Origin of the sequence: Streptomyces stelliscabiei, assembly GCF_014873495.1 — a bacterium.
Classification (GTDB): Bacteria; Actinomycetota; Actinomycetes; order Streptomycetales; family Streptomycetaceae; genus Streptomyces; species Streptomyces bottropensis.
The window spans coordinates 6,698,085-6,753,806 of record NZ_JADBGF010000001.1; the positions used below are offsets into that span (position 1 = coordinate 6,698,085).

The 55,722-nt window shown below is 69.7% G+C and carries 67 protein-coding genes and 1 pseudogene (2 of these 68 running past the window's edge); 25 read left to right on the top strand and 43 right to left on the bottom strand.

Translation table 11 applies throughout. From position 1 onward, the window contains the following. The 35 genes from H4687_RS46700 to H4687_RS29995 form a co-directional block, all read right to left on the bottom strand. A protein-coding gene (locus H4687_RS46700) for a hypothetical protein (protein WP_225966872.1) crosses the window boundary here: on the bottom strand, positions 1 to 30 show its 5' portion. It extends 342 nt beyond the left edge of the window; only the first 30 of its 372 coding nucleotides appear in the window; its start codon is at positions 28 to 30; the stop codon falls past the left edge of the window. Positions 31 to 319: 289 nt separating this feature from the next. Further along, positions 320 to 2,116 carry a type IV secretory system conjugative DNA transfer family protein gene (locus tag H4687_RS29830; RefSeq protein ID WP_046920261.1) on the bottom strand — a complete coding sequence of 599 codons (1,797 nt, stop codon included), beginning with the start codon at positions 2,114 to 2,116 and terminating at the stop codon, positions 320 to 322. Positions 2,117 to 2,145: 29 nt separating this feature from the next. Further along, entirely contained in the window at positions 2,146 to 2,916 is a 771-nt protein-coding gene (locus H4687_RS29835) for a DUF317 domain-containing protein (protein ID WP_050399589.1), read from the bottom strand. A 5-nt stretch (positions 2,917 to 2,921) separates the two neighbouring features. Further along, a complete protein-coding gene (locus tag H4687_RS29840) occupies positions 2,922 to 3,515 on the bottom strand; it encodes a hypothetical protein (protein WP_050399590.1) in 594 nt (197 codons plus the stop codon). Positions 3,516 to 3,532: 17 nt separating this feature from the next. Further along, complete coding sequence (locus H4687_RS29845) at positions 3,533 to 4,399, bottom strand: DUF317 domain-containing protein (protein WP_046919607.1); 867 nt, start codon at positions 4,397 to 4,399, stop codon at positions 3,533 to 3,535. Beyond that, the gene (locus H4687_RS29850; RefSeq protein ID WP_050399592.1) at positions 4,390 to 4,761 is read right to left on the bottom strand and encodes a hypothetical protein; all 372 of its coding nucleotides are present in this window, start codon (positions 4,759 to 4,761) and stop codon (positions 4,390 to 4,392) included. Before H4687_RS29850 ends, H4687_RS29845 begins: the two co-directional genes overlap by 10 nt. 52 nt (positions 4,762 to 4,813) lie before the next feature. Then, positions 4,814 to 5,629 (bottom strand): DUF317 domain-containing protein, encoded by an 816-nt coding sequence (locus H4687_RS29855; protein ID WP_046919608.1) that lies wholly within the window; start codon positions 5,627 to 5,629, stop codon positions 4,814 to 4,816. After that, a complete protein-coding gene (locus tag H4687_RS29860) occupies positions 5,626 to 6,015 on the bottom strand; it encodes a hypothetical protein (protein WP_046919609.1) in 390 nt (129 codons plus the stop codon). Before H4687_RS29860 ends, H4687_RS29855 begins: the two co-directional genes overlap by 4 nt. Before the next feature lie 265 nt (positions 6,016 to 6,280). Then, the gene (locus H4687_RS48145; protein WP_046919610.1) at positions 6,281 to 7,060 is read right to left on the bottom strand and encodes a DUF317 domain-containing protein; all 780 of its coding nucleotides are present in this window, start codon (positions 7,058 to 7,060) and stop codon (positions 6,281 to 6,283) included. A gap of 472 nt (positions 7,061 to 7,532) precedes the next feature. Next, a complete protein-coding gene (locus tag H4687_RS29870; protein ID WP_046919611.1) occupies positions 7,533 to 8,192 on the bottom strand; it encodes a hypothetical protein in 660 nt (219 codons plus the stop codon). Then, entirely contained in the window at positions 8,189 to 8,941 is a 753-nt protein-coding gene (locus tag H4687_RS29875) for a hypothetical protein (protein ID WP_046919612.1), read from the bottom strand. Before H4687_RS29875 ends, H4687_RS29870 begins: the two co-directional genes overlap by 4 nt. Positions 8,942 to 8,971: 30 nt before the next feature. After that, positions 8,972 to 9,868, bottom strand: a complete 897-nt coding sequence (locus H4687_RS29880; RefSeq protein WP_050399593.1) for a hypothetical protein — start codon at positions 9,866 to 9,868, stop codon at positions 8,972 to 8,974. Then, positions 9,865 to 10,647, bottom strand: coding sequence for a tetratricopeptide repeat protein (locus tag H4687_RS29885; protein WP_046916650.1), 783 nt, complete (start codon positions 10,645 to 10,647; stop codon positions 9,865 to 9,867). Before H4687_RS29885 ends, H4687_RS29880 begins: the two co-directional genes overlap by 4 nt. Then, positions 10,644 to 11,063 (bottom strand): hypothetical protein, encoded by a 420-nt coding sequence (locus H4687_RS29890; protein WP_046916653.1) that lies wholly within the window; start codon positions 11,061 to 11,063, stop codon positions 10,644 to 10,646. Before H4687_RS29890 ends, H4687_RS29885 begins: the two co-directional genes overlap by 4 nt. A gap of 105 nt (positions 11,064 to 11,168) precedes the next feature. Further along, entirely contained in the window at positions 11,169 to 11,666 is a 498-nt protein-coding gene (locus tag H4687_RS29895) for a hypothetical protein (protein WP_107082361.1), read from the bottom strand. A 1,174-nt stretch (positions 11,667 to 12,840) separates the two neighbouring features. After that, on the bottom strand, positions 12,841 to 13,194 hold the full coding sequence (locus tag H4687_RS29900; protein ID WP_046916649.1) for a hypothetical protein: 354 nt from the start codon (positions 13,192 to 13,194) through the stop codon (positions 12,841 to 12,843). Further along, entirely contained in the window at positions 13,191 to 13,439 is a 249-nt protein-coding gene (locus H4687_RS29905) for a hypothetical protein (RefSeq protein ID WP_159026196.1), read from the bottom strand. Before H4687_RS29905 ends, H4687_RS29900 begins: the two co-directional genes overlap by 4 nt. Before the next feature lie 210 nt (positions 13,440 to 13,649). Beyond that, entirely contained in the window at positions 13,650 to 14,825 is a 1,176-nt protein-coding gene (locus H4687_RS29910; protein ID WP_046916648.1) for a hypothetical protein, read from the bottom strand. 19 nt (positions 14,826 to 14,844) lie between these two features. Continuing rightward, positions 14,845 to 15,372, bottom strand: a complete 528-nt coding sequence (locus H4687_RS29915) for a hypothetical protein (RefSeq protein ID WP_046916647.1) — start codon at positions 15,370 to 15,372, stop codon at positions 14,845 to 14,847. Then, on the bottom strand, positions 15,372 to 16,121 hold the full coding sequence (locus H4687_RS29920) for a glycosyltransferase (RefSeq protein ID WP_046916646.1): 750 nt from the start codon (positions 16,119 to 16,121) through the stop codon (positions 15,372 to 15,374). The genes H4687_RS29915 and H4687_RS29920 overlap by 1 nt, the downstream gene beginning before the upstream one ends. A 52-nt stretch (positions 16,122 to 16,173) precedes the next feature. After that, positions 16,174 to 16,719, bottom strand: a complete 546-nt coding sequence (locus tag H4687_RS29925) for a hypothetical protein (RefSeq protein WP_050399594.1) — start codon at positions 16,717 to 16,719, stop codon at positions 16,174 to 16,176. Between the two features lie 97 nt (positions 16,720 to 16,816). Then, positions 16,817 to 17,224, bottom strand: coding sequence for a hypothetical protein (locus H4687_RS29930; protein ID WP_046918695.1), 408 nt, complete (start codon positions 17,222 to 17,224; stop codon positions 16,817 to 16,819). Continuing rightward, positions 17,221 to 17,916, bottom strand: a complete 696-nt coding sequence (locus H4687_RS29935; RefSeq protein WP_046918696.1) for a hypothetical protein — start codon at positions 17,914 to 17,916, stop codon at positions 17,221 to 17,223. Before H4687_RS29935 ends, H4687_RS29930 begins: the two co-directional genes overlap by 4 nt. A gap of 43 nt (positions 17,917 to 17,959) precedes the next feature. Continuing rightward, a complete protein-coding gene (locus H4687_RS29940) occupies positions 17,960 to 18,490 on the bottom strand; it encodes a hypothetical protein (RefSeq protein ID WP_225966873.1) in 531 nt (176 codons plus the stop codon). 23 nt (positions 18,491 to 18,513) lie between these two features. After that, the gene (locus H4687_RS29945; protein ID WP_192781735.1) at positions 18,514 to 18,999 is read right to left on the bottom strand and encodes a hypothetical protein; all 486 of its coding nucleotides are present in this window, start codon (positions 18,997 to 18,999) and stop codon (positions 18,514 to 18,516) included. A gap of 1,097 nt (positions 19,000 to 20,096) precedes the next feature. Next, a complete protein-coding gene (locus H4687_RS29950; protein WP_046918697.1) occupies positions 20,097 to 21,614 on the bottom strand; it encodes an ATP-binding protein in 1,518 nt (505 codons plus the stop codon). Between the two features lie 49 nt (positions 21,615 to 21,663). Next, a complete protein-coding gene (locus tag H4687_RS29955) occupies positions 21,664 to 22,206 on the bottom strand; it encodes a hypothetical protein (protein WP_046918698.1) in 543 nt (180 codons plus the stop codon). A 24-nt stretch (positions 22,207 to 22,230) separates the two neighbouring features. After that, positions 22,231 to 22,686 carry a DUF6238 family protein gene (locus H4687_RS29960; protein ID WP_046918699.1) on the bottom strand — a complete coding sequence of 152 codons (456 nt, stop codon included), beginning with the start codon at positions 22,684 to 22,686 and terminating at the stop codon, positions 22,231 to 22,233. Between the two features lie 57 nt (positions 22,687 to 22,743). After that, a complete protein-coding gene (locus H4687_RS29965) occupies positions 22,744 to 23,052 on the bottom strand; it encodes a hypothetical protein (RefSeq protein ID WP_046918700.1) in 309 nt (102 codons plus the stop codon). A 7-nt stretch (positions 23,053 to 23,059) separates the two neighbouring features. Then, complete coding sequence (locus H4687_RS29970) at positions 23,060 to 24,532, bottom strand: SCO6880 family protein (protein WP_046918701.1); 1,473 nt, start codon at positions 24,530 to 24,532, stop codon at positions 23,060 to 23,062. An 85-nt stretch (positions 24,533 to 24,617) separates the two neighbouring features. After that, positions 24,618 to 25,976 (bottom strand): SCO6881 family protein, encoded by a 1,359-nt coding sequence (locus tag H4687_RS29975; RefSeq protein WP_050399596.1) that lies wholly within the window; start codon positions 25,974 to 25,976, stop codon positions 24,618 to 24,620. A 40-nt stretch (positions 25,977 to 26,016) separates the two neighbouring features. Beyond that, the gene (locus H4687_RS29980; protein ID WP_046918729.1) at positions 26,017 to 26,700 is read right to left on the bottom strand and encodes a hypothetical protein; all 684 of its coding nucleotides are present in this window, start codon (positions 26,698 to 26,700) and stop codon (positions 26,017 to 26,019) included. Further along, entirely contained in the window at positions 26,700 to 27,008 is a 309-nt protein-coding gene (locus H4687_RS29985; RefSeq protein ID WP_046918730.1) for a DUF6112 family protein, read from the bottom strand. Before H4687_RS29985 ends, H4687_RS29980 begins: the two co-directional genes overlap by 1 nt. 255 nt (positions 27,009 to 27,263) lie before the next feature. Further along, positions 27,264 to 27,584 (bottom strand): hypothetical protein, encoded by a 321-nt coding sequence (locus tag H4687_RS29990; protein ID WP_046918743.1) that lies wholly within the window; start codon positions 27,582 to 27,584, stop codon positions 27,264 to 27,266. Between the two features lie 243 nt (positions 27,585 to 27,827). Continuing rightward, positions 27,828 to 28,928, bottom strand: coding sequence for a C40 family peptidase (locus tag H4687_RS29995; protein ID WP_192781736.1), 1,101 nt, complete (start codon positions 28,926 to 28,928; stop codon positions 27,828 to 27,830). A gap of 535 nt (positions 28,929 to 29,463) precedes the next feature. Between H4687_RS29995 and H4687_RS30000 the strand changes: the two genes are divergently transcribed. The 21 genes and pseudogenes from H4687_RS30000 (at position 29,464) to H4687_RS46720 (ending at position 43,777) form a co-directional block, all read left to right on the top strand. Further along, a complete protein-coding gene (locus H4687_RS30000; RefSeq protein WP_046918732.1) occupies positions 29,464 to 30,219 on the top strand; it encodes a DNA-methyltransferase in 756 nt (251 codons plus the stop codon). A 169-nt stretch (positions 30,220 to 30,388) separates the two neighbouring features. After that, complete coding sequence (locus tag H4687_RS30005; protein WP_402270346.1) at positions 30,389 to 31,036, top strand: DUF4913 domain-containing protein; 648 nt, start codon at positions 30,389 to 30,391, stop codon at positions 31,034 to 31,036. Then, entirely contained in the window at positions 31,033 to 31,521 is a 489-nt protein-coding gene (locus tag H4687_RS30010) for a type II toxin-antitoxin system RelE family toxin (protein WP_046918734.1), read from the top strand. Before H4687_RS30005 ends, H4687_RS30010 begins: the two co-directional genes overlap by 4 nt. Next, positions 31,518 to 32,111, top strand: coding sequence for a hypothetical protein (locus H4687_RS30015; RefSeq protein WP_046918735.1), 594 nt, complete (start codon positions 31,518 to 31,520; stop codon positions 32,109 to 32,111). The genes H4687_RS30010 and H4687_RS30015 overlap by 4 nt, the downstream gene beginning before the upstream one ends. 158 nt (positions 32,112 to 32,269) lie before the next feature. Next, entirely contained in the window at positions 32,270 to 32,596 is a 327-nt protein-coding gene (locus H4687_RS30020) for a GNAT family N-acetyltransferase (protein WP_233443786.1), read from the top strand. A 30-nt stretch (positions 32,597 to 32,626) separates the two neighbouring features. Further along, positions 32,627 to 33,325, top strand: coding sequence for a hypothetical protein (locus H4687_RS30025; protein ID WP_046918736.1), 699 nt, complete (start codon positions 32,627 to 32,629; stop codon positions 33,323 to 33,325). Positions 33,326 to 33,384: 59 nt separating this feature from the next. After that, a complete protein-coding gene (locus H4687_RS30030; RefSeq protein ID WP_046918737.1) occupies positions 33,385 to 34,104 on the top strand; it encodes a hypothetical protein in 720 nt (239 codons plus the stop codon). 194 nt (positions 34,105 to 34,298) lie between these two features. Continuing rightward, positions 34,299 to 34,643, top strand: a complete 345-nt coding sequence (locus H4687_RS30035) for an SH3 domain-containing protein (RefSeq protein WP_046918738.1) — start codon at positions 34,299 to 34,301, stop codon at positions 34,641 to 34,643. Between the two features lie 110 nt (positions 34,644 to 34,753). Continuing rightward, positions 34,754 to 35,227: a hypothetical protein gene (locus H4687_RS30040; protein WP_078907624.1), complete on the top strand. Its 474-nt coding sequence runs from the start codon at positions 34,754 to 34,756 to the stop codon at positions 35,225 to 35,227. Next, positions 35,224 to 35,667 (top strand): hypothetical protein, encoded by a 444-nt coding sequence (locus tag H4687_RS30045; RefSeq protein ID WP_046918739.1) that lies wholly within the window; start codon positions 35,224 to 35,226, stop codon positions 35,665 to 35,667. The genes H4687_RS30040 and H4687_RS30045 overlap by 4 nt, the downstream gene beginning before the upstream one ends. Before the next feature lie 9 nt (positions 35,668 to 35,676). Beyond that, positions 35,677 to 36,102: a hypothetical protein gene (locus tag H4687_RS30050; RefSeq protein ID WP_050399597.1), complete on the top strand. Its 426-nt coding sequence runs from the start codon at positions 35,677 to 35,679 to the stop codon at positions 36,100 to 36,102. A gap of 33 nt (positions 36,103 to 36,135) precedes the next feature. Then, entirely contained in the window at positions 36,136 to 37,014 is an 879-nt protein-coding gene (locus H4687_RS30055; protein ID WP_046918740.1) for a winged helix-turn-helix transcriptional regulator, read from the top strand. Then, on the top strand, positions 37,011 to 37,562 hold the full coding sequence (locus H4687_RS30060; RefSeq protein WP_046918741.1) for a hypothetical protein: 552 nt from the start codon (positions 37,011 to 37,013) through the stop codon (positions 37,560 to 37,562). Before H4687_RS30055 ends, H4687_RS30060 begins: the two co-directional genes overlap by 4 nt. Continuing rightward, positions 37,559 to 38,800, top strand: a complete 1,242-nt coding sequence (locus tag H4687_RS30065) for an MFS transporter (protein WP_046918742.1) — start codon at positions 37,559 to 37,561, stop codon at positions 38,798 to 38,800. Before H4687_RS30060 ends, H4687_RS30065 begins: the two co-directional genes overlap by 4 nt. A gap of 47 nt (positions 38,801 to 38,847) precedes the next feature. Then, positions 38,848 to 39,177: pseudogene (locus tag H4687_RS46710) on the top strand (hypothetical protein). A 102-nt stretch (positions 39,178 to 39,279) separates the two neighbouring features. After that, the gene (locus H4687_RS30070; RefSeq protein WP_050399707.1) at positions 39,280 to 40,500 is read left to right on the top strand and encodes an ATP-grasp domain-containing protein; all 1,221 of its coding nucleotides are present in this window, start codon (positions 39,280 to 39,282) and stop codon (positions 40,498 to 40,500) included. Next, on the top strand, positions 40,497 to 41,657 hold the full coding sequence (locus H4687_RS30075; protein WP_050399598.1) for an MFS transporter: 1,161 nt from the start codon (positions 40,497 to 40,499) through the stop codon (positions 41,655 to 41,657). The genes H4687_RS30070 and H4687_RS30075 overlap by 4 nt, the downstream gene beginning before the upstream one ends. Continuing rightward, positions 41,654 to 42,334, top strand: a complete 681-nt coding sequence (locus tag H4687_RS30080) for an HAD family hydrolase (RefSeq protein WP_046917778.1) — start codon at positions 41,654 to 41,656, stop codon at positions 42,332 to 42,334. Before H4687_RS30075 ends, H4687_RS30080 begins: the two co-directional genes overlap by 4 nt. Before the next feature lie 40 nt (positions 42,335 to 42,374). After that, positions 42,375 to 43,241: a DUF317 domain-containing protein gene (locus H4687_RS30085; protein WP_046917777.1), complete on the top strand. Its 867-nt coding sequence runs from the start codon at positions 42,375 to 42,377 to the stop codon at positions 43,239 to 43,241. 41 nt (positions 43,242 to 43,282) lie between these two features. Next, positions 43,283 to 43,480 carry a hypothetical protein gene (locus H4687_RS46715; protein ID WP_225966874.1) on the top strand — a complete coding sequence of 66 codons (198 nt, stop codon included), beginning with the start codon at positions 43,283 to 43,285 and terminating at the stop codon, positions 43,478 to 43,480. Next, a complete protein-coding gene (locus H4687_RS46720) occupies positions 43,481 to 43,777 on the top strand; it encodes a hypothetical protein (protein ID WP_225966875.1) in 297 nt (98 codons plus the stop codon). It abuts the gene before it with no gap. Between the two features lie 214 nt (positions 43,778 to 43,991). On the opposite strand, the gene H4687_RS30095 is transcribed toward H4687_RS46720, so the two are convergent. Then, positions 43,992 to 44,234 (bottom strand): hypothetical protein, encoded by a 243-nt coding sequence (locus H4687_RS30095; RefSeq protein ID WP_046917776.1) that lies wholly within the window; start codon positions 44,232 to 44,234, stop codon positions 43,992 to 43,994. 232 nt (positions 44,235 to 44,466) lie between these two features. On the opposite strand from H4687_RS30095, the gene H4687_RS48150 reads away from it, so the two are divergent. After that, positions 44,467 to 45,084 carry an MSCRAMM family protein gene (locus H4687_RS48150; RefSeq protein ID WP_318787714.1) on the top strand — a complete coding sequence of 206 codons (618 nt, stop codon included), beginning with the start codon at positions 44,467 to 44,469 and terminating at the stop codon, positions 45,082 to 45,084. Further along, the gene (locus H4687_RS48155) at positions 45,081 to 45,425 is read left to right on the top strand and encodes an LAETG motif-containing sortase-dependent surface protein (protein ID WP_318787715.1); all 345 of its coding nucleotides are present in this window, start codon (positions 45,081 to 45,083) and stop codon (positions 45,423 to 45,425) included. Before H4687_RS48150 ends, H4687_RS48155 begins: the two co-directional genes overlap by 4 nt. Positions 45,426 to 45,830: 405 nt before the next feature. On the opposite strand, the gene H4687_RS30105 is transcribed toward H4687_RS48155, so the two are convergent. Then, entirely contained in the window at positions 45,831 to 46,967 is a 1,137-nt protein-coding gene (locus H4687_RS30105; RefSeq protein WP_159026229.1) for a hypothetical protein, read from the bottom strand. A 234-nt stretch (positions 46,968 to 47,201) separates the two neighbouring features. Between H4687_RS30105 and H4687_RS30110 the strand changes: the two genes are divergently transcribed. Then, positions 47,202 to 47,363 carry a hypothetical protein gene (locus tag H4687_RS30110; protein WP_159026228.1) on the top strand — a complete coding sequence of 54 codons (162 nt, stop codon included), beginning with the start codon at positions 47,202 to 47,204 and terminating at the stop codon, positions 47,361 to 47,363. 465 nt (positions 47,364 to 47,828) lie between these two features. Here H4687_RS30110 and H4687_RS48160 read toward each other — a convergent pair whose 3' ends face one another. Further along, positions 47,829 to 47,960 carry a hypothetical protein gene (locus H4687_RS48160; protein ID WP_318787716.1) on the bottom strand — a complete coding sequence of 44 codons (132 nt, stop codon included), beginning with the start codon at positions 47,958 to 47,960 and terminating at the stop codon, positions 47,829 to 47,831. A gap of 28 nt (positions 47,961 to 47,988) precedes the next feature. Then, positions 47,989 to 48,477, bottom strand: coding sequence for a DUF6233 domain-containing protein (locus H4687_RS30120; RefSeq protein ID WP_046917774.1), 489 nt, complete (start codon positions 48,475 to 48,477; stop codon positions 47,989 to 47,991). Positions 48,478 to 49,350: 873 nt separating this feature from the next. Between H4687_RS30120 and H4687_RS30125 the strand changes: the two genes are divergently transcribed. Then, positions 49,351 to 50,244: a helix-turn-helix domain-containing protein gene (locus H4687_RS30125; protein WP_159026227.1), complete on the top strand. Its 894-nt coding sequence runs from the start codon at positions 49,351 to 49,353 to the stop codon at positions 50,242 to 50,244. Between the two features lie 530 nt (positions 50,245 to 50,774). Here the strand turns inward: H4687_RS30125 and H4687_RS30130 are convergent. From H4687_RS30130 to fxsT, 4 genes are all read right to left on the bottom strand, one after another. Then, on the bottom strand, positions 50,775 to 51,071 hold the full coding sequence (locus H4687_RS30130; protein ID WP_046917773.1) for a hypothetical protein: 297 nt from the start codon (positions 51,069 to 51,071) through the stop codon (positions 50,775 to 50,777). Positions 51,072 to 52,019: 948 nt separating this feature from the next. Further along, complete coding sequence (locus tag H4687_RS30135) at positions 52,020 to 52,829, bottom strand: transposase family protein (RefSeq protein WP_046917771.1); 810 nt, start codon at positions 52,827 to 52,829, stop codon at positions 52,020 to 52,022. Between the two features lie 534 nt (positions 52,830 to 53,363). Next, positions 53,364 to 53,822 (bottom strand): hypothetical protein, encoded by a 459-nt coding sequence (locus tag H4687_RS30140; protein WP_046917770.1) that lies wholly within the window; start codon positions 53,820 to 53,822, stop codon positions 53,364 to 53,366. A gap of 839 nt (positions 53,823 to 54,661) precedes the next feature. Next, positions 54,662 to 55,722, bottom strand: partial view of an FxSxx-COOH system tetratricopeptide repeat protein gene (gene fxsT / locus H4687_RS30145; RefSeq protein ID WP_159392240.1) — the end only. Its footprint extends 1,213 nt past the window's final position; the window shows 1,061 of its 2,274 coding nt (coding positions 1,214-2,274); its start codon lies beyond the right edge, outside the window — the gene reads right to left on this strand; it ends in the stop codon at positions 54,662 to 54,664.

Sequence of the window (55,722 nt, forward strand, 5' to 3'; positions counted from 1 at the left end):
CGTGGTCCAGGCGAGGTCGACGAGGTCCATGGTGTGGGACAGGAGCCCGTAGAAGGCGACGCCGGCGCGCTCATGTGCGTCCTCGGCGGTCCCGGGCGGCAGGAGGTAGAGGGTGCGGCCCTGGTGCTGGCGGGCTGTGAAGCCTGCTGCGGTCAGGTGTCGGGCGGCGTTGCGGATGGGGCGGTTGAGGACGGCGAACGTCCATCCGTCATCGGTCGAGCCGATGAAGACGTCGTGGTGGTCGGTGATGGCTATCGGTCATCCCGGTGGCTGGGTACAGGTGGGGCAGCCCGGCGGGGTGCTCGGGCGTGGTGGGTGGTCAGGCGGCGGGGCCGTAGTCGCTTTGCTGCGGGGCGTGCTTGGCGACGGCGCGGGCGGTGATGGCCTCCGATGCGCGGGCAGAGGCGGCAGTCAGCGCGTCGGCGTCGGGCTCCGCGTACCAGGGGCGCAGGTCGAGCATGGCGGCGCGCATGCCGGTGGCGAAGCACAGGGCGGTGCCCTTGGGCAGGGCGCGGATCGCGTCCGCGGGCAGGATCCGTTCCTGCCGCATCGACACGGAGGTCGACTTCCCCGAGTCGGAGATGGAGGTCGAGGTGGTCTCCACGTCGTGGTCGCCGATGAGGCGGGAGAGCTTGTCGGCGAAGTCGGGATCGTCGATGCCGGAGCCGATCACCTTGACGGTGCTCGCGGACCACATGGCGTCCATGCCCGCGTCTCCCCAGACTTTCTGGCCCTGGCGGTAGGACTGCAGGATCGTGATGGGGATGATGCCGCGCGAGCCCAAGTGGCTGTACAGGTCGGGCAGATCGGAGATCTTGCAGACGTTGGCAGCCTCGTCGAGGATCGCGAGCATCGGCGGGTCGAGCCGTCCGCCGGCGCGCTCGGCCTGCGCGGTCGCAGCGCGCATGACGGAGTCCGCGCACGCCGCGATCAGGGCACTAGCGCCGCCGCCACCGTCCTTCGACAGCAGGTACAGAGTGTCCGTGGACGAGACGAACTCCGACGGCCGGAACTCGGACACGTCCTTCTGCGGGGTGACCCACGCCGCGATATCGCTGTTGAGGAGGGCTGCGGCGTACTGCCGGGCGGTTTCGTAGATGCCGTCCCGGGTTTCGGGCGGTCCTTCGACGGTGCCCTTGAGTTGGGCGGCCACCGCGGTGAACTGGTGGTCGCGCAGGATATCGAGAGGAGTGCGGTCGGCGGGAAAGGCCAGCCACTGCATGACGTCGGTGATGGGCCGTTCATCGAGAGCCGCGGCGAGGAACAACTGCGACAGGATGTTGCTGCCGGCCTTGGACCAGAAGTCGCCCTGCTGGCTGGCGTCCACGGAAGCCGCGAGGAAGTGGCCAGCCAGACGGCCTGCGCCGTCGAGGGTCCTGGCGTCAGCGAGCGGATTCCACCACATCTCCCGTTCGGCGTGGGCGATCTGCTGCGGGTCCATCGACCACGTCCGGCCGGTCCTCTGCCGTGCGTCGAGGGTGGCGGTGTAGGCGTCGCCGGCGGCCTTGTTGGAGGTCAGCAGGACGGGGCCGGGCGCGGCGAGGATCGAGGGGATCGCGAGCGAGGTGGTCTTGCCGGAGCGGGGCGCCATGATGGCGACGGCGACGTCCTCGTACCCCATGCGGACCTCGTGGCGGCTGCCCTGGAGGTTGCCGAGGAGGATGCCGGTGTCGGCGGCATCGATGTGCTTGTCGTCCTTCAGGCTGGGGCGCAGGGAGCGGGCCTTGGCGGTGATCGCCCGGGCCATCAGCGGCTCGATGTCCTTCGCCTTGGCCATGCCGGCGATCTTCTTCTTCCGGCCCCTGCCGGAGTTCTTGTGTCGTGACCAGACGACTGCGGCGGTGAGGACGAGGGCGATCATCACGGTGACGGGGATGATGCGGGCACCGATGAGCAGGGTCGTTTCTCCGGCGGTGGGCCAGAGCTGGCCGGGGTGCAGGAGGGCGTTGATGGGCTGGTACGGCGCCCAGGGACCGGAGTGGGTGGCCCAGGCGGCGAGGTTGCCGCACAGCCAGGCGAGGTTGGACAGGGGGACGGCGATTGCGAGGGCGCCGAGGAGCACCTTGAAGGCGATGTCGTAGCCGTCGCTGCTGGCGGAGGGGGAGGCGTGGGGCAAGGGCGGGATTCCGGGGTTAGGGGTGTGGCCTAGTCAGCGCGTACGGCGCGGTGGCGGCTGCGGCCGACGCGGTGGCAGCGAGGGCGCGCCACGCCGGCGGCGGGCGGCGAGGTCTTGGACGCGCTGCTCCAGCGGATCCAGCCCGCCCAGCTGGCCCGTCGGAGCGGGGGCCGTCTGGAGGTGGGACGGGCCTGGAAGGGGAGGGCGAGCGGGTCGCGGCGCAGCGGTGCGGGGTCGGTGAGGGCGCTGGTGAAGGCGGCGACCAGGTGGAGCGGGGTGTCGGCGCCGAGGTGGGCGCGCCAGATCACTGTGTCGGGGTCGCCGGGCAGGGAGGTGGTGACGAACCAGCTGCCTTGCCCCTGGACGGCGCGCTCGACACGGACGGGGCTGTCGGGGGACGAGGCCGAGACGTCGGAGTGTTCCAGCCAGCCGGCCGCGTACAGGATCTCGAAGGGATCACTCGCCGCCGCTTCGGGGGCGGGCTTGGTGAGGGCGTCGGTGAACGCGGCGAGGATCTCGACCGGGAGGCGCGCCCCGAACCGGGCGTACCAGGCGGGGTGTTCGTCGGTGGGGGCGTGGAGGATCGTCCACCACGGCTCGTCCGGGTCCGGGTACAGGCTCAGCTCGGCCTGCTGGTCGGGCCGGACCAGATGGATGGTCGGGGAGAGCGGAGTGTGGTCGTAGCGCCATCCGCCGGCCTGGTGGAGGGCCACGGTGACCCAGCGCGGGTCCCCGCCCCCGGCCAGGCAGGGCGGGGTGACGAGGAGTTCGTCGGCCGCATCGTGAGGCAGGAAACGCATGCGGCTCACCTCCGTGCCACGGGCGTCGCGGCAGCGGAGGCCGTTGGGGCGGGTCGAGGTGCGACGGCTTCCAGACGAGGCGGGGTGCGTTGGGTCGTCGCGTGGATGGTGAGGATCACGGGGGCGTGCAGGGCCAGCTCGTTGAGTGAATGCCATGCCTCTGCGTTGCGGGCGTCGATGAGGTCGTCGTACGCCTGTGTCCCCGGCCGGGCGGAGAGTGGCAGGTCGTCGAGGCGGGCGCGATAGTCCTCTTCGAAGGCGTCGAGCTGGTCGAGGGCGTGTTCGGCGTTCGCTAGGTGCCAAGGCCAGTGGGACTGGACGGCCCGGGCGGGGAGCTGCTGGAGCTGGACTTCGGCGGTGGAGATCAGCTCGCGGGCGAAGGGGCGGATCTGTGCGGCGGCGATCCAGGTGTCGGCGTCGCGGCGGGCGGCGCGCCGCCCGTAGGTCTCGTCGTCGTACGGCCAGCTGTCGGGGTCGGTGTGCTGGTCGGAGTAGGTGTCCCACGCGGCCAGGATCTGTTCGCCGGTGTGGAGGAACGCGGCGAGTTGGTCGAGGCGCTGCTGATGGATGGCGCTCGGAGGTGAGGGTGGGGAGGCCACAGGGGGTCTTTCATCAGTCATCGGGTGCGGGCCGCCGAGGAGTTGGAGGCGCCGACGTGAGCCGAGGAGGGGGTGGTGTCCAGCCGCTGACGGCGTCGCGCGGCGCGGACCTGGGCCTGGATGTGCTTGAGGCGCTGCTGGTGAGCGTCGGCGACATCCGTGCCGGTCCGGCTGGTTCGCTCGTGCTGGACGTCGTGGTGCCAGTTGTGCCGGCCCCAGCCGCGCAGCAGCGGTTCGGCGCTGGTCAAGGCGGCGATGAAGCCGGCGATGGTCTGCGCGGGGGCGTGTCCGTCGAGCCAGCCGCTCCAGACCGGGCGACCGTCGAAAGCGGACTCGGCGGCGTCGGCGGGGTACTCCCGGGTGCGGATCCGCCAGGAGAACGAGGAGGAGATCTCGTCGTCGTAGGGGCGGCTGTATTCAACGACCGCCCGTCGGTCGAGCGAGCGGGCCTCGAAGCCGGTTCCGTTCTCGCTCTGGCTGACGCTCCAGCCCGCTGTGTGGAATAGGTCCCACGGATCGGGCGGGTCCGCAGGGGCAGGGGTGAGGAGGGTGTCGGTGAGTCCGGCCAGGATCTCGGCCGGGACCTGTTGGGTGAACGAGGCATACCAACTACGGGAGTTGGGCGGGTCGACCGTCAGGCGCCACCAGCTGCTGGACGGGTTGAACTGGGGTGCGGCTTGCAGCCGGGCCTGCAGGTCGGGGCTGGTGACCTCAGTCTCGGGGGAAGCCGGGTCGGAGGTGATGGTCCAGCCGGCGGCGAGCAGGGCGTGGGTGACGTGGCGGGCGTCGCCGGGACCTGCGAGGTGCCGGGGGCTGGTGGAATGAAGGATCGTCGACTCGTGGTCGCGTCTGAAGCTGGCCAACTGCCGCTCGGTCACTGGCATACGCCGCTCCCACTTCCTTGACCGTGTCCCGTACGGGGCTCCAGCGCGCGCAGTGCGTTGTGCAGGGGTTGGCGCAGCTGGTCCACGGCGTCGGCGGCGTCGAAATACTCGCCTACCAGGCTGGCGACCGTCCGGTCCCAGGGGACAGCGGCGTGCTGGGCCAGGAGCCGGGAGACTTCGCGGAGGGGCAGAGCCAGCCGTGTGATGAGGCCGTGGTCGGCGTCGAGGAGCGGGCCTAGCAGCACGCCGGCTTCGGCCGGGTGGGGGCTGGTGTGCAGATGGGCGGTGAGCTGGCACAGGCTGTGAACAGCCCTGTGTATATCTTCGGCCGTCAGGGTGTCGTCGCAGGTCGGGGCAGTCATGAACCTCCTCGCAAAGGGGTCTCACTTGTGGGTGGGGTGAGGCTGCTGGTGGTCAGCGGCGTTGGCCCGCGGCCGTGGCGTGAGGGCCTGCTGCGCGGCGCTGGTTTCGCGGGTGGGTGGTGGCGAAGCGGGCCCAGGTCGCGGCGCGGGCGGCGGCGACACGGGCCTGCTGCCAGGCGGTGAGCTGGGAGGGCAGGACCGACACGGACGTCGTGCGGACCCGGCTGGTGGGAGGGACGTGGCCGCGTGGACGCATCACCGGCTGCGGGTCGGCCAGCGCTGTGGCGAATGCCTCGATGAGGTGCAGTGGCGTGGTCGGGGTGAACACGGCGTCCCAGACCTGGCCGTGCTCGGTACGGGCACCGGCCCACCACACCGCCTGACCGCGCTCGTCCTGGCAGTACCGAAGCCAGCTGTTGTTGTCGGGGTGGACCGCCTCGTACGACTGGTCCTCGCCGCGCTCGCTCGTCCAGCCCTGCTGCTCCAGCAGTGCCCAGGCGTTGGGCGCGTGCGCGGCGCGGGGCTGGGTGAGGGCGTCGGTGACGCCGGCCACGACCTCCACCGGAGTCCGCCGCCCGAGCGTCGCGTGCCACGCCGGCGCTGTACCGGTGGCGTGGCCGGAGATGGTCCAGCCGCCGGGCTGGGTGTGCGGGTCGTATCCGATGCGGACGGTGCGGTCGGGGCTGTCGAAGACGACGGAGCCGCCGGAGCGGGAGGCGTCCTTCCAGCCGGAGGCGCGCAGGAACTCGGTGACGTGCCCGAGGTTGCCGCCGCCGGCGAGATGGCGGGGTTCGATGAGGTAGTGCTGCTCGGCCTGCTCGCCCCCGGAGCGCCGGCCACCCCAGCTGGCCCACTGGTTTCGTCTCATCGGCGCCTCCGGACGACCATGGCGGAGGGGACCGGCTTCGGCGTGGTCGAGGGGGCCGGGGCCACGGTGGAGGCGAGGGCGTCGAGCACGTCGGTGTGCTCGTCCAAGTCCCCACCGACGCTGTGGAGTTCATTGGCGGCACGGCCGACGGCGAGCCAGACCTCGGGCGGGAGGATGCCCAGTTCGGAGGTGTGCTTGGCGAACCGGGAGCCGGTTTCCATCAGGTGGGTGACGTGGCCGAGGATGCCGACGTCGCGGTCGAGGACGGTGGCGAGGATGTGGGCGGCCTCACGCGGCGGTGCCTGGGCGAGGTACTGGCTGAGCTGGCCGATCTGGGCGGCGATGGCGCGGGCGAAGGGGACGGGGTCGAGGGACGGGTCGGTCACGGGCCTCCTGGCGACAGGGCGGGGGTCAGGTGTGGTGGCTGAGGCGGCGGGATTCATCCAGCGTGGCTTCCGGCCGGCCTCCGGCCAGCGGGCTGACGTGGCCGGGGTGGCGCACGATGCAGGCGCGCAGGTAGCGGCGGAAGAGGAAGACGGCCAGACGAGGCCGGCGCTCGGCGGTGATCGGCGGCGGTGTGGGGCGAGGGAATGTGCGGGGTACGGAAAGCTCCTGAACGGGGTGGTGCGGTGCACGTCGAGGGCGTGCGGCTCACCGCGCGCGGGTGGCTGGCGTGCGTCCGATGCGGTTCGGCGGCGGTGTGGCGGGGCTCGATCCGGTGACGCGGCGGTTGCGAACGTCGGCGATCCGGGCCTTGAGTAGCGCCTGCTCGTCCACATGAGTGTGTGGTGTCGGGGTGAGACGGGTGTAGGGCCCGCAGCCGTACAGCGGTGTTCCGATGGCCATTCGCGGCAGCGGATCGTCGCGGGCGAGGCTGCGGGTGAACGCGGTGACGATGCCGGGCGGGGTGCGGGTGCTGAAGGCGGCTGTCCACCAGCGGTACCCGTTGACGGTGCAGGCGGCGCGCCACGGTCTCGGCGCGCCGGGGTGAGCGGGGTCTTCTGCGGTGAAGTGGACCAGGCCGTCCGGTGACACGGCCGAGGCCCCGGGACCGGTGGCCTGCTCGGTCCAGCCTGCCGCGTGCAACGGGTCGAGGACCGTCGGGTGGCCAGTGGACGGCGGCTGGAGCATGGCGTCGACCATGGCGGTGAGGTACTCGACGGGGATGTGCGCGCCAAGAAGGGCTGCCCAGTCCTGCCCGTGCGGGCTGGTTTCGTGCAGGGTCCAGGTCCAGTCCGCGCGGCGGTTGAGGACGACATGGAGGCGTCCGTCGGGGCTGGCCAGGGCGGTGTGCTGGTCGATCGTGGACACGTTGCGCCAGCCGTGGCCGTACAGCAGCAGCTCGGTCAGGTGTTCCCAGTCGCCGCCGCCGGCGAGGTAGCCGGGCGCGGCCAGGACATACGGGACGGCATGCGGCGGACACTGGGGCACCGGGGCGTGGACTCCTTAAAGACGGCCAAGGGCAGGGTGATTCAGCCACGCGTACGGCGGGGCCGGGCAGTCGCCGCGAGGGTAGCGGGTGCCGCTCGCTGGGTGCGGAGTTCCTCCGCGGCGCTGCGGTAGGCGGCTTGGTCGAAGAGATAGTCGGGGATGTGGACGACGTATCCGGCCGTGAGCAGTGGGGGACGGCGCGGGTGGCCAACCTTTTCTTCTCGTCATCGCTGAGGTGGCCCGGAGCCTCGTGCCAGACGTAGGTCGGGCCCGCGGTGCCTGCGGGCGAGACGGTCTTGCGTTCGAAGCCGATCCGGTCGAGCAGGGCGAGGAGCTGTTCCGGGGCGCCGGTGGGGGTGCCGGCGTGGACCGGTGTCGGTCAAGGGCTTGCGGTAGATCTCGACGTCGGTGCATTCGTCGTCGGCACGGTTACCCATCGGGTGGATGCTCCTATGTCGGAAGGGAGGGGCGGTCAGCGGCCCCGGCCGGGCGTGGCGGGGACGGGCTTGGCCGTGGCGCTGAGGGATGGAGCGGATGCCGGAATGCGAGCGGCCTGGTTGCGGATGTCTTCGAGCCGCTGGGTGTGGCGGGCCAGGCCGTTGACTGCGTCGATCAGCTGCTCGGCGGGGGCCGCAGGGTGTCCGGCGTCGGGAAGGCGGTCGTCCCAACTCGCCCAGAGGGACACCAGGACGTCGCGCAGGCGAGGCAGCACGCCGTCGCCAGGGGCGACGATCTCAGTGAGGATGGCGGCCAGTTCGTGGCCGTCGCTGGGGTTGCGGGCGCGTTCGGCGAGTAGGTCTAGGTATCGGTGGGCGGCCTGCCGGTCCTCGGCCCGTGTGCTCAGGGTGTTGAGGTCGCGGTCGAGGTGGACGCTGTATCCGGCCTGCAACAGGGCCAGGGCCGCAGCGGTGGCACCGCGACGCCGTTCCTCGGCGGGCAGAGAGTGGGGCTGGCGGTGGTATGGGTCGCGCGGGCCAGGGGCGTCGATGAAACCGCCGCCTCTCTGGAGGATGCTGGCCGCACGGTCGTCGCCGCCGATCGCGACGACGAGCTGGGTTCGCGGATCCCGCGTGATGGTCACGTAGGTATGGACGAAGAACACCGGCTCGTCGCCGGGCGCCTGGTTCGTCACCGACTTCGGTGCGCGGCCGGAGCCGGTGCGGCGGGCGGCTGGACCAGCGCGGTGTCTGGCGCGGGCCGGCCGGATGAGCGGGACAGCAGGACGCCGACGCCAAGTTCGGACAGGCGGTCACCGGCCGCGCGGACGGACGCGGCCACGCGGAACGAGTCACCGTCGGACAGCACGAACACGTTCCGGTCCGCGTCGAAGGCGAAGCCGGCGCCGGTCAGGATCTGGGCGATGTCGGCCCGCTCGGGCTTGGCGACCACGAGGTCCTCGCCCGACCAGGTCATCACGACACGCTGAGCGTCGGCCTGGGCTGTGGCGAGGCGGGAGGCGTTGTCCCGTACCTGTGCCAGGGCCGCGTCGTAGTGGGACAGCAGACGCAGCCGGACGTGCTTGGCGGCGCGGAAGGGGTTGGCATCGACGGCGATGCCGTCCGGCTCGCGGACACCGCGGAACGCCTCGACGGGCAGGTCGTTGGGGGCCATGGCGGCGATGAGGAAGACGTCGTCGTGGCCCTTGCGGTCCATGACGAACAGCCGGGTGCCGTCGTCGGTGCGGGTCAGGACCGCGCAGTGGTCGACGGTGTGCTCGGCCACGGCAGCGGCCACCTGGTCCATGTCCCACACCTCGGCGGTGACATCGTCGTGGCCGGTGTTGGCGCCGAGGGGCGGATGGTAGTGGTGGCTCCACTGGCCGGGCAGTTCGCCGGCGAGGACGGCGGCGAAGGAGGCGAGGGAGTCGTCAGGGGCGGGCAAAAGTCTCCTCGGAAGAGCGGGGGTGGTGGGTCACATGCGGCGGGCAGCGGCTGGCGGGCGGTGAACGGTCGGCGCGGGTGAGGGAACCGGACGGCGCGGTGCGGCGGCCAGCTGTGCTGCGGTGCTGTCGAGGTCTTGCTGGATGCCGTGCAGTCGGCCGGCGATCCACTCCAGGCGATGCCGGGCCGGGTCGAGTTGAGCCGAACCGTCCGGCCGGGCGAGACGGTGCGCGGTGTGCTCGACGACGCTGCGCACCGCCGCCAGCGGTCCGTCACTCTCGTCGCTCAGCTGCTTCAGCAGCGCCGAGAACTGGACGGCGGCCGTGGGGGCGGCGGGCGGCGGGGAAGGTGTGCGCGCTGCTGCGGCGGACCGTGTGGGGGCGGGGGGCTTCGGGGGGATGAGGCGGAGATCGGATTCGATGCGGCGCGTTTCGGCCGCCAGCTTCCGGATGAGGTCGTGCGGCTGTTTCTGCCAGGTGCCGTCCTCGCGGATGAGGCTGGCGAGCAAGTCGAGGCGCCCGGGCTGGGCCTGGACGGCGATCCAGCGACAGCCTCGTTCGTCGCCGGGGACGGCGATGTCCGCGGTGCGGGCGAGCCGGTGGGCGATCTCCGCCCACTCGGCTCCGGTGAGTACCCGGTCGTCGGGGTGCAGACGCACCCCCGCGTGCCAGATGGCATCCCGGCTGGCGTGCGGATCCGTGGTGGCGGGCCACATCCGGTACGTGTCGTGAAGGTGCCCGGCCCACTCGTCGGACTTCCAGACACGGGCTCCGTCGAGACCGTCCGGGGCGAGGTAGTCAGCGAGGCCCGGCCAGTGGGCGACCACGGTGTGCTCGGTCAGCCCTTCATGGATGCAGACGGGACGGCCCAGGGCCTCACCGAGTTCCTCGCCGGCGTCGTCGCTGCGGGGCGCCACGCGCACGATCACCTGCTGCCTCCCGCAGGCGCGCGTCCGGCGAGTTCGTGGAGGTCCTGGCTCGCGGTGATCAGGGACCGCTCGCGGACCAGATCGGCGTGCACGGACACCTCGCCGGGCGGCAGCAGATCCAGCGCGCGGTCGATCGCCCTCAACGCCTCCTCATGTCGGCCAAGTTTCCGCAGGGCGCCGGACTCGCGGAAGAGCACGATCGGGTCGGTGCGCGAGGCGAACGGCGGCCGGGCGGCGATCTCCAGCATCCGCTGCGCGCGCCCGGGCAGCTGGTGGCCGAGCCACAGGCCGTGGAGCAGCACCTGCAGCGTCTTGGGATGATCACCGGCCTCGACCAGGACGTCGCCAATCAGGGCCAGGCCTTCGGGCCGGGACTGGCCCAGCAGCGCGAAGGCGTACAGCGCGCGGCTGTAGCAGTCCATGCTTTCGCGGACCGCGGGCTCTAGCTGATCGACGAGCGACTGAAGGGTGGGGCAGCGGAAGTCGAAGCGCAGCCCACTGAGGTACAGATGCCGAAAGGCGCGGTCCGTGATCGGGTCGGGCCCGGGCGCGCGGATCTGTTCGGGGCGCAGCAAGCCGAGCACGCTGCGTCCGGCGGCCCTGGCCGCCCACGCGGCATCCGTGCAGACCTGGGCGGACTCTTGCCAGGTGGCGTCGAGTTCCCGCAGGTCGGCGGCGAGCTGGGCGGGCCACAGGACGTCGGCGGACTCCATGGTCGCGCGGCTGCCGACACGCAGCAGGGCGAGGGCGCGTCCGGGGCGGCGGACGGGGAGCGTCATCGGCCGCCCCGGGCATCGTTGATGTGCATGAGCTGGTTGAGGCGGGTGAAGGTGTACCAGCCGCAGTCGGTGATCTGCCGCTGGCCGCCGAACTGCGGGAGCAGGAAGTCGCCCAGGGCACGCTGGTAGATCATGCAGTCCGGGCAGGTGCGGCCAAGGTGGACGAGGTAGCGGGGGTGGGCGGTGACGAAGGAGCGCTGACCGCCGTGCGGGTCGTACAGGCGCCAGCCGTCCTCGTCGGTGGGTGTGTGCCAGGACGGCGTGACCACCTTGAATTCGTCGCCCCACAACCGGTCGCCGGAGACGCCCTTGAGGACGACGACCCGGTCGCCGGGCCGAAAATGCTGGTGGGTGATGTCGCGTTGGGGCGTCAGGGTGTCACCTGGAACGTACGGAGGACGGGTGACGTCGGGCACGGAGAGTCCTTCCACGAGCAGTGCGGGGTGGCGGTGGGAGGCTCAATGCTCCGGAGGATCCCCGGGTTCGCTAACCGGGGATCGTCCGGTATACGCGCGGGACGGCTACCGGTACGGGTTCTCGGTGCCGCGGTCGTTCTCGGTGGCGGCATCCAGGAGTTCGGGCAGATCGGCGCCCTCGGCAGCCCGCTGGTCGATCCACCATCCGGCCCGTGTGACGGCGCGGATCTTCTCTTCCAGCACCGTCCAGTCCGCCTCGTCCCAGGTGCCCTCGGTGACCAGAGCGGTGTAGGCGCGGGTGGCGAGCTGGTGGCGGGAGCGCTCGCCCCAGCCGAGGGCGCGTTCGGCACCCTCCAGCGGCGGCATCTCGAACTGCTCGGCCCAGTCGGCGGCGGCCTGCTGTTCTTCGGCGCGCCGGGCGGCGAGCCATTCCTCCTTGCCGACGGTGTCGGCGTCGCGTGCCGCCTGCCAGCAGGCGATGCAGTCCTTCGAGGCGAGCCAGCGGGCGAAACCGGCGCGCTGATCGGCCTGGCGGCCGGAGAGGTCGTGCATGATCTCGTGACCGCACCTGTGCTGAACAGGCCACGTCGTACGGACGGTCATAGAACTCCAGATAGTTGTGGGGAATCGGGTCAGAGCACGTGGTGCAGTCGGCCGTGACGAACGGCGCTGGGCGCAGCAGAGGTGTGACGAGGCCGCGCGGGTCCGAGGTGCTCAGGCCGAGGGCAGGCAATGTGACCTGCGCCACATGTCGAGGGGGTGCCGAAACCGGATCAGGGTCATCCGGATCGGTGAATGACTCTTAAGGCTTGCAGGAAACAGGGGATGACCTGCGGGTCCGGTCTAAAGCTGGTATTGATATCGCCGTTGGGGGGAGGCGGGGGCCATTCACTAATTTACTCAATCGCCCACGGAGTGGTCAGAGGTCGCGCGTTTCAGCGGCGAGTCGAGCACCCTTCGGGGTGGTAAGTTGATCCCGCAAAGCCCTTTTCCAGCGAGAGTCGGAAGGGGGTGATAGACGTGACCCTGGACAATGAAGGGCCGGTCAAGCGGCCGAGGAGTTGGCGTCGCCTGCGGGCGCGCTGGCTTCGACGCTTGAGGACTGGTGTCCTGATGGTGCAACTCGGGCTGATCACTGTGCGCATCGCGCAACTGGTCAAGTCCTGGCTGCCCTAGCCAGGGTGTCCACGTAGGGGCCCGCCGCACGCGAAGGGCCCCTACGTGGCATCCACGTCAAACCCTGGCGGGGTCTGTACTGGTTGGAGGCCGGGCAGGCCCCGCCGTCATTGTGGATGACGCTTAAGACTCTACCACCGAAGTGTTTTTACCGAAGTGGAAATGCGTCCCCGACATTTTTCGCCGCATCACCAAAATGGTCGATGTGAAATCTAAATCATCGCCCTGAACTTTGATTTGTCGGGTGTCAAATGATGGGGAGGCAGGCTGGCCTTTTTGCCCTGGCCGCCCAAATGTGTGACGGCGTAATGTTTGTCGCCGGTGCTTTCTCGGGTGAGGCTGCGTCACTTCCCACGGCCGTGAGCGAGAGGTACTGCGGATGTCCGCAGGTCCGGCCGATGGCCGGGTGACCGGGGCGGCTCGCGGCGCCCGGCGCGGCTGTGGAGTGGTGGGCACCCATTCGAGTGACGGGCATTCAATTCCGTCCAGGCGCGAGGCTCCCGTCCCTGACCTGCTCAAAAGCGACCGCATCCGGAGCAGGGGTGGGACACACGCTCCACCGTGTTTTCGGCGCGCCAGGGCGTTCCGCGACCATGAGCGTTCAGGACCGTCGTGGGGCAGTGGATGGAGGAGGCTGGGCCGTCATCGCCGTCATCGCCGTCATCGCGCGACGTGGCTCCGGCGGCGCGGCAGGAGTATCCGGCGGCGAACTGCGCAGGTCGGGGTCGAGGCCGACGGTGTACCGGGCGGCGGTGAGCATAGCGGCGGCCCAGGACGCGCGGTCGTTTTCCCATGCGCGTCCGAGGTCGAAGGGGAGTCGGACCCACTGCCCGCGCAGCGTCGGGTAGGTCTCGAAACCAGCGTGGGCCAGGATGCTCGCGGCGAACGCGTCGTAGCGTCCTTCGACTTCGACCTCGCCGCCTTCGCCGCGGGTGATGCGGATCGGCTCGGTCATGCTCGCCTGCCTCGTCCGTGCGCAGCGCCCGGCTGGGCGGTTCTGGCCGCCTGTGGCGGTGCTGCCGGCGCGGCGGTGGCCAGGGCGGTGATGCGGGAGGGGCGTACAGCGGCGGCCTGCGCGATCTGCGAGCGTCGTCCGGTGCGTTCGTTGCGGGCGGCTGGCTGGGGTGTGCCCGGGGCGGGAGTGTGTTCGAGTGCGGACTCGGCCCGTACCTGGTAGCCGAGGCTGCGCAGATCGTGCACGACCTGGCGGGCGCGTCGCTGTCCGTCGTGCTCAGGGGCGGTGAGCCGGTACAGGCCCGGGGTGTCGGGGACCGGCTCGAACTGCTCGTGGGTAAGGAACCAGTCGGCCAGGTGGGCTGGGATCTGGGGGGTGGCTGTGGCGACGTAGCCGTGCTCGGGGTGGGTGTGGAAGCGGAAGTGGTCGGACAGAGGATGGAGCCTTTCTTCTGGTCAGCGGCGTGGAGATGGCCGATGAGAGTGGGCGGGCGGGCGCGGTTTTCCCGCCGAGGTGGTTTCACCGATGGCCGGTTGCGCGGGGCTGGCGGGCACGGCGGAATGCGCGATGCGCACGAACGCATCACGCGCGGCGAGCCAGGTCTCGATGGCCGGCACTGCCTCGAGCCCGAGCCGTGTGCGGACCTCGACTGGCGGCAGCAGGCGGGCGGAAGGCTGGGCGGCGGCGGGGTTCTGGCTGCGCCGCCAGGCATTGAGTGCGGCCTGGCTGGAGGCAAGCGCCTCGCTCAGCTGGGCCACGGTGTCGGCGTCGGCGGAACGGTCCGCGACCGCGGCACCGCACTGCTGCAGCAGGCCGGGTGCGTGAGTGAGGACGGCTCGGAAGATGCGCCAGGCGTACTCGGCGAAGGTCCTGTTCACCTCCACCATGTCGTGACCGGTGAGGCTGGTGCCGTCGCTGGAGCGGCCGGATTCCCAGATCGCCGTCACGGCGTCGTACTCGTCGCGCAGTTGGTCGAGCGCCGAGACGACGGCGCCCAGGCGCCGGGCGTGCAGGGCCCGGTGGTATGAGGGAAGGAACGTGTCCGTGATGGCCTTGGCCGCAGGGTCCGGCCGTGGGGGGAGGACGATGCTGGAGGGGGCGTAGGGGTTGTTGTAGCTGTCGTCGAACTCCTGGTGGGAGGAGAGTGCCCCGACCAGATAGCCCAGTTGGGGATCTGAGCCGCATTCGGCGAGCAATAGCTCGACGCCCATGTCGCTGGTGAGCTTCGCCGCGTACGGCACTCGCTGGTTCTCCACCGCCCGGACGAATTCACCACGGTCCCACAGCCAGGGCAGCAGGTCCCCCTGCCAGACGGGATGGCTGTAGATCTCGACCTGGGCGGTCCACGTCCCGGGCAGTAGTACAGCGATCCGGTCGGCGATGTCGCCGAGGAACGGACGAGGGCTGACGTCCACGGTGGTGCGGTGGCGGTGGGCGAGAGGCAGCAGCTTCGCTGCGGCGGCTCGGATGTCCGGGCCGGGCGTGCTGTAAGTGCCGTCGTCCCGTTTGGTGAATCCGGCGTGTTCCAGAGCGGTGTGCGCCCACCGGTACTGCTCGCCGTGGGCGATGGCGACCAGGCCGGCGGCGCGGCTGTAGGCGAGCGTGATCTCGGCAGGAGAGTTTGGGGGCATCTCGGGTCTTTCGGTGAGCTCAGGGGCGACTCGACTGCCGTGGCTGCGGGACGGCAGGTGGCTGGGTCTGCAGGCTGGCCGTTCGCGGCGTGGACCGCGCGGTCCGTGGGGACGTCGCACGCAGGGCGGCGGCGGTGTGGCGCAGGCGGGCGCGGGCCGCGACGTATTTCTCTGCCGTCATGATCCGCAGGACCTGAAGGTCGTTGCGCAGAGGGGAGCGGGCGAGGTCTTCCACCGCCTCGCGCTGGAAGCCGGTCGTGGCGTACGTCAGGGCCTCGGCGAGCGTGTCCAGAGCTTTCGCGATGCCCGCGGTGGCTCTGGTGAGCTGGACCAAGGTGACGCGTTCGGGCGGATGGACCGTCAATGGTGCGGTGAACCGTTCCTGCGCGCGTTCGGTGGCGTGCTGCAGATGGTGGGTCAGCATGGCGATGTCGTCGGTGAGCGTGACCAGGTCGACGGCCTCGGGAGTGGTGGGGAATTGGGCGGCCAGTTCGTCCAGACGCCGGGCCAGGTAATCGAGGGTGGTCGGGGTGACGGAGGAAGACATCAGACCGCCCCGGCTGCATCGCTCGTCTCCCGGGTGGAGAGGGCGGCTCGCAGACTGCGTCCGTAATGCCACGCATGCCGCCGAGCCCGCGCCTCCAGGACGTCGTAGGAGTCCTGGTGGGTCATCTGACCTGGGTGTTTGCGGTACCGGGTGACCGGGACGGGCAGCATGATGCCCGGTGCGAGGCAGGTAACGCCGATCGCGGCCATGTAGTCCTCGCCCTGGACGAGCCCGCCCATCGGGGCAGCGCGTACGAGATCGGTGCGCGCGAGGATCGTGGTCGGCCCGATGGGGATCGTGTCCTCAGGGTTCTTCCAGTACGTCCACACGTTGCCGGCCGCGTGCCAGCCGGGCGGCGTCGGGCACCGCCACAAGGATGTCGTTCCGTCCGGATACAGGTCCTGGCTGTATCCCGCGCACCAGCCCACGCCGGTCGTCTCCAGCGTGCGCAGCCGTACGGCCATGGCGTCGTCGGTGAACTCGTCATCGTCGTCCGCCCAGTTGACGTACTCGGTGCGAACGTCGCCCAGGGCGAGGTTGCGGGCGCAGGCTGCCCCGACCGGCCGGGGCAGCACGACGACGCGGACGCGCGGGTCGTCGGCGAGGGGCTCCGGCAGACTCGAGGGGTTGGCGCCATCGAGTGCGATGACCGCCTCCCAGGACACGCTCTGCCTGGTGAGGCTTTCATGCAGGGCGGTCAGGTAGCCGAGCCGGTCGGGCTGGAGCCGGGTGGCGATGACGACGGTGATTTTGGTGGTGGGGGAGTGCAGGAGGTTCTCCGCGGCAGGGGGCGAGAAGGGGTCAACGGCGGGGCGCGGTGCGAGGTGTGGCGGCCGACGACGTTGGGGCGGGCGCGGTGGCGGATGTGCTGGGGGCGGTGGACTGGGGCGGCACGGTGGCCGGGATCGGGTGGCCACGGCGCCAGCGGTAGGTGCCGTTGCTGAACCGAGCCCGTGGGTCGGTGTCCCAGGCCACGACGGGACCGCGGTGTTCTGCGTCGAGGGGGATCACTTCGATGCCGTGGTGCGGGTGCAGGACGTACCCCCAGTCCAGGCCCCCGTGGGACTTCTCGGTGACGGTCCTCGGCTCTGGCTCGGCTGCGCCGACGGTGATGACGTGGACGTTGTCGAGCTTCCTGCTGGGGTGTTCGTCGCTGCCGACGAGTTCGGCGCGCAGGGGTTCGGGAGTACTTTCGAGCAGGTCGGTGCCCAGCTGGGACCAGCCTTCGGGCGCCTCGTCGATCAGGTGGCGGCACAGGGCATCGAGGTCAGCGCCGAAGCGGTACTGGTAGGCGCCGAGCAGGAGGGGGAGGTGATGGCTGGGGTAGCCGTCCCAGTGGACGTACACCCCGGCGTACCCGGTGTCGGTGGGGCGGGCGATGAAGGAACGGGTGGCCAGAAGTTCTCCAAGATCGTTCGGATGGTTGGGGAGTGACGCCCGTGCGTCAGGGGCGTCGGCGTACGGGATGGGCGCCTGGGCCGTCGGGGGCCCGGCGGTGCTGCTCGCCGACAGCGGGCGCGGGGGCAGGCCCTGTGCCTGGTTGCGCGTCAGCGACTGGGGTGGTGACCGCCTCAAGTGCCCGTTTAAGGCTGCGCAGCGCGGCTGCGTGCCCGAGCGTGACACCCAGCTGGCTCTCCACCGGAGCGGCGGTGCCGGGGCGGGGCGCGAGTCGGTGGGCGTCGGCGAGACCGCCTGCCAGGTTGTACACGGCGACCAGCTGGTCCAGCACAGGCACGAGCGCAGCCTGCGCGCTGCCGGTCTGAGGCGGGACCAGGCCGGCGGCGGTCTCCTCGATGTGGTGCTGCCAGGTGGTCAGGCGGGCGTGGACGAAGTCGTCGTTGGTCGGGCTCATCGCTGCTGCCCCCTGCGCGGCGCGACGCGTGCAAGGGGCGGGTAAGAGCGCGGGCCGTCGGGGGAGGGGATGGTGATGTGGAAGCCCTGGAGGCGCAGGCGGTGCACGCTGATGGCCATCTGGCGTCGGGCCGCCTCGGGGGTGAAGGCGTCCGGGAGGTGGCATTCGCCGGTGGCGGGGTCGAGCAGGAACCCACCGCGGGCGAGCAGCTCGCTGACGGCGCCGAGGTAGCCGGTGCGGATCCGCGGACGCTGTTGGGCGTCGAGGGTGACGTGGACCTGGAGGTGGCCGGGGCTGCTGCGCCGGATCGGGGTGGCCGACGAAAGGCGGTAGTCGGTCAGCAGCCGGCGGTGCAGCCGGGCCGCGGCGCGGACGGGGTCGGCGGGGACGGCGATGCCGCGCGGGGCTCTGAGGCCCTGGACGTGCTGGTGGCTGGTGTTGGCGGGCAGCATCGGCAGCCCCAGGTACTCGGCTGGGCGGTAGGGGCGGGGCATGACGTACAGCTGCAGGCCCCAGTGGTGTGTAAGCACGCTTCGCTGGACGCCGTCCGTTTCGAACGCGGCGTACGGCAGCGGGCCGCTGTCCCAGATCCGGTCGCTGGCCGGGTCGGTGGCGATGGGTACCGCGGTCGAGGAGGGCTGCCAGCCGGGCAGACGGTCGGCGAGCGCTCGGGTGAACTCGGTTATGTGCAAGGGCGGTTCCTCATCTGGTGGGTAGTCGGGGTGGCCGCGGGGATCAGCGAGAACGGGATGGGGTAGCGGTGGCCGAGGGCACGGTGGTCGCGGCCGGTGCCGTGCGAGTGTCGGCTGCAGCACGCAAGTGCTTCGCGGCGCGGGCGAGGTGGATGCGACTGTCGCCGAGGTGGTCCACGAGCCCTTGGTGCGCGGCGGTGACCGCTCGGTCGCGGGCGGGGCCGGGGGCCTGGCGGGTGAGGTCGGCGAGATGGCCGAGGTGGTGGACGGCGGCGCCGAGGGCGGCGAGCGCGAGCCCGGTGGGTTCGGCGGCGCTCGCGAGCGCGAGGGTCGTGTGGCGCACCGTGGCCGTGGTCCGGGCCAGGTAGCGGGCGGCGGCCCGGTGACGGAAGGCGCTCTCCCCGGCCAGGAATCCCAGCAGGCGGGCCAGATGGCGGACTTCATCGTCCAGGATCTCGCTCAGCGCAGGATCCGGGCGGATCTGGTCGGGGAGCGGAAGGTGATCGGCCACGGTGTTGAGCCGGTCGGCCACGTCGTGCAGCAGCATCCGCTGGTCGGGATCGGACAGCGGCAACTCCTTGAAATGGGGCCCGGGTTCTACCGCAGTGTGGCGGACTTTGAAGCTGCGGACACCGTCGGCAGTGCCTTGGTCGCGGCTGCTGATGCCGGAGCGGGAGGCGGGAGGGGAGCGGCGCGGCGGAAGTTGACCCCGATGCCCTGGAGCGTGAGCCGCTGGGTGGCGAACTGGACCAGCAGGGCGCGCTCCTTGGGACTGTAGGAGGCCGGCAACACGAAGGCGAACTCGTGCGGGCTGTACTGGAAGCGGCAACCGAACAGCGTCATGCGTGCCTCTTCAGGCACCGAGTCGTACGGTGCTCCCACCACACCGTCCGGGTACCAGACCAGCGTGAGGGTCTGGGCGACCTCGGGCGCGGGCTGGCGGTGCGGCGGCTCGGGCTGGATGAGGGCGTTGTGGCGGACAGCATCCAGGGCCGCCCGGTAGCGGGGCAGCACGCGTCGGATGACTGCGGCAGCGGCTCGGACCGGATCGTTGGAGACGGCGATGCCGTTCGGCTCACGCACCGGGGAGATCGGGTGGTTTTGAAGCCCTCGGGCTCCAGCGGGGTCACCACGAACTGGTGGCGGTAGAGGGGTCGGTCGGTGACGTAGAGCTGCTGTGCGTGGGGGCCGTTCAGGACGGCGTCATGGCCGAGGACGTACTGGCTGACGATGTGGTCGACGTGGTCGGCGTCCCAGAGCCGTTCGACGGTGGGGAACTGGTCCTTGTACGCAGGGTGGCTGTGATACTCGCTGGTCCAGGTGCCGGGCAGGCGTTCGGCGAGTGCGGAAGCGAAGGCGGACAGGTCGGTGCGGGGTGTGGGCATGGGTTCCTGAGGCGCCGAGGCGTGTGGTTGATCCGTCGGCGGTCAGCGCCGTGGTCCTCCCGACCCGGGCTGCGGTCTGGGCGGTGCCGGGGGTGTGCCGGGAGCGGTGCGGGTCTGCTTCAGGAGCGCGTCGCGGTCCGGGGGCGGGTCGTAGTGCGCGCGGAGGATCTTCAGATCCGCATCGGTCGCCATGGCCAGCGCTGAAGCGATGCTGCTGGCGGCGCCGCGGAGTAGCCAGGGCGGTGACTCGGGTTCGGCTCCGCGGTTTTGGCCCTTCCACTGGGCCGTGGCGGCCAGGTGCTCGATGACCTCGTTGAGGAATGGCTCGACCGCGTCCAGCAGGGAGTTGAGGACGGTGCTGAACTCGGCCGGAGTATCGGCCGCGTTGAGAGCCTCGCGGAACGGGCTCAGGTCCGGTGTGGGGAAGGGCTCGGGCGGCAGGGCGTGCTGCGTGCGGAAGGCTTCCGCGTCGCGATCGGCCCAGCGGCGCAGGTCGTCCTTGGTGGCGGAGCGTGTGTGGTAGGCGTGGATCTGGTCGGCGGTCCGGCCTACGTTGTCGTACAGCTCGAAGTCGGGGTGCTGCAGGGCGGCCTTCCTTTCTCAGTGGGGGCTTGGGTTCGCCTCGCGGCGGCATGGGACGGCCGACGTATGGCAGACCGCACTGCCGGGGCAGGCGCCGTTGTGGGGCTGGGAACGAGGGTTTCCGTAGAAGGGACTTTCGGGTGTGCGGCGCCGAGTTGGCGCGCGAGAGCCCTTGAAGGCTGGGATGTCGGTATGCATGAACCCGCTGGGGTTTTAGTGCATACGGGCGTCCGTATCGAACAGGGCCAGCTCGTGCGGGTGGAGCTGATGTTGGACGATGAAAGATCGTCCGGCGACGCGCCAGAGCCCGCGTCCGCGGTTGAGGTGGGCGATCGCCTCGGTTTCCACGGTGGTCAGGCCCAGCAGGGCGGCTGCGGCGTGGAGTTGGTCGGTTTCCTGGCGGTAGATGATGCGGGTGGAGCAGTCGGCCAGGAGACCCTCGGCGAGGGCGCGGCCCTGGGAGCCTGCGTCGCCGGCGCTCAGCAGGTCGGACAGCCGGTGGATGACCATGAGGTTGGCGATGCCCAGGCCGCGGGAGAGTTTCCACTGAGACTGCATGCGTTGGAGGAGGCCGGGGTGGCGCATCAGGCGCCAGGCTTCGTCGTAGACGATCCAGCGCCGTCCGCCGTGGGGGTCGGTGAGAGCGGATTCCATCCAGGCGCTCGCGCAGGTCATGGCGAGGACGAGGGCTGTGTCGTCGCCGGAGCCGCCGAGCCTGGACAGGTCGATGGTCAGCATCGGCGAGGTGGGGTCGAAGCGCACGGTGGAGGGCGCATCGAACATTCCGGCCAGGTCGCCGTGAACCAGGCGGCGCATGGCGTGCGCGAGGTCGCGGGCGGCCTCACCGAGCCTGCCGGACATGAGACCTGCGGCGGCGTCGAGTTGGTCGGGGTTGTTGAGGGTGGTCGCGATGTCCCCGAGGAGCGGGGTGCGGCGTGTGGCGGCGGCCTGGGCGACGACCGCGTCGAGGGAAACGTCCAGCGCGGTGTGCTCCATCGGCAGCAGGTCACGGCCCAGGACGGTACGGGCGAGGGAGCCGAGCAGGAGCAGACGGCGTTTGCGGATCTCGCCCGCCCAGTCGGCCTCCGGTACATCTGCCGGGCGCGGCGCGGCGTCCAAAGGATTCAGCTTGCCGGGCAGGCCGGGGCCCAGCGCGATGGAAGTGCCGCCGAGCGCGGCAGCGACCGGGGTCCATTCGCCCTTGGGATCGCAGGGCACGTAGACGCGGTAGCCGTGGGCGATGGACCGCAGCGCGAAGGACTTGGCCAGCGCGCTCTTGCCCTGGCCGATCACCCCGGCGAGCAGGACGTTGGGGTTGGTGAACCCTTCGAGGCGCCCGTACAGGGAGAACGGGTCGAACGTGAACGACGCCTCGGCGTGGACGTCACGGCCGATGTAGATGCCCTCGGCGCCCAGGCCGCCCTCGGCGAGGAAGGGGTACGCCCCGGATGCGGTGGCGGTGGTCATGCGGTGTTGCGGCAGTTTCAGCCGTCCGCCGCGGGCGGAGCCGGGCCCGGGACGGCCGCGGGGTGGGTACAGCGGTGGCGGCATCTCGGTCTCGAAAACAGCATCGTGGCCGTCCGGGTGGGCGGCGGCCTCGGAGCGGGCCTTGGCGGCGGCTTCGGCGAGTTGACGCCGGGCGGCCTTGCGGCTGGCCCGGTCGGTGCCGTGCGGGGTGAACAGGGGACTGGCGCTGGCGCGGCGGGCTCGGCGCGCGGGCCGGTGGGTCATGGCGGAGTGGCTTTCACGTGACGGCGTCTGCGAGCAGGGGGGATGTGGCTCAGACCGTCGGTGAGGCGCTGAACAGGTGCTTCCCGTAGCCCTTGCCGTCGTTGTTCCAGTCGAGGTGCAGTTCGCCGTCGGCCAGGCCGCGAGCGGAGCCGATCGTGTAGCTGAGGACGGGTGTGGTGTAGTTGTTGTTGTAGTTGGCGTTGGAGTCGCTGTTCTCCAGCCGCGACTCGATGCCGTAGTACTTCGCCGACTTCTTCACCGGGTCGGTACCGGACTGCGAGCGCTTGACCTGCAGCTTGAAGTAGGCGTCGTCGAATATGGTGCTGTCGTCGACCTGCCCGTACACCGGACCGTCCCAGCTGATCTTGGCGTAGGTGTAGACGGTGGAGCCGGAACGCTTCGCGCACAGGCGGACTGTGACGTCCCAGTTGTCCGCCCACGGCCCCGAGTACGCGGCGTCATCGATGCTCTTCTTGCTGGTGGTGCACTTGTAGTCGGCCGCGGCGGCGGGGGAGGCGGTCGCGAGAGCGACGCTGCCGGCGAGTGCGGCGAGGACGATCGTGGTGGAAGTGGCGCGCTGAAGCGTGCGCATGCAATGCCCTTTCGTCGGCGGGTGTTACTTGCTGCAGGTAGTGGTGTGGCCGTGCAGCGGGGCGTTGAGGTCGGTGGGGGTGGCCTTGCGGCGGATCGCGTGGGAGGCCGCCAGGTGCCGCTGGCAGATGGTCAGCACCAGCGGGCCGTCCGGCAGACGCTCGGGCTGGCACTCCTCGGCGGCGGTGCCTTCGTCCTCGGCGGGGACGGCGTGGAAGGCGTCGTGTACGGCGGCGGTGGCCTGCCACAGGCGCAGGTGGGCTGCGGCCAGATGACGCCCGGCGGCCGGATGCGGGGGCCGGGTGGTGTCGGTGAGCTGGTCGAGCAGGTGGTGGGCTGCGGTGAGGTGGGCGTGCAGCGTGTCCAAATGCAGGCGGTCGGCCGGCGTGACGGAGGCGGCGTGGGCCCGGGTGTGGTGGCGAAGGCCAGCGGTAGCGGCGCGGAGGTAGGGGTGCGCCTCGATGGTGCGGGGAGTGGTCAAGGGGTTCCTTGCAGCCCTGAGCGGGGCGAGGTCAACGTTGTGGCGGAGCCCGGTCGGTCAGGGGGCCGACCGACGGGGAGTGTGCGGGCGGCTGTGGGGCGTCGTGGCCGGGGCGGCTTGGAGGGCGAGAGCTGCGCGTATGGCCCGGTCCTGGGCCGGTGTGGCGCTGGCGAAGGTGTACTCGGTGGCGCCCCAGCCTCCGCGGCAGTCGGTGTAGGCCCGGTAGGCCGGGGTGACGATGACGCGGTAGTCGTATCCGTCGACCGGCACGGTAGCCATCTGTCCGAGGTTGGTGGCGGTGAAGCGGGCGGTGCGGGCGGCGGCGAACACCGTGTCTGCGGTGGTCTGGTCGAGGGCGTGGGTCATCGGCGCACTACAGGGCGGTACGGGCGAGCGGCAGGGCGGCAAGGGCGAAGGCGTCGGGCTGCTGGTAGTACAGCCGTCGCAGGTCGACCTGGGCGGTGACGGCGGCGGTCTCGATCTGCGCGCACGCGGCGTCGAGGGCGGCGTCGGACTCGGCGCTGACGGTGAGCAGGCCGGTCAGGGCGACGTCGGCGTGGCCGGCGATCAGTTGGCGCTCGCGGACCTTGACGTCCGCGTACTCGACGGAGTCGGCCTCGGAGTCCACTTGTCCGCGGCGGGCGCGTTCGTTGGCGTCGGCGATGATGGCGGCCTTCTTGCGCTGGACGTCGCGTAGCGCGGACTCGAGCCCCTGCGGCGCGTATATAAGGGAGAGGCTGCGGCGGACCCCGGCGGTGAACATGAGCCCGTGCAGGAACCCGGCATGGGTTTCGGTGCGGGGCCAGTTCTCGATCCAGTAGGTGGCGTGGCGGGCACTGTCGGTGCCGAGGCGGTCGTACTCCTCGACCTGGACGACCGGCCCGGCCGCATCGGGGTCAGCCTCGGCCCGTCCGTTCGGCGACCATTGCTGGAGGGCGGAGAGGGCGTGGGGATCGTAGGCGGTGCGGATGACTGCGGCGATCTCCCGTGCACCCAGCCAGCCGGTCACCATCAGTCCCGCGCTGCGGGCGGCGAGGGCGATCGCCGAGGTGGTCTGCTCCAGGACCGTGAACGCGCCGGGCAGCCCGCCACCGGCCTGGCTGATGAGGCGCTTGGCGGCCTTGAGGTCCAACGAGATGGCGAGGTATGCCTCGTGCGGGGCGGCGGCCGGGCCGGCGGAGGCGACTAGCTCGGAGTACACCTGCCCGGCTACGGGGGTGCCGCGCTGGCCGTGCTTCGCCCAGTGGCGGGCGAGGGTGTCGCCGGAGTCGGGGACGGTGCGTTCCAGGACCTGCACGGTGGCGACGTGTCCGCTGCGGGCGATGCCGGCCAGGGCCCTGCCCCAGCCCGCCACGTTCGAGTTCTGGGTGACGGGATCGAGCAGGGCGTATGCGCGGCTGCTGACCCGGGCGATGGCGGTGAGCCGTTGGTGGTGCGGGTCGTGGACGGCGGCAGCCTGGTTGGCGGAGTCGCCGGGAGTGACGACCTTCAGCGAGGCGGCGGTGCCGGGCAGGTGCAGCACGCCGTCCTGGCGGGGCCGGGAGACCGGCCGGGCCAGCCACAATGTCTGGCCGGTGCGACGGCGGTGGGCGTAGCGGGCGACGACCGGAGCCCAGTCGATCAGCGACCTGCCGTTGCGGCGGATGGTGACGAGGGCGGCGACGCTCGCCCAGAGCGGGGTCAGCGCGATTGCGCCGAGCAGTCCGGTGGTCACCACCGTGATGAGCAGGAGGGCCAACGCGCCGGATACGAGGAGGAGTTGGGGGAGGGAGAGACCGAGGAGGATGCCGCGCCGGGAGCGGTGCGGGAATTTGACCGTGATCGGGGAGACGGAGAGTTCAGACAAGGGCCGGTTCCGGGGAGCGCGGGGCGGGGCCGGGACGGCACAGTCGCACGGGGAATGCGGGGTGCCGTCCCGGCGCGGGGCAGGGTCAGAGGCCGGTGAGCGGGGGCGGCGGATTGCCGGCCGAACTGGCGGAGTTCGGGGCCGGTGGGGTGCCCTGCGGCGGCGGGGTGAAGGCATCGGACGCGGGCGAGGACATGAATCCGCTGCCGTGACTGGTGGATCCGGCACTCGACCCACCTGGTCTGTGGGCGCCGCCGAGGTGGCCGCTGGTGTCGTCGCGCGGGCTGGTCGGCGGGGGCTGTACCGCCTTGTCCGGACCGCTCTTGATCGCTCCGCTCTCGGACGACTCGGTTCCGGAGCCGCCGCCTTGCTTGCCGGTGTCCGGCGTGGGGGTGGCGGCGATGTCGCCCGGGAAGCCGCCCGGCACCGCGTCCGGGCCCTGGGGTGCGGCGCCCGCTCCAGCAGCGGCACCGCCGGTCCCTGCGGTCGCGACCGCGGCGGCGGCTTTACGCCCGGCGCGTTCGGCGTGCTGGCGGGCCATCTGCGCGCCGGCGCCGCCGGAGCGGTGCAGCGTCTCGGCGTCCGATCCCTCGGAGGCCGCCCAGTGCACGAACTTGAACGTCGCGTACGGGCACAACAACACCAACGCCAGGATGACGATGCCGGCCATCACGTCGGCCAGAGCGGCGACGCCGTCCTTCGCCTCGGTCTTGCCCATGGCCGCGATCCCGAGCACGAAGATCACAGTCATCAGCAGCTTGCTGACCACGAGGGTGGCGGTGGCTTCGATCCAGCCCTTGCGCCAGCGCCGGGCGACCTCCCAGCCGCCACCGGCTCCGGCGAAGACGGCGAGGGTAACCATGACGAGGATGCCGACCTTGCGGACCATCATCACGCACCAGTAGAGGAAGGCGCCGATCGCTGCGCCAATGCCGACGAAGACCGTGACCAGCCAGCCCAGGCCGGAAAGGGAGGCGATCTGGCCGACCTTGACGATGCGCCGCACCGCGGTGGCGACGTCGAGGTTGGCGGCTTTGAACAGCCCGTCGCTCAACGCATCGACGACTTCGATGGCGACAGTGGTGAAGGCGATCGCGGTGAAGGCGAACAGCACGCCGGTGGCGGTGCCGGTGAACGCCTGGGTGAGGGCCTGGCCGTCGCGTCGGATCGCCGCGCGCACGAGCTGGGCGCAGAACGTGGCGACGAGGACGACCAAGCCGATCGGCAGGATCATCTCGTAGTTGTCGCGGAACCACCCGGCATTCAAATCGACCTTGGTGGTGGTGTTGACGGCCTCGGCAGCCAAGTCGGCAGCAGCGGCGGCGAGTTCGCCCGCCGATTTGGCCATCCAGTTGCCGATCGCTGCGCCAGGGTCGGAGGCGAAGTCGACCGCGTCGCCGACCGCGCACAGTTTGTCCGCGAGGGGGAGGTCGCAGAAGCCCAAGGGGAGTCACCCCTCCTTTCTTCAGTGGGCTCGGGGCGTGTCAGGGCACGACGCGGGGAGCGATGGAGACCAGGGAGCAGTCGGAGTTCGGGCGGCACTGCACTGCGAGGGTGATCGAGCGGTCCTCGGAGCCGGCTCCGCCCTTCTTCCAGGCGATCTGCTGTTTGCCGGTGACGGTGACGGCGTAGATGTACGCCTCGGTGATCGCCGACGGATCGTCCGCCAGGGCCTGCTTGAACGCGGACGGGTAGTGGGCCTCGTCCACGATGGCGGTGGCGTACTGGTCCTGATCGGCCATCCGCGACCACAACACCGGATCCGGCACCTGCGCGGTGAGAGAGGACCAGTCGGCGTATTTCGTCTCCGACGTCAGCCACGCCTTCATCCCGGCGAGCTGCTGATCACGGCTGGTGGTGCGCGTGTCATACGACCACAACATCGCCGCGGCGGCCTGGGCGAAGGCGACCGGATCGGCCACCGCCGGAGGCTTCGCCACCGCACCGGCCCCGGCCGACGCCGTGGGACCGGCGGACGCGGAGGCGGTGCTGCTCCGCTCGGACGGAGTGGCGTTCTGGCTGTCACTGGTTCCGGTGCGGCCGGTGAGCAGGGCGACGATGGCGGCGAGGGCTAGCAGGACGGCGAGGCCGATCGCGCTGACGGTGATGCGTTGCCGGGACGACCAACCGATGCCGTAGCCGGACAGGGAGGGGAATCGTTTCGGCATCAGTGGACTTGCGACCCCAGGGCGGAGAAGAACGCGACCACGCCATTGGCGGCGCCGAGGCCGAGAGCGGCGCCGGCCGAAACGACCGCGCCCTTCTTGCCGTTGGCCTCGGCCTGGTGGCCACCGGTGTGATGGCCCCAGGCCCACACGCCGAGGGAGACGGCGAGCGCGCCGACCACGGCGACGATCGCGAACAGATTGATGCTGTTGACCACGTTCTTCAGGACGGCGAGGCCGGGCAGGCCACCGCCCTTTGGGGAGATGCCGGGGTCGTAGGCCAGGTACTGCACGGTGTCGAGCAGGTGCAAAGGGAGGCTCCTTGCGCGCGCCGAAGCCGACGCGTGGGAATCAATGAAGAGAAGAGGGGGAGGTGCGAGGCGGCGGCCTCGGGGAGGCGGGCCGGCAGCCGTGCGAGGTCCGGCCGAGCCGGTCGACGCATGCGAAGCGTCGTGGCGCGCGCGAGGGCACGGCGCTCGTGCCGAGGCTGGGAAGAAGCCGCAACTTGGGCCGGTGCCGCTTCGACGGCGCTACGACTCAACCGTTGATCCGGCTGTCGGGGCGCCCTACTTCGGGATCGGCGGGGTGGGCGCGCCGTTGCTGGCGTACGGGTTGGCGCACTGGTAGATCACGTAGCCGCGGATCTTCTTGCCGTCGGACTTACGGGTCACCGTGCCCCGGGTGAACCAGGTCTTCTGGCTGGCCTTGTAGACCCACTGGTCGTAGGCGATCTTGTCGTGCCGGTAGGCGACGCCCAGCGCCGTGGCGGTCTTGGACGGGGACTTGCGTACCTTGACCGCGCTGCACGAGATCGTCGTGTGGCCGGTGTCATACGCCTGCGCCGTGGCGGCGGTGGCCAGGCCGCAGGCTGCGACGGCCAGTCCCATCGAGGCGGCCGCAAGGGTGCGCCGGACGCGGTGGTGAGGTATCACTCAGATGCTCCGTGGTGTCGAGAGAGAGGGGGGAGAAGTGGGCAGGTGTCGTCCTGCCGATGAGCCGTCTGCGGGGGAGTAAGGAAGCGGCCCAGGGGGGTTGGGGGCGGCGATCCGGCTCAGGTGCCGTGCGCGGCTGTTCCCGCGCTGAACTGGTGATGCAGGCGGCAGGTGGGGTCTCTGCGCCCCGACTGGGGGTCAGATGACGCGGCGGGCGGCGAGGATGTCCCAGTCCGCCAGGGGGGTTATTCGAACTGGTTTTCCAGTCCGGGGTGCCTCGATCGCGAGTCCCGATCCCATGTAGAGGCCAACGTGTTCGGGGCGGGCGGCGCTGCCGCGGGAGAAGATCAGATCACCGGGCTTGAGCGCCTTGGAGGAGACGGCCTTGCCCTCGTTGATCTGGGTGTACGTGGTGCGGGTGAGCTGGATTCCGGCGTGCGCGTACGCCTGCTGGGTCAGCGAGCTGCAGTCGCAGCGACCCATCGGATCCGGGCCGTGCGGCGCCGTGCAGGTACCGCCCCACTGGTACATCGTGTCGAGTTGCTGCATCGCCCACGCGATCGCCTTGCGCGCCTTCGGATCAGCGTCCTTGGGGATCGAGTAGCCCTTCGGCACCGAACCTTCGGGGATGGTGCCGTAGCCGGAGCCGTCCTCGGTCCCCATGCAGGACGCGGTACTGGGGGTGCTGTCCGTGTCCGTGCCGGAGGCGTCGGGGAAGGTGGCGACGATTGCCTTCTGAAAGGCGGTCGCCAGGTCCTCCCAGTCGGCGTAGGCGTCCGCGTAGGCGGATCGCTGGACCTTCTGCGCGGCCTGGGTGACGGTCAGTTGCTGCCAGCCGGAAACCGCCAACAAGCGCGTGTAGAACTGGGTGGAGGCGTAGACAGGGTCGCGGATCTTCTCGGCGGTGCCCCAGCCCTGGCTCGGCCGCTGCTGGAACAGGCCCAACGAGTCGCGGTCGCCGGAGTTCAGGTTGCGCAGCCGCGATTCCTGCATCGCGGTGGCGAGCGCGATGACCTGGCCCTTCTTCGGCACGTGAAGGCTGATCCCGGTGGCCACGATGGTCTGGGCGTTGGGGACCTGCTCCTCAGGCAGGGTCAGGCCCTCGACGTGGACAGTCTTGGCGGACGCGCCGTTGAGGATCTTGGTGACCTGTTCGACGACGGCGTCGGTATCGACGTCGCCCACGCAACTGAAGGTGGTCTGGGCGGCCTCGCTGGAGGAGGCCATCAGCATGGCCGTGCCAGCGAGGAGGAGAGGGGAGAGGACGAAGACGCCGATGCCAGCGGCTACGCCCTTCAATCGGCGATGCCTCCCGAGCGGCAATCACGGTCCGGGGGCCGGTGTTCGGGCAGGGGAGCGTAGGGAGCTGTCACAAGGGGGTCCTTCGAAGGCAAGGTCCCGGCCGCGCGGCTGCAGAGGTGGAAAGGGCGCTGCGGCACGGGGTTTGAGTGAGTCGGGGCGTGTCTCGCGAGCGTTGAATTCAGCTCACGAGGCGCGTGAGTGTCAGGTCACGTGTACCGGGGCACGGGGAGTCTCCATGAGGGCACGGGCAGGGGATTGCGCCATCGGCGGTGTTCGCCGGGCAGTTCCAAAACAGTAAGGGCGGATCCCCGGTTGCCGAAATCGCGGGTGATCAAGCCCTGATTTCCGGGGCTGGGAGGCTGCGATGCGTCTCAACCGGGGATCGTGCCTTACAGTTTTGGCTCCTCCCTCGCCACCCCACTTTCGTAGGTCAGCGGTGCCGTCATGCCCGCATTCGGCCTGCCCGGGGTTACGTGCGTGAGCCGGAGGTATTCACCCTCATCTCACCCGACCCGAAAATTGGGGCACCTCTTTGCCTTTTTCCCTGCACCAGGGCGACGCGCTCAACGCCCTCGCTGAACTGCCGGATGGCTGCGTCGACTCCGTCATCACCGACCCGCCATACAACTCCGGTGGCCGGACTGCGAAGGAACGCACGAGCCGCAGCGCCAAGCAGAAGTACACCTCCGCCGACGCCGGCCACAACCTGCCGGACTTCACCGGCGAGAACATGGATCAGCGCAGTTACGGGTTCTGGCTGACGCAGATCATGACCGAATCGCACCGGCTCACCCGTACTGGCGGCACCGCGCTCCTGTTCACCGACTGGCGTCAACTCCCCACCACGACGGACGCGATCCAGGCGGCCGGATGGCTGTGGCGTGGTGTGCTGGCCTGGCACAAGCCGCAGGCCAGGCCCCAGAAGGGCCGCTTCACCCAAAACTGCGAGTTCATCGTCTGGGCGTCCAAGGGCGCCATCGACGCCTCCCGCAACCCCGTCTACTTGCCGGGCCTCTACAGCGCCTCGCAGCCGTCGGGCAAGAACCGGCAGCACATCACGCAGAAGCCAGTCGAGGTGATGCGCGAGCTCGTCAAGATCTGCCCCGAGCAGGGCACGGTGCTCGACTTCTGCGCCGGTTCCGGCTCGACCGGTGTGGCGGCTCTTCTGGAAGGCCGTGACTTCATTGGCGTCGAGAAGACCGAGCACTACGCGGCGATCGCCGCCGACCGGCTGACTGAGACCCTGCAACAGACCCTGAAGCAGGACGATTTCGTCCTGTCCTCCTGACCCGAGTCGACGGCTGGCCACGGCCGGAATTCCGCATGCCCGGATTCCCCTCCGGCGCCGCATGCAGGCGTTATAACACTGGATCCCCGGTTGGCGAAACCGGGAATCGTCCGGATGGTTGGAGCCGCCATCCCAGCCCATGGGAAGCGGCTTCAAGGAGGACCCTTTCGTGCCTGAATCCATAAACCCCAACGACAACGGGGAAATGGAACCGGTCCGGCTGCCGGACACGGATCTGGAAAGCATCGAGGCCAGCGTACGCAAGCTGCTCAAGCAGTCGGCGGAGCAGGCGAAGCAGCTCGACAGCCTGTCCACCGAGCCCGGACCGCGCGCGTTCGACGGCTTCGGCATGCCGGGATTCGCCGGCCTGCCGCTGCCGCCTGCCCCACCAGAGCCTCGCCCGATCCTGGAACTGGACGGTGAGGAGTACGAGGACGAACTCGACAGCCTCTCCGACTGGGTGGACGACTTCCTCATGCCCGTCTACGGCGCGGAGGTCACCACCGCCGCGCCGTGGTGCGCGCAGTGGCAGGAACACGACGGTGTCGTCGCCTGGCTCCATGCCCTATGGCTGGCCTATCAGCAGCACAAGGACCCCGAGGCAGGATTGTCGGGCCTGTTCGTCTGGCACCGGGACTTCCTCACCCACGCCATGGCCACCGTCCGGGCCCCAGGCGGGCCGCTGTCCGCATGCATGACCGACCCGGATCGTCACGCCCACCGCCTGCTGCCCGGCCCCAAACCCTCCACACGGGCGGCGAGTTCCCGGACCGACGGATCGGAGAGGGTCGGCGAGCCGGGCCAGGCCGCAGCATGAGCGGCCCCGAACCCCGGCCGGCCTTCGGCCTGTCCTTCGACCCCCGCGCGCTGACCGACCTGCTCCAGGCCCCCGCCGACATCCGCGACCTGGCCCTCGACCAGCTCCAGAAGGTCGTCAACGCCCAACTGTTCGGCGGCAAGCTGACCGAGGAACTGACCGGGTACCGCAAGCTCTACGTCGATCACCGCAACGCCTGGCGCATCGTCTACGCCCAGCGCCCGGCCCCGCCTGGCGCGTCCCACCGCACCGAGATCCACGTCGTCGCCGTACGCCCCCGCGCCCGGCACGACGTGTATGAGACCGCCCGGGCCCGTCTCGGCATCACCCGCCGCCCGACCGGCGCCCGCACCCACGCCGCCCGCGCCCGCTCCCCGCAACTGGACGCCCAACGGCCGCCGATCCCCAAGCCGGGCCCGTCCCCGTACACGATGCCCGGCCTCCCCCAACCCGCATCCACCATCCCGAAGGGCCCCACCCGTTGACCCGTCTCCCCTTCATCCTCGACCGCGTCAGCGACGTGCTCGCCGTCGAGCCGCCGAAGGCCAACCAGCATCACCTGCTCATCCTAGACATCGCCGAGATGTGCCACGACCTTGACGAGCAGTTCGACGCCCTCGTCGGTGACCACGCCGACGGTGTCCTGGCCATCGCAGAGCCCAAGCGGTTCACCCGTCTCCTCGCCGAGCGGCTCTCCCTCGAAGTCCAGCTGACCCAGGCGGTGTCCCAGTCCTGCTGCTGCGCCACCGAGACCGCCAGCACCGACAACCCGGAGGACAACGCGGAGGGCGAGCCGGGCGGGCCGGGCCGGCCAGAAACCATCGTGCACGCCTGCCTCGACGCCTTCGCCGCCGCCGGAGACCCGCCCGCGCTGCTGGCAGCCGACATCGTCGACCACCTGCGCGCGCTGCCCGGCAGTGCCGAAGGACCCAACCCTTACGTCCACCTCACCCAGGGCCACCTCGGCCGTCTCCTGGCCATGCACACCGTCCACCCCTGCTCGCTGTCGGACGGCCGGGGCAAGGGGTACCGGCGCAGTGCCCTGACGATCGCGCTGTACGGCTACCCCTGCTGAGCCACCCGACGCTCTCCACGATCCGCCGAGGGAGCGAGGCGGACTGGCATTTCATCGACGCCTTCCACCGGGGCTGCTGTCCGGAGAGCCTGCTGCGCCGCTGGGGCCGGAGCAGGATCACCCGGCGCGATATTTCCCGGCTGCTGGCCCACAGCACGATCTGGATCGGTCTGGACGCCGACGGCGCTCCGCTCGGGATCGTCTCGGCCGGGTTCGTCAGTCGGGAAGCGGGTGTCGTCGATCTCGGACTACAGGTCGCCGACGCCCATCAGCGCCGCGGCATCGGCACCCTGCTGGCCCGGCACGCCGCCGACCACGCCCGACGCCGCGGCGCCCACACGCTGACCGCGTACCTCCACGCCGCCAACACGCCGATGCTGCGCCTCCTCGATCGCCTCGGCCCGGCCGCGCACACGCGTCACGGCACGTACCTGGACGTCCGCATCCTCCTCGGCGAGAGGCCCACCACAGGACGGCGGCCCTGATCGCCTCCTCCAGACGAAACCACCCCACCCATGCCCTCTCATCCCGCACGCGCGTCCGCGAAGCAGGCGCTCACGCAGTTCGATCTCCGGATCGAGGCAGCGATCGGCCACAGCATCGATCAGCTGTGGCAGCACCGCGGCCGTAACCTCCTCGACGAGCCGCGCACCTGCCTGGCCGACGCCCACCGTGCTCTGGTCCAGGCCGAACAGGCCGTCACGTTCTACCGGGTTCAGCTCCGGCGGTTGGCCTCCGACGAGTTCGCCGTCGACCAGGCGCTGTTCACGCGGATCAACCGCACCGTTGCCGCGCTCAAGGAGGCTGCGGCGACCCGCGACCAGCGCGAGACCCAGGTCAAGGCGGCGCTGGAATCCGTCGAAGCCGCCACCCGCACGCGCGGAGCAGGTGGCGGGCCGGAGCTTCCGGCACCGGACCAGGCAGCCCTGCTGGCGATCGCCCAGGGCGCCAAACTGCGCGAACACCTTCTCACCCAGCGCCTGTCGGTCGTGACCGCCTCCGGTGTCCGTATCGCCTACAGCCACCTCCAGCGGTTCGAGGCAGCCGGTCTCGTCGTGCGCGACGAGGCCCATCCGTTGCACGCCGGGCAGCCAGTCACCCTCACCGATGCCGGCCGCGCCCTCCTGGCCTCACGCCGCGTGCCCGCCCCGCCGGCCGCGCCGCCGGTGCAGCGGGCCGGAGCCTGGCCGGCCTCCTCCGCGCCGCGCCGCTGACATCTCCGGCGCGGCGCGAGGACAGCCGATTCTTCCCCCTGATCGACCCGAAAGCACCTATGCCCTCACACCCCCCGGACTTCCGCCTCGGCGGCTACCAGGCCGTCAACGACCGCGTTGACGACCAGTTCTGGCAGCACATCGGCATCGAGGAGGACCAGCTCACCGTCCTGGCCGAGCACCACACCAGCGACGGCCGGAGCAGCTTCTTCGTCCTGCACAACGGGGCCGTCACCTGGGGGATCCCGGGTGAACCCCAACTCGTCGCCCTTTACCTCCAGCGCGACACCGTCGCGCGGACCTTCCGCTTCGACCATGCGGAACTGCCCCTGCCGGTGATGGCCCAGTCCTGGCTGATCGCCCGGGGTTACCCCGAGGAGAAGATCCTTCTGCCCGAGCGCCTGGGCGGGACACCCTCCGACGACGCCACCCGGGCCCTGGAGGCGCGGCTGCGCGGCGACGGCGACCACTTCGCCCTGCTGACCAGCTACACCCGGGACGACGAGCCCTTCCAGACCACGGTGCTGCTGCGGGCGCTGGACGAGCGGGTGCCCCTGCCGTTCCGTGTGCTGCTGGAAGAAGTCGACACCGACACCTGGACACGCACCCTGCGCGAAGGCGGCTTCGCCACCTTCGAGGCCGCGACGACGTGGTGGGAAGCGCACTGGAGCGGCGAGGACGTCCCGCTGCCCACCACGTCACCGACCACCCGCCACAGCACGCCGCCCGCGGCAGCGGCGAGCGCCGTGCCACCGTCGCCGCGTCGGCCCGGCCACTGAAACCCAAGAACTCAATTCCGTGCCGCCGGATTTCCGGACAGCTGCACCGATTCTGCTCCGGCGGTAGCGGAACATAGCACCCCATCCCCGGTTAGCGAAACCGGGGATTCTCTGGACTCTTTAGTCCAGCCCGCACGGCAACTGCCCGGGCTGCATTGCCATTTCCTCCCTCACTGACATGGAGCCCAATTCCCATGCGCTCAACTCGAATAGTCGTCTCCGCCGCTGTCCTCGGCGCCCTCGCTCTGCCGCTGGTCTCCGCAACGGCGGCGAGCGCCACGCCCGCCCAGGCCCCGGCATCCCTGGTCACCGCGTCGTGTACTGATCCGGGACCGTGGGTGATCGCCACCAAGGCCGTCACCATCCGCTCCAAGGCATCTGCCAAGTCCACCGCGGTCGGAATCCTCTACAAGGGCCACAAGTTCACCGTCCACAAGACCAGCGGAAAGTGGCGCTACATCACCGACAAGACCACCGGCGTCAAGGGCTGGGTGTCCGCCAAGTACGTCTACCGCACTGTCGGCATGTGCCTGGACTAATCCGCCCACCGGAGCGTCGAAGTCGATTCTGAACCGCCGTTACCCGCAGCGCGGTTGGGCCGCGAGTGTCCGGCCCTATTTCCCCGAATGTGACGGAAAGGAGTTTTGCTGTGCCTGACGCCGACGAGGTGATGGGCGTCCTCACCGAGCAGGTCGAAACCCGCTTCCAGATGCCGATCGCCGAGCTACGCCGTGCCGTGGCCGCCGCCCCGCAGGCCCACCCGGAGGCAACCACGATCGTGCGCTGGCACGGGATGCTCACCGAGGCCCAGCAAGTGCTGGAGAGGGCCGAGGACGCCCTCGCCGAAGCCCTCGCCCAGCACGTGGACGCTGTGCCCGACGGTGAGTTCGTCGAGCTGCCCGAGCACGTCATGTACCTCGCGGACATGGTGAACAGCGCCCACACCGTACGGCAGGGGCGGGCCATGACGGTGCGTCACCTCCTCGATCCCCAGGCGATCGGAAACCGGTCGGGGGTGTGGCGCGGCCCATCCCCCTTGGTCCGCCGGGGACCGGCTTTGCCTACCGGCTCGCCGTCCCTTCCTGCCACCGGGCAGGCACCCGCGCGCAGGGTGGCCCGGTGAACGTGGTCGAGAAGGCCTCCAGCCAGGACGGCCTGCTGGAGGAGGTGTTCGGGGCCCCGGTGCGGGATCTGTACGCGCAGGCGATGGGCCCCGGTGCGTCCGCGGCCCTGGTGCGCGCGCTGGAACTGCGCAGCTTCCTGGTCGTGGCCGAGGAGCAGGTGGCCCGGGTGCGGGACCGGGTCCATGAGGCCACCGCCGCGGACCGAGACATGAGCGAGCTGTCCGCCGACGACCTGCGCTTCGACGCGCAGTGGATGGAGGCGGCGCTGGCCGGCCGTGCCGGCTACGTCGCTGCCCTCGGTCGGCTGTTGCGCGCGATGCCCCCGCCCGGCCCGGCTGCGCGCCGCGCCGAACGACTCACCCAGCCGACGATCACCACCAGCCTTCCGCCCGCCCCGGCAGACACCTGTGCCGGGGCGGTGCGCAAGGCCCCATCGTGAAAGCCCCGTTTGCCCCCGTCCCCCATTACCGCCCAGTCGATTGCCGAGCGCATCGAGACCCTGTACGCCCAGCCGCTGGCCGACCTTGAAGTCTTCGCTCACGGCCGTCCCGACCCCAGCATGCTCGCCGCCCTGCTCAGCGGCCTGGCCGAGCTGCGGCTGGCCGAGCGCAACATCGCCTTCCAGGTGCAGCGGCTGCGTGAACTCACCGACCCGGAGCGTGAGATCGGCCGCTTCAGCGCCGGCCACATTCTCGACTGCGCTCGCCGGATCGTCGAGTGCCTCGCCACCCGCGACGCCCACGCGAAGACCCTGAGCGGCGTCCTGGCCAGCCTCCACCGCGTCCCCGCCCCGGACGTGCGGCCCGAGTCCGCGCCAGCCACCTCCGCCGCACCGGTTCCCGCTCCTGCGCGTGCCGTCGCCCGTACCCGCTGACCTTTCCCTTTCCTGTCTGAGGAGTCCCTTCCCTTGGCTGCCACCGGTCTGTCCCGCACCACCCTGACCGATCTCTCGCGCGTCACCGAGAGCCTCAAGATGCTCGCCCCCAACTGGAGCGTGTGGGTGCTGATGACCCTCTCCGCGGGGCACCTGCGCTACAGCGATGTCAAGGCCAAGCTCGCCCTGCTGGCCGACGGCCAGCTCCACCCGAAGCTGACCAAGCTGGTTGACGCCGGTCTCGTCGAGCGCACCGAACACGGCCCGCGGAACGTCACCTACGGGCTGAGCAGCCGCGGCGCCGCTCTGATGCCTGTCCTGCCTGCGCTCAACACCTGGGCGGACACGCATCTGGAGAAGCCCCTCGCGCCGGACAAGAGCACCGGGGTGCTGGAGCCGCAGTCGGTCGCGGCGGCCCAGAACATCGAGGACGCGATCGCCCTGATCAGCCCCAGGCACTCCACGCCACTGGTGTGGGCGCTCAGGGCCCGCGGGACGGCCGGCGCCAAGGCGCTGGCGGCCGAGGTCATGCCGCACTACAGCCTCAGCCGCGTCTACCCGCCGCTGCGACGGGTGATCGACGACGGGCTGGTCCAGGTCACGGGGTCTGGTGACTTCCAGCTCTCCGCCAGCGGCCAGGCCCTCGCCCCGGTCTACCAGGCACTCTCGGCCTGGGCAGCGGGCCGTCCCCTCACCGACGAGGCCACGCACCCGCTGTGGGGACACGCCCCGACGCCCTCGCAGACCCGGTCCGGCCCGTACCTGACCACCCAGTCCAGGCTCTCGGACCCGCCTGCCTCGCCCGCACCTGCCCAAGCCCAGGCCCTGTCGTGGAAGACCGGCGACCTCTTCTCTCACCGGATACCCGCCCGACCCCTGTCGGTCTCCCCGGCAGAAGGCCAGCGCCGATGACCACGACCCTCCACCTCAGCCACCCCCTCGCCGGCCGGGTCATCCACGCCCTCTCCCTGCCGGCCCTGATCCGCCTGGTCACCGAGATCGACGACAACGGCCCCATCAGCCGCCGCCGCGGCAGCCTGCAGAGCGCGTTCGGTGACCTCACCACCCACCAGCTCCGCTACGCCATCGACGTCGCCCGCACCCTCGGCCTGGTCCACGCCGACCCATACGCCACCACCCGCTACCGGCTCACCGAGGCTGGCGCAGACCTCGCCGAGTTCTACGACACCGCTGCCCGCTGGTCCCGCACGCACCAACGCCCCCACGCCGTCTGCGATTTCGTCACCCGTGTCCAGCACGCCCTGAAACTGCTCGGCCTGCCAGCCGACGCGCCGACGCGAGACCCCGCCGACGCCAGAGTGCTGCGTACCGAGGCAGACCTCGCCCTCCATGGGCTCAGGACCGCGCTGGACGAGTGGCTCCAGACGCATCCGCAGTCCCTGCCCGCCGCGGCACCGCGCTCCACTGCGGCGGCGGACGAGACGGAGCTTGTTGCGTGAGAATCCGTACCGGATCCCGGCACGCCCGCCGACCTGGTTCCGCACTGCTGCGCGGCATCTACCTGCCGCGTGGCATGGACGCCGCCGCGTTCGCCATGACGACGTACGGCATCCCCCTGCTGGTGCTCGCCACCACCCGCTCCGCAGCCCTCACGGGCCTGGCCTTCGCCCTGGAATGGCTGCCACGGTTGATGGCGTTCGCCCTGGCCGGAGCCCTGGTCGACCGCTACGGCACGACCCACGTGTTCCGTCTGGCCTCGACGGCACGGGCCGCCCTCGTGCTGGCCGCCGCGCTCATCCTTGGGTCTCCGGCCGACGGGCCCGGCGAGACGATTACCGTCATGACGCTCGCCGTCGGCACCGGTGTGCTCACCGAGTTCAGCTACCTCGCCGCCGAAACCGCCGGCGGGATCGCCAGCCGCACCGCAGGTGCGCGTGCCCACCGGGTGCAGTCGGTCCTCCTCGGCATCGACCAGACCGCCACCCTGATCGGTCCCGCGCTCGCCGGGCTGCTCCTCACCCACAGCGGCGCCACCGGCATGCTCGCCGCAACCGCCGCCTTCTCCCTGCTCGCCGCCGCACTCGCCCCACGACAGAACATGGCTCCCCACACCACCTCCCAGGCAACTGTCGTCCGGGGACTGCGGACCGGCTGGCAGGCACTGCGCTCCCTGCCAGCACTCGGCTGGCTCGTCGGGGGACTGACGCTGTCCAACCTCGCCGTCGGCGTCCTGCAGGCCGCGGCCCCGGTAATCGTCGTCCAGCGATTCGGCTACTCCAGCACCGACGTCGGCCTGCTCTGGTCGGCCGCCGCCGCAGCCGGCCTCGTCGCGATCATCCTGTGCCAGCGTGCCATTGACCGCTACGGCCTCTGGGCGGTCGGTGCTGTCTGCGCGACGATCACCGGCTCGGCCTGCCTCGCCCTCACACTCGCCGACACCTACCACGCCTATCTGGTACTGATCGCCCTCGCCCTGGCCGGCGAGGGCGGCATGACCGTCGTGCTGCGCACCCTGCGCTCCCATCTGATCCCCGCCGAGGTCTTCGGCAACACCCTCGCCGTGACGATCCTGCTGCTCCTGCTGCCCTTCCCGATCGCGGGACTGCTCGTCGCCGCCGTTTCGCCCAGCCGGCTCGGCCACGTGATCACCGCCTGCGCGGTCGTGCAGGCGATCGGCCTGGCCACCGCCTTCACCCGGCTGCGCACCCTCCCGGACCTGCACCCCTCGGCCACCTGACCCGCCCCGCCCTCTTCAACTGCTTCCCGGAGGGCTTCCCGACACCCATGCCCCACGCTCCCCAGTTGGACCTCTTGTCCCTTTCCGATGCTGTTTCCGGCCGCACCACCGGCCGGCCCACGATCACTGAGCAGTTCCTCGCGTTCGACGCCCAACGCCCCCACGTCTACCGCGCCTTGGAACGCCTGACCGCAGACCGGCTCGCGGCGGAGCCACCCGCATCGGCCTCAAAGACCTCTTCGAAGCCCTGCGCTGGCGCCTCCCGCAGGGCGTGGCCGGGCTGAACATCAACTTCACCTCCCTGTACGCCCGCAAATGGGACGCCGATCACCCCCCTGGGCGCGCCCGCGTTCGAACTGCGCCGCCGCACCCCCTGACGTGACCGGCGTGCCCTCACATCAATTCCTTTTTCGCACATACGCACTTGGAGCCTTCTGTTGCTGTTTCGTCCCGTCGTCCTGGTCGTCGCCGCCGCTGACATGGAGGCCGAGGCGTATCGCGCGGACTGCCTTCAGAACGTCGCCGCCCACTACGACGTCGTCCTGATCACCTGTAGCGAACCAACCTGGGAACGCCCGCACCTTCTTGACTGGGAGGTCGCCGATCCGACGGACCAGGCGGCCCTGACCGCTGCTGCCCTGGCCCTGGCCGAGCGGCACCCGGTGGCCGGGGTGATGACGTGGACCGAGTGGTACCTCGTGCCCGTCGCGCGCCTCGCCCGCCGCCTCGGCCTGCCCACGACCGGCCCAGAGGTCATGCAGGGCTGCCGCAACAAAGCCACCTCCAGGGCCCTGTTCGCCCGGCACGGGGTGCCCTCGGCCGCGTCCGCCCGGGTCCGCACCGTCGAAGAGGCGGCGCAGGCCGGCGCACGGATCGGCTACCCGGTCGTCCTCAAGCCCGCCGCGTACGCGGCCAGCATCGGCGTGATCCGCGTCAACGCCCCGGGCGACCTACCCTCCGCGTACGCGATCGCCGCCCAGACGGCAGGACACGGTGTGGAGAGCACCGAGGTCCTGGTCGAGGAGTACCTCGACGGGGACGAGGTGAGCGTCGAGTGCGCCACGTTCCAGGGCAAGACCACGGTGGTCGCCGTCACCCGCAAGACCGTCGGCCTGGAACCCTACTTCGAGGAACTCGCCCACACGGTGGACGCGGCCGACCCGCTGCTGGCCACCGTGACGCCCGTCGCCGAATCCGCGATCACCGCGCTGGGCATCACCGACGGGATCAGCCACGTAGAGATGCGCCTGGTCGACGGCCGCCCACGACTGATCGAGGTCAACGCGCGCCTCGCCGGCGACCTGATCGGCCACCTCGTCCACCTCGCCACCGGCATCGACCTCGCCCGGACCGCCGCCGACATCGCCTGCAGACGCGCCCCCGACCTGACCCCCACCCGCCACCAGGCCGCAGCGATCCGCTTCATCTACCCCGCCTACTCCGGCACCCTCACCGCCCGCCGCCTGACCGAACGCACCCAGGGGTTGGAGCGCGTCCGTTTCCAGCGACAGGCCGGTGACCGGCTGGTGCTGCCGCACGAAGGAGGCGATCTGTTCACCGCGCGCATCGGCTTCCTGATCGCCACCGGCCCGAACGCCTCCGTCGCCCAGGCCCGCGCCCAGGAGGCGTACCGCAACCTCGACGTCCAGGTGACCGCGGCTGCGCAGAAAGAGTCGGCCGAAGAGGACTTCGCCGCGTGAGCGGCACCGCGGCGACCGATCTGGTGCGCAGCCGCCGCCTGTTGACCGGGTACTTCGCGGGTCTCGGTGTCGTGATGGCCGTGTGGGGCGCGCGCATGCCCGCCGTCCAAAAGACCGCCGACTTGAGTACCGCCGAACTCGCCCTCGTCCTGCTGGCCGCCGCCCTCGGCATGGTCGCCGGACTAAAGACCGGAGGACGCCTCGCCCACCCGGCCCGCCTGCCCGCGTTGCTGACCGGCGGCGCCATCGCTCTCGCCGCCTGCCTCGCCGCCCTCGGCGCCTGCCGCAGCCTGGACACCCTCTTTGTGGCGGCGTTCGTCTTCGGCGCCGCGCACGGCGTCCTCGACGTCGCAGTCAACGCTGCTGCGGTCCGATGCCAGAACGCCCACGGGCGCCCGATCATGGCCGGGCTCCATGCGAGTTACAGCCTGGGGGCCCTCCTGGGCGCCGCGGTGGCCGCGGCCACCGCCCACACACCCCACACCGTCCTGTTCGCCGGCGTCTCGGCCGCCGCCACGGCAGCGGCCTGTGCGACGACTCGGCTCACCCGCCGCGTTGCCGCCCCCGGACTCGAGCCCGCCCAGTACCGCAACCCCGCGAGCCCGGACGGGCGTGGGGGAATGTCCCGTTCCCGGTTGTGGCTGCTGGGCACGCTGGCGGCCGCAACCCTGCTGGGGGAGGGGGCCGCCGCCGACTGGGCCGCCATCCACCTGCACAACCTCGACGCGACGGCCGCGACCAGCGCGGCGGCATTCGCCCTCTACAGCGCGGCCATGGCCGCCGGACGTCTCGCCGGAGACCGGCTCACCGCCCGCTACGGCGCACCCGCCGTCGTACGCGCCGGCGCAGCCCTGGCCGGGCTCGGTCTCGCTACGGGCCTGGCCGGCTCCACCATCGCCTTCGCACTGGCCGGTTGGGCGGCCTTCGGCCTCGGGCTGTCCGTCACGATCCCCAGCCTGATCACTGCCGCCGGCGTCGGCGGACCCCGCGCGGTCGCCACCGTCGCGGTCACCGGCTACGTCGGCCTGCTCGCCGGCCCCGCCCTCATCGGCGCCCTCGCCACCCTCACCGCCCTGCCGATCGCGCTGCTGCTGCCCGCCCTCCTCGCAGCGGCCGTCGCCGCCCTGTCCCGCAAAGCTCTGGAGACCGCCCCTTGACCAGCACTTCCCTCACGCCCACCGGTGTGGACGCCTTGATCATCGACTACAACGGTGTTCTGGGCCGACAGCCCACCCCCATCATGTGGAGACGCCTCGCCGACCTCGCCGAGTGGCCCCACGGGCAACTCGACTCCTTCCAGGACGCCTTCTGGGCTCCCCGGGAGGCTTACGACGCCGGAGAGCTCAGCGATCTCGCCTACTGGGCCAAGGTCCTCGGCCACCACCCCGGCCCGCGCTGGCTGCGCACCCTGCGCACCGCCGACACCGCCATGTGGACCCGCACCGACGACCGCGTCCTCGACATCCTGCACCGCGCCCACCAGACGGGCCTGCCCATGGTGCTCCTCTCCAACGCCCCGCACTTCCTGAGCGACATCCTCGATGCCACCGACTGGCGGCGCACGCTGATGACCGACGCCCTGTATTCGGCCCGCCTGGGCCTGTGCAAACCTCACCCGGCCGCCTACGAACACGCCCTCGCGGCCACCGGCGTCGCCGATCCCGGACGCGTCCTGTTCATCGACGACCGCGAAGACAACTGCCAGGCGGCAGCCGCTCTGGGTCTTCGCAACCTGCACTACACCGGCCAACCCGCCGACCTGGAGAAGCAGTTGAACCCCGCCGGTCTGGCCGCCGTGTGCTCGCCGGCAGCTCCGCGCGGCACCAGCACCTGATATCGCCTGCCACTGCTCCACCCCGACCCCCAGGACCCCTGTGCCCGATACCGAAGAGATCGATGGCGACGTCTACGTCTCCCCTCGCTACCTTGCCGGCAGCACCTTCATCGGCGACCCCGCGCTGGAGCCTCTCCTCACGCTCGGTTTTGATCTGCGTCACGACGACCTCGGCAACGCCTACGTCACCGCGCCCGACCACCGCGTCCGCCTCGGGTACCTGCCCGAGGGAGACGACGACGGGCTGTGGCGGATCAACGCCCACCGCGACCGCTTCGGCCCGCCCGCGTGGGGCGTCAGCTTCAACGACTCCGCCCCCACGGAGTTCGTGACCGCCTTCACCACCGCCCTCGCCGAGGCATACACGGCCGGACCTGACACGTATCTGGCCCCGCCCGACCTCAAGGACCCCGAACTCGGCGCCTTCGACGCCGTGGTCCCGCTGATCAAGAACGGCTGGCAGTTCCAGCACCCGCGCTGGGGCGTGATGGAACTCCAGCCCCCCGACGGAATGGCCACCCTCGAATACACCACCGGCCGCCTCGACCCGGCAAAGGAACTCACCACCCTGGAGGCCCGCTGGTACCTGTGGGGCGGCCCGAAGAGCGGCCACGCCCGTTGGTACGCCACTGCCTCCACCCACACACCGACCGCCCTGGTCAAAGCCATCACCCAGAGCGTGTCCGACCCGGCACCCCTGCCGCGCTGGAAGGACTCGATGCTCTCCTCGCTGCGCGAAGCCGCCGAGCTCACCCCCGTCACACCACCCGCACCCCCGGTACCCACACCTCTCGACGTCCAGCGCGCCACCGCCCGCCGACCGGCCCTCGGCACCCGCAGCGTCCCCCGCTGGAGTACCACCACCGTTGCCGCGACTCCCACCGCCCGCACCGGCCCACGCCGCTGAACGATCTCTCCTGCCCACGCACGCCAGAAGGTCTTCCGTAAGTGTCCCTGCACGCCCAGCAGTTCTTCACCGAGCACCTCACGCTCCCGTTCGCCGAGAGCTCGGTCATCGGCAACACCTACTACGCCACCCCGCTGCCCAGCTCCTCTCTGCGGCTGCGGATCGACTTCTCGCGCACCATCCGCGAAAACGAGTACGACGGTCTGCGCCTTGCCGTTCGCCATCCTGAGAAGGGGTAAGTGGACGCCGTGGTCCTCGCCTTCGACGAGCACGGCACCTTTACGCGGCGCGACGCCGCCCGTGAGGACCAGCCCGGCTACAGCGGCTACGCCCGCATCCTCGACCTGCGTGGCCACAACCGCCAGCCACCGTGGACCGGCGCCGAGGTCGGCGGGCTACTGGCCGCGATCGAGCAGTACACACAGGTCTGGTTCCCCGGAGCCTGGACGACCACCGCACGCTCCCGGCCAGCAGCCTGCACCGTGCAGAAGGTCCCCCCCGCCCCGGCCAGCCCCACTGCAAGACGAACACGCTGACCCACCACACAAACACGGAGATACATGGCCCCGCCCCGCTGGCTGGCCCTCCGGCACCGACCACAGCCCGAGGCCACACGCACCGCCGAGCCTGAGGCCCACACCCCGTCGGCACCGCAGGGCCCTTGGCTCACGGACCCGCACCTCCGCGCCCGGCTGCAATCCGCCACGCTGACCATGCTCGACCTGATCGAAGACGTCATGGACGACGACTTCACCCTGACCGAAGACCGAAGCCATCGACGGCTTCTGCCACCATGCCGTCGACCTGCGCAACATCCCCGCCGAGTACGGCATCCTCGTCGAAGTCGAAGTCGAAGTCGAAGTCGAAGTCGAAGTCGAAGCCGCAGCGCAGATCGTCCAAGCCGCCGGCCTGCCCGCGGGCTCGCCCTTCGGCCCCTCCATCGCCCAGGGCCTGGCCCACATCGAGACACGTCCCATCGACGACCAGCAACATCTCGTACGAGTAGCGGCCCGTCGCTACGCGAGCACCATGCCCTCACGTCGCCGGACCCGAATCCGTCAGGTACCGGCCGCCCCACTGGTCCAGCCTCCGCGCCCTACCCGCTGACCGGCCCAACCCCCTTCTGCCGACGGGCAGTCCTGCCCGCGCCCTATCCAGGAGAGTCCCCTTCTTGCACACCCGCTCTGCCCGCTGTCTTCCTGCCGCAGCGGTAACCATCGCCGCTGTGGCCAGCACCGTGTCCCTGGCTCCGGCCGCCGCGGCACAGATTCCCGAGCCGACGCAGTCCACGTCCACTGTCCCGTTGAACGCGGCTGAGACCGGCGGGGTCACCATCCTGAAGAAGGATCCCGGCGGTGACGTCCTCGCCGGCGCTTCGTTCACCCTGCTCGACTCCACGGGTCAGCAGGCCGCCCGCGGCAAGACCGATGCCGACGGCCAGCTCGCATTCGAGCACCTGGCACCGGGGGTCTACCGGCTCAAGGAGGTGTCCAGTGGCAGCCCGCTGCATGACGTCGTCGACGACCAGGACGTCATCGTCACCCCTGGCGCGGACAGTCCGCTGACGATCACCGACCCCTTCAAGCCCGCCACGGTCACGCTGAAGGCCAAGGACAGCAAGAGCGACAAGCTGCTGCCCGGGTCGACCGTCAACATCGGCACCGGCGACACCACCCTCCTCACCCTCACCACGGCGCAGGCGGCACCGCCTCCGCGAAACTGCCCATCAACAGCCGCACCGGCAGTCACTTCTGGGTCAAGCAAACGACGGCAACGGACGGATACGACCTGTACAAGCCCTCGAAAAGCTTCACCGCAAAGCCCGGCAGCCCGGTCACCGTGACCGTCACCAACGCCAAGACCACCGGCACGACACCGGAGCCCGCCACCTCCGAGAAGCCGTCAGACAAGCCGGCCGACGAGTCCACGTCGGACAAGCCGATCCCGAACCAGGGCGACACCACTTCCTCGCCGTCTGTCTCGCCGTCCGACAGCGCGGTCGTAACCGAGACGGCGTCGAGCACTGCGGTCCCCACCGCCGAGGGCACGCTCGCCCACACCGGAGCCGACGCCACCCCGTGGCTACTCGGCGGCGCCGGCTTCCTCCTCGCCGCTGGCGGAGGCGCCATCTTCGCGGCACGCCGCCGCCGAATCGACGACAGCGACGGCCCCGCTCACAGCTGATACAGCCCCGTCGGCACCCGCCACAGCCCTCGAATTCCGTCACGGATTTCGGGGGCTTTCGCGTGCCCGGTAGACGGGCCTACGGATGGGAGCCGCCACCTGGCCGGACCCCACAGGAGCATGCGCGGGCGACCTACGACGGCCGACGGAACCTGCGGAAGTGGCGGACGGCGCGACCGCCGTCACGAAGGCTCGCGGGCGCCTCGGATCCTGGTCCGCAGGCGTTCCTGTGGCTCTGCACATGAGAACGGGAGTCGTTTATCAACGACTCCCGGAGTCACTGCGAGACCCCGCCGCTTGATCAATGTCGATGAGTTCGGGAGTCGCTGACGGCCGGGTCGGCGGTTCGAGGGTCCCCCTCGGCAAAGCGGGCCGGGCTCAGGGCAGTCGCGTGCGGCGCGCGCCTCACTCGTCGGCCGGCGCATGGCCGGCGAGCCGCTCGGGATCGTGCTGCACGCGCTTCATGGCGGCATCGGCGAGTGCCTCTCGCCGATGGGTGAGTTCCCGGTCGAGCGCCTGCGCGGCGCTCTCAGCGAGCCCATCGTCGGTCATCTGCCAAAAATGTGGCTGGTAAGGCTGGCGGACGCGAGTGGGCTGAGAGAAGAGCGCCGTTATGACGGGGTCGGCGATCGCGTCCAGGGCAGCCTTTAGCCCCTCGGGAGGTTCGGCGTGGCGGATGAGACCGAACTCGAGAAGGCGCTGACACCCGTCTTCCCAGGCATCGTCACGCAGACCGAAGGCCTGCATGCGGGGCCGCGTGGTGAGGAAGACGCCCGACACGCGGTGCTTCCTGGGCGCCCACTGGCTCATCCATCTCAGGATGAGCCAGGTGGCGACCTCGGAAGGATTGAGCACCTGGATCCAGCCCTTCAGGAAGAAGTCCTTAGGGAGCGTGATCGTCCTGGCGGCTGTCCAGCTACGGACGGGGACGGTGTAGATGTCTGGGGTCGGCATATCGCCCCGCCCGCCTTCCTCCATGAGCGAGAAGTCCTCGTATAACCGCTGTCCGCGCGCGCCCCGGGGCAGGGAGACCAAGGCGTCTTCATGGCCGAGTTCTTCCAGAGTTCTCAGGGCTCCCTTGACTTGCCGAAGCCGCAGGTCCTCCAGCTTCCTCGTGCGCCACCGCTCCTCCGCGCGCGTACTACCGCGGAGCTCTGGAGGCATGTGCTTGAACGCGGCGTCGTACGCCCCCGACGCCGTGTCGTACGCACCGTCGATGGCAACGAGGGCGGACCACGATTCGGCACCCTTCAGCGGGCGGACGTTCTGCCAGGGGTCCCCCGTGTCCAGTCGGCACTGCGCCTCGAAGAGGGCCAGCAGGTAGAAGCGCAGCGCTATCCCTCGCGGAAGGACTAGCTTGGTGAGTCTCGACCGTTCCCCGTCGGCCCGCAGCAAAGCGGTGCGCAGGACGATCGAGTCCGGCTTCTTCCCTGCCTTCCAGATTCCGCCCAGGGCCTCAGACGCTTTCGTTACCGAGCCGGTCCTTCGCATCTGCTGCAGTCGGCGCAGTCTGCGCTCGTTCGTCTCCCGTGCATCAGCCACGAAGAAAGATTAGCGTTTTGATCCCACCGTCTTGATCCGGGTAAAGAGCCTCAAGAGCCTTTACCCGGATCAAAACGTTAATCACGTCCCGACGAAGGGACTTCCAGGCCCCTCACCATGGACTTTAGGCCCGCTCAACGCGGGCTCGGCGGTCACGTCGTTCGCACAGACGCGAACGGCCCCGGGGTTCAGCCGGGGCCGCCTGCTCGAGGATTCCTTCAAGGAGAACAGTACGTGGCAGATTCCAATGACCCCCAGCCCCTGCCCCAGCGCTGGGCGATCATTCTGCTCGCCGGCGTCCTGGCGGGCGCCCTCGTCCTGAGCCTGGCAGGCCCGCTGCCCGGGCTCGGTGCCGCAGGCGCGACGGTGCTCGCCCTGCACAAGCTCGTGGCGTAGCGAAACCGGTGGAGGGGGCTGCTGGCACCCTCCACCGGCGCCGTCAGGTGCCCCTGGCCGCTCTGTGCCCAACAGGGCGGCACCGCGGGTGCCTCCCGAACTCGTGAACATCGACTTGGCCGGCTTTGAAGTGCTTCCCGCGCTCATTGACAAACGACTCCCGTTCTCGTGGATAAAGCCATTCCTGCGTGGCGCGGCCGTCAAGACGCACGTCGAGGGGTCCCGGCAGCGGGGTGTCGGTTCGCGGCCCGGGGGTCAGCCGCGCGGCGTCCAGCCCTTCGCGCTCGGCGATCAGTCGGCCGAGGTCGCCACGGCTGAGCGCCTCCAGCCAGGCGAGGTGGAACACCCCCGCTGCATCGGGCAGCGCGAGTTCCAAGAGCGCGGCAGCCAGGTCCTCGACATGCTGGCAGCCACGTCGTCGATCACTCCGTCAACCTGCGCGGGGTCCCAGACGTCGAGGGGATGTCAGGGGACTTCCGAGACCGTGCCGGGTGGGGTGGTGGCGAACGTCGCGGCGGTCTCGTGCCCCGCCGCCGTGGCCTGGCGTGCCAGTTCGGTTCCCAGGAAGCCGCTGCCGCGGATGATCAGGACCGTCATGGCTCCGCTTCCGGCACCGCCGTGGCAGTTACCCGAAACCCTTACCCAACTCCAGTGCGGGGACGAGCACTTCGGCCGCGACGCACTCGTGGCACGCTGAGGCGCCGGGCCGCATCAGCGCGTCCAGCGCCTCCATGGTCCCCAACTCCTTGCCCCCGACCGTCGCATGGCGGCAAACGGCATCATGGACGACCGTGCCGCCGCGACGCTGCGGATCCGGCCGTACGACCCACCCCGACGGCTTCGGCAGCGGAAGAGCATCAAGGCGCCGATGTGTTGGGACGATCGACAGGTCTACACCATCGATCGGCTGGAGCTGCTTGTCCGTGACCCACACCGAGTACTCGGCAGGCTCCACCCCGTCCTCCGTCGCGACCCAGGAGGGCACACCGATGCGGTACCTCCATGGGTGTCTTCCCGTCGTCTGCAACCTCTCGTACAGGCGGACCTGCACGGCCTGCTCATCCGGCAAGACCAGCGTTATCAAGGCGAACGGCTGCGACGGGGAGGCGGCCACGACGGTCCCTCCTCTACAGGGCCTCGGTCTCCAGAGCCCGCGCCTGACGCCGCAGTTCCACGCGGGCGGCAGGACGAGACGGCTGGACTGACCAGTGCCGATGCCACGCGATCCGGGAGGACAAGACCAGGAGCCGTCGACGCAGGGCTGTGGCCCCCACCGTGGGAGGCAGTGCGGCAAGTGCGTCGTACGTGCGATACCAGTCATGCTGCGCTTGCAGCAGGTCACGAGGGTAGGGCGCAAACTCCATGGCCATATTCAATCATTTGTTCGATTCTCGGCGCATCTCTCGCCGTCTGGTGTGCCTCGCAGTGATGGTTGGCCATTCGCAGTGCTACTTGGCCCCCGTCACCTTCGAGAGACGGCGTGTATCCGAAGGTGGCGTCGGCCGATGGTGACCACTGCGGTGAAGCCGAGGACGCTCGCTCTGCCGATGAGGAACGCCGTTCCTGCGGCGAAGACCACGTTCATGCATCGTTCGCTGCATGAACGTGGGTTATGTGCTGCCAGCCGCGCTCTGGACCGGCTAAGGGGGGAGCATCACCGCGTCTGCACCCACCAGACGACCGTTGCGACGGCGGCTGAGCCCACAGCCGCTCCCGCTCCACGAACCAACGCGAACAACGCGGTGCGTGCGAGTCGCTGACCAGTTGGACTGTTCCTCTTCATTGCAGCCTCCCCAGGTGGGTCGCGGCCCTCAATGTCGCTGCGCCTGAGGTCCATTGATGGTGCTTCGGCGGTCCAACGGCAGTGCTCTCGAAGTACTTCGGAAAGGCCGTTGGCGAGCCGTAGGCTCGGCACACGAGTCGGAACTTCCGACTCGGAAGCAAGCCACGAACGGTGGGGGTTCGGATGCTGGATAGATCTGCCCGCGTGAGCGCGGTTCCCCCCGTGGTCGTCGAGTTGTCCAAGTTGTGGGAGGTGGCGCAGGCCGAGTCTGGAGGCCGGTTGACGCTCACCCGGGTCAGCCGGGAATCAGGTGTCCCGGTGGCGACACTCAGCGATTGGCGCCGAGGTAACCACGTACCACGGGACGCAGAGGAATTGCTGAAAGTGGTCCGTTTGCTATGTGGATGGGCGAAGCAGGATCCGCCGGTCGAACGCCGCTGGCGACAACTAATGGAATCTCCGGCAGTCGCAGACGCTCCCCAGGTTCCATTCGCCTCTTCCGTTGTGGCCCTCCGTGACCACCTCAGGTCCGCTTTCGCGGCGCCAGAGGTTTGGATTGACGCCATGTGTCTCAACGGCCAGTCGTTGGCAGTTGCAATGGGAGATCCCATTCATGCGATTCATGCTGGGGAGGTGAAGCCAGAAAGGATCAACGTTCGAGTGCTGCTTCCCAGCCGAGACATTGATTTGGTGTTCCCTCGCGCGGCGAAGCCGAACGATGACGAAGACGGCCATGTCCACCAGGCGTGGCTCAGTGAGCGTAACGCTCATGCAAGGTCGATGGCGACCTCGCTGCGATCACTTCGCGCAACTCACGGCATCGATGTGCAAGTTGCGTATCGGGCGATTCCTTTTGCCCCCATGGCGAAGCTGTACCTCATCAATGACAGCACCGCACTGTTTTCGTACTACACAATGGTGCGACGTGAGATAGAGATCGATCAACGGATCATGGAAGTGTATGACGCGGGCCCCATGGGCTTGGTGCGGGTTTCCGGAGCCGGTGAAAACGGTCCAGACACAGACTTCGTTGAGCAGTCGGTTCTCTGGTTCAACGCAATGTGGGAGACCATCTCCGTTGAGATGTCGTTCACGTAGGCCGCTGGGCGGTGCCGCCTCGCGGTAGTACCGGCGGACAGCCCCTGGTGGGTTCACGTTCGTTGCCGCCGTGGCGTTACCGATCGGCCGACGTGTGGCAGCAGCGGCCCGAGGCCCTGCTCACCGAACTCGGCGCGGCCTCGCCGCTGGACTGGTCCCGCTCGGCAGTCGACTCATCCCACGTCAGAGCCCTAGCCGACGGCCAGCGGCACGGCGAGATTTCGGACTGAAGGAGGAGCCGTGGCACCTGGCCGCCGCCGGTGAGGCATGCGACCGCCGTCCCGGATGTCACTGACGGCCCACGGGCCCAAACGCCAATTGGACCCAAGTCCGTGACCCAGTTGGCCAATCATCATTGAGTAAAGTGGCCAGTTGCGGTTGAGCGCGAGCCCGTGGCCTGCGACGCGTTTGGACGGATTGGCTATCTACCGGTGGAGGTCACATCTGGTTGCGCGGGTGCGGTTGTGACTGAGCGCCTTACCTGGCCACGGAGCGCTTCGGTTGGTCATTCTGAGCATGTGCTGGCCCGGTCATGGAGCGTCTGCCGTCTCCTTGAGGTGCCCGTTGTCGAAGCGCGTCCACCGGGTGTCGTCTTGGTCGGTGAAAGAGAAGGTGATGGGCACGGCACTCACGGTCCCGTCTGCCAGCCCTAGGCGCTCAACGTCGGTGACGTTCTCGACCGCGTAGCGGATACTCGCCTCGGCCGGGACCATGTTGCTCAACTGGATCACGGCGCCCCCCTCTCGGGGCAGGTGGACCATGTAAATCGGACCATCGCTCTTGTTCTCGATGACGTACTCCGCCGCACTGACGTCCGTGCCCTGCATGTATCCCTCCGTTGGGACAGCATGGCCGTGCACGCGGCGTGCCTGGGCACGGCGTTGCTGCTTCCGGTCTTGTCGCCAGAGGAGCAAGCCGAGGAGTAACGCACCCACGGTGCCGACCGCCGCAAAGGCTGTCGACCAGGCGCTCAGCCAGTCTGCCGGCGTGGGACCACTGTCGACGCGAACTCCGTGCATGGACGCACGGTAGACGCGGCCCTGTCTGTCGGCCGGGACGCTCGCCGCTGGGACTGGGCATGCGGAGAGACTTCCACCCTTTTCGTCTACCAGGCCCTTCTGGCTGGCCGAGGAACGCCCTGACCGCGTCCGGTCATCGTGGCCAACTGGGATGCTCAGGTGGCCAATGTAAGACGGCTCAGTCACAGCGGTGACGCCTGCCGGGCGCTGGATCCTTACCTAACGCTGACCGGTCCAAGTGAGGAAAGGGGGCGGCGGCACGCTGTCCCCTTCGCCTGAAGTCTGTCGCCGTTTCCCGGCCAGCCAGGCTCACGGTCGTGTCCGAATCCTCGGATCGGCCTGAGCGAGCGACGATTTACCAGCGCCCTGACCGGCGGTCACGCTCAGGTGCTGCCATCGAGATGCGAGCGAGCCGCTTGGACGAAGTCTGTTCGCACTTCGTGGAAACGCCGCCACCGCCCGTGGGGGAAGCGCTCCACAGCTTCGCTTAGAGACAGTTGGTGTGCGTACGTGTAAACGAGGGCCGTGGTGTCAGAGGCAGCTAGCAAGTCCAAGGCGTGGATCTGGAGGCTGAGTCGCTGTCCGTACTCCGTGCTGCCCGGATCGTCGGAGTCCATTCCCCGCAGCTCCCGTAGGGACCTGAGAACCGCCGCGATCGGCCGATTCTCATCAGAGGGAACCTCGCGCTGCTCGAACTGCCCGGCACCTTCGAGTACTCCCATCGCGCGCACGGCAGTGACGTTTTCTCAGCGGTGATCATTTCCAGAGTTCGTTGAGCACGAGGGCAGCGCGGGCGATGTCGCCGATCCGGCCGGGGCTGAGGGTGATGCGCTGCAGGGTGCGCCAGCGCTGTTTGAGCTCGGCAGCGGCTCGTTCACCGAGTGCGCGGATGCCTCTGATCAGGCTGTTCCTGGCTCGCGTGTCTGCGTGTAGGGCGTGCTCAGACTGGCCTTTGGGGCGGCGGACCGGGACGCGGATGCCGATGCCCGCGCCGATGTAGCCCTTGTCTGCCAACGTGGGCAGCCCGGCGACTGCGGCCTTGTACAGCGCCGGTAGTGCGTGGATGCGGGCGGCGGTGATGTCGGGGGTGGAGCCGGGCTCGACGTCGGAGACCCATAATGGCGTGCCGTCGGGGGTGGCGAGGAACTGCACGTTGCCTCCGAACGCCTTGTGCTTCTGGCTGAACCACAGGTCGTTGCCGTTCTCCCGGAGGCCGGCGACACGGTCGGATTCGATCAGCGTGCCGTCCAGGATCACGTGCGTCATGGCCTTGCTCCGGCAGCAGTCCAGGACCTCGTGCAGGTCCGGGGCCTGGTCCGCGAGAACGTCGATGCCTTCGTGCAGGTACCGGTAGCCGGTGGCCTGGGAGACGCCAGCGTCGCGCGCCAGGCAGTGCACGCAGGCGCGTTCGCGGAACCAGCGCAGCACGAGCACGGCCTGGCGGAACGGGCCAAGCGCCCGAGAGCCCCTTGGCGTGCCGATGCGGCGGCGGTGCGCGGCCAACAGACGTGACAGGTGATCCACGACGTGGCGCGGGACGTCGAGCGTGGCAGCATAGGTGACCAATGCGAAGCCTCTGGTGGTTGCGGACATGATCTTGTGGTGAGACCTGTCCTACCAGGGGCTTCGCGTCTATCTGAGGCCGGACCCCGCTTGCGTCCTGCAGCAAACTGCCGCGTTCATCGCGATGCCTCCCCCTCGGCACCATGGGAGTGCGCCGGAGGCGCTTGCCGCTTTCGGACCCAGGAGGAGAGGTCCGGCACTGGCAGCCGGTTCATCGAGTACACCCAGACAATGATTGCCGCGCCTTGCCACCATGGATGACTGCCCAGTGACGCCACGACCGAGCTCCACGCCAGGATGACGGCCAGGAGAACCCAGTGCCGCGCCGACCATCGTGTTGGCCGCCATCTGATCATCTTCTGCTCCGCCCGCGGCCAGCCTGGTTGTGTGCTCGTGCGCCCGCGACCATGGATCTTGCCAGATTGCCCCCGGGACGGACAGGCCTGCTCAGGCCTTGGTTCCAGCTCATGCCGCCCTGCCCATGACCGAAGGGGCAGGGATCATGTGTCCCTGCTGCAAGGCACGGGACAGCGGTGGCTACGTGAATTCCGTTGAGAAAACGTCAGTGAGTGCCTGTTCCAGCTCAAAGATCGTCCAGACTATGGCGCCCTGCAAGGCGTAGCCCTTAGTGACGAGCTGCTCGGGCCCTTCAAGCTCGATCTTGCGATATGCGTCAGTTGCGTCCACGTAGCGGGAATGAGCCACTTCGAGTTCCCGCTCGGCCTCCGGCAAATTCTCGTCGGCGAGATGTCCTGCCACGACTCCGGCAGTCAGCCTGAACTCATCCACGGCTCCGAGATATTCAACCCAGACGTCGCGCCTTACGGTTCGACGCCACTGTGCGTTTTGGTCTCGTCCCTGCGCCCTGACCGCTTCGATGGCCGCGTTCGCCTGCTCCTGCATGCCGCGTGCCTGCCAGCGGGCCCCGAAGAGGCCAAGCGCCACACCTGCCACTGCGATCAGCGCCGCGAGTACGGCAGCCGCCCCCTGATCCATCCCGGCATTGTTTCACGCCGAAGATCACGCTGCAGGGGGCCCGGCGGCGCCGGCTCGTGGCCGGGAATGCGATGGATAGCTGGTCAGTCTCGCAACCGCGGCCAACTGGCCGCTGAGTGGCCACGGTTCGTGAAGTGCGGCTACGGGACCTGAGATCTCACACATAATGTCAACGGACAAGTTGTCCGCCGATATCGAACCCAGTCCGTGGAGTTCCTTGCCATCCAACGCAGTCACCACAGGTCACGGCGTTGGTGAGCGGGACGGACGCACCAACCCCTTTGCCAGTCACGTTAGTCGTCGCAGGTCAGCGCGGGGCGGACTACTGGATTCATTGTGTAGGATCTCATGCCGTTTGACATCTCGGAGGACTGTGGCCTGCGCATTGACGCGGTGTCTCACGCCGGTGGCCACGTGCCTGTCTCAGAAGCGTGGCCCTTTCCTCATTTCCCCCGGCAGATGGCCCGGGGAGAGCCTGAAGGTCAATGGCCGCCGGAGAGTTCGCCGCTGAGGCTGTGATGGAGAAGGGTGTGCATCCGTAGGCCCGGGCGCTCCCGTCCGCGCCGCGGACGGGAGCGCCCGGACCTACGAAGGTGTAGTCGCAGATCGGATAGACCGTCCCGGACACGAGTTCGCTTGCTCAAGCCCCGTCCATGGCGCTCCATTGGTCGTACTGACACGGCAATAGGCGAGATCGATCCCACGGCTTGGCGCCATGACGCGGGCTTTGAACCAAGCCTGGTGACGTCAGCTTCTGACACAAGGCGACCTGCGGGAACGTGATCACGGTCCGGCGGTCGGCCGCCTGTGTCACATCCGTGCTTGTGACACGGCGGTCACTACGATCTTGCACCGTCGCGTTCGGCGATTGCAGCGGTGAGATCGTCTCGGGCCATCACCGCGAGCGAGTGTTCTTTACCCATCACCCGTTCGCAGGATGCGAGGATCTTCTCGTACAGGGGTATGGCGCGGTCGGGAAACCCCGCCGAGCGGTAGACGCTAGCGAGCCTTCGGCGGAGAGCAAAGGTATGGGGGTCGTCTTCGCCCAACACCTGTTCATAAGTGCTGATGGCCTTCGCATACAGGGGGATGGCGCGCTTCAGGTCTCCCGCCGACTCGTAGGATTCGGCGAGGTTGCCGCGGGAAGCCATGGTGTGGGGGTGGCCTTCGCCCAACACCCGTAGCTGGTCGGTGAGGGTCTGCTCGTGCAGGGAGATGGCGATTTTCAGGTGCCCTGCTGCCCGGTGGGCGCCAGCGAGGTCGTTCCTGGAAGCTAGGGTATCGGGGTGGTCTTTACCCAGAACCCGCTCCCGAATGGCGAGGTTCTGTTCGCATAGGAGGATGGCGCCTTTCACGTGCCCCGCCTCACGGTAGGCGCCGGCGAGGTTGCTGCGGACGGCTAGCGTGGAGGGATGGTCTTCGCCCGACACCCGCAGATGGCCGGTGAGAGCATGCCTGAACAGGGAGATGGCGCGCTTCAGGTCTCCCGCCGACTGGTAGGCACGGCCGAGGCCATTGGTGGAAGCCAGGGTTCCAGGGTGGTCTTCGCCCAACACTTGTAGCTGGCCAATCAGAGTCCGCTCGTACAGGGCGATGGCCTCTTCGAGGAGTCCCGCCTCACGGTAGGCGCTGGCGAGGTTGCTGCGGACGGTCAGCGTGGAGGGATGGTCTTCGTCCAACCGCAGATGGCTGGTGAGGGTCCGCTCGTATAGGGCGATGGCCTTCTTTAGGTGGCCAGCCGACCGGTAGGCCAGGGCAAGGTTGTTGCGGGAGTTCAAGGTGTCGGGGTGGTCCTCACCCAGTACCCGTTCACAGGCGGTGAGGGCGCGTTGGAGGTGTCTGATGGCGTGGGCGGGCCGGCCTTGGTCGCCGAGGAAGCCCGCAGTGTGGTTGAGGATAC

Coding starts and splice junctions, on each gene's coding strand:
- H4687_RS29835 (WP_050399589.1), bottom strand. CDS start 2,916: ATGCGTTTCCTGCCTCACGATGCGGCCGACGAACTCCTCGTCACCCCG.
- H4687_RS29845 (WP_046919607.1), bottom strand. CDS start 4,399: ATGCCAGTGACCGAGCGGCAGTTGGCCAGCTTCAGACGCGACCACGAG.
- H4687_RS29850 (WP_050399592.1), bottom strand. CDS start 4,761: ATGACTGCCCCGACCTGCGACGACACCCTGACGGCCGAAGATATACAC.
- H4687_RS29855 (WP_046919608.1), bottom strand. CDS start 5,629: ATGAGACGAAACCAGTGGGCCAGCTGGGGTGGCCGGCGCTCCGGGGGC.
- H4687_RS29885 (WP_046916650.1), bottom strand. CDS start 10,647: ATGACGCTCCCCGTCCGCCGCCCCGGACGCGCCCTCGCCCTGCTGCGT.
- H4687_RS29895 (WP_107082361.1), bottom strand. CDS start 11,666: ATGACCGTCCGTACGACGTGGCCTGTTCAGCACAGGTGCGGTCACGAG.
- H4687_RS29900 (WP_046916649.1), bottom strand. CDS start 13,194: ATGACCGAGCCGATCCGCATCACCCGCGGCGAAGGCGGCGAGGTCGAA.
- H4687_RS29910 (WP_046916648.1), bottom strand. CDS start 14,825: ATGCCCCCAAACTCTCCTGCCGAGATCACGCTCGCCTACAGCCGCGCC.
- H4687_RS29915 (WP_046916647.1), bottom strand. CDS start 15,372: ATGTCTTCCTCCGTCACCCCGACCACCCTCGATTACCTGGCCCGGCGT.
- H4687_RS29930 (WP_046918695.1), bottom strand. CDS start 17,224: ATGAGCCCGACCAACGACGACTTCGTCCACGCCCGCCTGACCACCTGG.
- H4687_RS29950 (WP_046918697.1), bottom strand. CDS start 21,614: ATGACCCACCGGCCCGCGCGCCGAGCCCGCCGCGCCAGCGCCAGTCCC.
- H4687_RS29955 (WP_046918698.1), bottom strand. CDS start 22,206: ATGCGCACGCTTCAGCGCGCCACTTCCACCACGATCGTCCTCGCCGCA.
- H4687_RS29965 (WP_046918700.1), bottom strand. CDS start 23,052: ATGACCCACGCCCTCGACCAGACCACCGCAGACACGGTGTTCGCCGCC.
- H4687_RS29980 (WP_046918729.1), bottom strand. CDS start 26,700: ATGCCGAAACGATTCCCCTCCCTGTCCGGCTACGGCATCGGTTGGTCG.
- H4687_RS29990 (WP_046918743.1), bottom strand. CDS start 27,584: ATGGGACTGGCCGTCGCAGCCTGCGGCCTGGCCACCGCCGCCACGGCG.
- H4687_RS30010 (WP_046918734.1), top strand. CDS start 31,033: ATGAGCGGCCCCGAACCCCGGCCGGCCTTCGGCCTGTCCTTCGACCCC.
- H4687_RS30025 (WP_046918736.1), top strand. CDS start 32,627: ATGCCCTCTCATCCCGCACGCGCGTCCGCGAAGCAGGCGCTCACGCAG.
- H4687_RS30030 (WP_046918737.1), top strand. CDS start 33,385: ATGCCCTCACACCCCCCGGACTTCCGCCTCGGCGGCTACCAGGCCGTC.
- H4687_RS30035 (WP_046918738.1), top strand. CDS start 34,299: ATGCGCTCAACTCGAATAGTCGTCTCCGCCGCTGTCCTCGGCGCCCTC.
- H4687_RS30060 (WP_046918741.1), top strand. CDS start 37,011: ATGACCACGACCCTCCACCTCAGCCACCCCCTCGCCGGCCGGGTCATC.
- H4687_RS30070 (WP_050399707.1), top strand. CDS start 39,280: ATGGAGGCCGAGGCGTATCGCGCGGACTGCCTTCAGAACGTCGCCGCC.
- H4687_RS30095 (WP_046917776.1), bottom strand. CDS start 44,234: ATGTTGCTGGTCGTCGATGGGACGTGTCTCGATGTGGGCCAGGCCCTG.
- H4687_RS48160 (WP_318787716.1), bottom strand. CDS start 47,960: ATGACGGTCCTGATCATCCGCGGCAGCGGCTTCCTGGGAACCGAACTG.
- H4687_RS30130 (WP_046917773.1), bottom strand. CDS start 51,071: ATGCAGGGCACGGACGTCAGTGCGGCGGAGTACGTCATCGAGAACAAG.
- H4687_RS30140 (WP_046917770.1), bottom strand. CDS start 53,822: ATGGATCAGGGGGCGGCTGCCGTACTCGCGGCGCTGATCGCAGTGGCA.